This window comes from Streptomyces griseochromogenes, from assembly GCF_001542625.1.
GTDB lineage: Bacteria > Actinomycetota > Actinomycetes > Streptomycetales > Streptomycetaceae > Streptomyces > Streptomyces griseochromogenes.
Map to the genome: position 1 here is coordinate 7,882,881 of NZ_CP016279.1, position 56,193 is coordinate 7,939,073.

Sequence of the window (56,193 nt, forward strand, 5' to 3'; positions counted from 1 at the left end):
CAGCAGGGCGAAGGCACGGCTGCCGCCCACCGTGCGGGGTGCGTCGGCGGCACGCTCGGGCCCGGGCTCGGTGGAGACGTCTTTGACTGTCGTCTTGCTCATCACGCCGATTCCGTCACTTGAGAGTTGGACCATCTTTCGGGCTCCGGTCATTGTGCCGCACGCGTGCGGGTGTCCACCGTTCGGTGGACATAAGGAGGTACGCACAGTGGGCACGGACCGTTCGGTTCCGGCCGATGCTCAGGGGCATGACAGCACACGCGAACGAGCTGGCGGTGCACGTACGGGGGCTGCGCAAGCGGTACGCGGACGTGACGGCCGTGGACGGGCTGGATCTCGGCATCCGGCGTGGTGAGGTGTTCGGCCTGCTCGGGCCGAACGGCGCGGGCAAGAGCACGACGGTGGAGATCCTGCAGGGCAACCGGTCGCGGGACGAGGGTGAGGTCTCGGTCCTCGGCACGGACCCGGCGACGGGCACGCGCGCGTGGAGGTCCCGTGTGGGAATCGTCTGGCAGGACGAATCGACACCCGCGGAGTTGACGGTCCGCGAGACGGTGCGGCACTTCGCCCGCTATTACCCCCGCCCGCGCGAGGCCGAGGAGGTCATCGGCCTGGTCGGGCTCGGCGCGAAGGCGGACAGCCGGATCAAGGCCCTCTCCGGAGGCCAGCGGCGCCGCCTCGACGTGGCCCTCGGTGTGATCGGCGGGCCCGAACTGCTGCTCCTGGACGAGCCGACGACCGGTTTCGACCCGGCCGCCCGGCGCCAGTTCTGGGACCTGATCCGGCTGCTGGCCGACGAGGGCACGACCATCCTGCTCACCACGCACTACCTGGAGGAGGCGGAGACCCTCGCGGACCGGCTGGCGGTCGTCGCGAGGGGCCGGGTGGTCGCCGAGGGCGAGCCCGGCGAGCTGCGCGAGCGGTACGGCACCGGCGCCACCGTGACGTGGACGGAGAACGACGGCTCCGCGCGCGAGGAGCGCACCGGGACGCCGACGCGGACGGTCGCGGAGCTCATGCGCCGCTTCGACGGCGAGATACCGGGCCTGACCGTGACCCGGCCCACTCTGGAGGACGTCTACCTCCGGCTGACCGGACAGGAGAGCGCGCGATGACCACGACCGCCGTACGCGCCACGGCGCGCGAGCGGGCCGGATCGCTCCCCGGCGCCTGGCGGCTCGGGCTGCTGCGGGGCGGCCTGGAGATCAAGCAGTTCTTCCGGCAGCGGGAGCAGGTGGTGTTCACCTTCTCCTTCCCGGTGGTGTTCCTGTTCCTGTTCGCGTCGATCTTCCATGACGACGTGCGCGGCAGCGGAGTCACCGCGTCCCAGCTCTATGTACCCGCCATGATGGCCTCCGGGATCATGTCCACGAGCTTCCAGTCGCTCGGCATCTCCATCGCCGTGGAGCGCGACGAGAAGGTGCTGCGGCGGCTGCGGGGCACGCCGATGCCGCCGACCGCCTACTTCCTGGGCAAGATCTGGCTCGTTCTGTTCACCGGGGTGCTGGAGACCGCGATCCTTCTGTTCGCGGGCACCGTCTTCTACGACGTCCACCTGCCGGCGGACCCCGGACGCTGGTTCGACTTCGCGTGGATCTTCGTGCTCGGCCTGACCGCATGCGCGCTGCTCGGCATCGCGATCAGTTCGGTGCCCAAGTCGGCGAAGAGCGCCAGCTCCGTCGTCGTACTGCCCTTCCTGGTGCTCCAGTTCATCTCCGGGGTCTACATCTCCATCGGCACCATCCCCGGCTGGATGCTCGACATCGGTGCCCTGTTCCCGTTGAAGTGGCTGTGCCAGGGCCTCAGGGGCGTGTTCCTGCCGGACTCCGCGCGGGTGCTGGAACAGGCCGGAAGCTGGGAGTTCGGTCGGATCGCGCTGGTGCTGGCGGCCTGGTGCGCCGGAGGATTGGCGCTGTGTCTGCTGACTTTCCGGTGGAAGAACCGGCGCGAGGGGTGACCGGGCGGGGCCGCGCGCGGGAGGCGCATGCCTGGGACCGGACGATCCGGTACTGGGACGCGTACTTCGCCTCCGCCTGGGCTGCCACGCTCGCCTTCGTCCTCGACGCGGCGCCCCCGGGCCTGCCGGTCCGGGCCGCCGCGGCGGGGCTGCTGGTGCCGCTGGTGCCCTGGTATCTGTCCGTCGGCCGGACGCTGTTGCAGCAGGACCCGCCCGACGAACGGCGTGCCCTGTGCTATCTGGCCGGAGCGGTCGCGCTGTTCCTGCCGGCCGCGGTTCTCGCCGACCAGAGCCGGCTGATGGCGTACGCGCTGATTCCGCAGTGCTTCATGGCGCTGCGCATGCGCTGGGCCCTGATCACCGTGACCGTCATCAACCTGGCGCCGGTCCCCGGCTGGGTGGCGCTGTGGCGGCCCGGGTGGCCGGAGCTCCTCGCCAACGTCCTGTTCGCCGTGGTCACCCTCCTCTTCTCCGTGGTGATCGGCAGCTGGATCATCCGGATCATCGAGCAGAGCACGGAACGGGCCGAGCTGATCGCCGAGTTGGACGCCAGCCGGCACGAGATCTCCCGGTTGTCGGCCGCGCACGGCGCGCTCGCCGAGCGCGAGCGTCTGGCCCGCGAGATACACGACACCCTCGCGCAGGGCTTCACCAGCCTGCTGATGCTGGTCCAGGCCGTGGACGCGGAACTGGACTCCGACCTCCCCGAGGCCCGCCGCCACCTGGCGCTGATGGACGAGACCGCCCGTCGCAACCTCGCCGAGGCCCGGGCCCTGGTGGCCGGTGGCGCCCCCGCCGATCTGGCGGACGCCTCGCTGCCGGACGCGCTCGCGCGGCTGGCCGACCGGCACGAGGCCGCGCTGGACGTGACCGGTCCGGTGCGCGCGCTCCCGGCCGGCGTCGAGGTGGTGGCCCTGCGCTCCTGCCAGGAGGCGCTGACCAACACCCGTAAGCACGCGGGGAGTTCCGTGGCCGTGCACGTGAATCTGGCCTACACCGACGACGCCGTGACCGTCCGCGTGCACGACGACGGCCGGGGCTTCGACCCCGCCGCGGTGTCCGGCGGTTACGGTCTGGCGGGGCTGCGCGCCCGCGCCGCGGAGGCCGGCGGGACCGCGGCGGTGCGCAGCGCACCCGGCGACGGTACGACGGTGACCGTGCGCCTGCCCGTTCCCGCCGCCGTGAGGAGTGAGAGCGCGTGATACGGATCGTGCTGGCCGACGATCACCCCGTCGTACGGGAGGGGCTGCGCGCGATGCTGAGCGCCGAGCCGGACCTGGAGGTGGTCGGGGACGCCTCGAACGGGCCGCGGGCCGAGGCGCTGACGGCCGAACTGCGTCCGGACATCGTCCTGATGGACCTGAGGATGCCCGGGGGCGGCGGCGTCGACTCCATCCAGCGCATGAGCGCGGCCGGCCTGCCGTCCCGGGTGATCGTCCTGACGACGTACGAGACGGACCGGGACATCCTGCGGGCCGTGGAGGCGGGCGCGGCGGGCTACCTGCTCAAGGACATGCCGCGCCGGGAGCTCGCGGACGCGGTACGGGCCGCCGCGCGCGGCGAGACCGTCCTCGCCCCGTCGGTCGCCACCCGCCTGGTGGACCAGCTCCGCACCCGCCCCGAACTCCCCCGGCTGTCGGCCCGCGAGACCGCGGTCCTGCGGCTGGTGGCGGACGGTTGCACCAACGCGGAGATCGGACGCCGCTTGTTCATCGGTGAGTCGACGGTGAAGACCCATCTGCTGCGGATCTTCGCGAAGCTGGGCGTGGACGACCGCACCGCAGCCGTCACCAACGCCCTGCGACACGGACTGCTCGAGCACTGAGAAGGGCGCCGGAGGTATCCGGCGCCCTTTCTGTCACCGGCCGAGCCGGGACTCCAGCTCCGCCACGATCTCGTTCACGCCGATCGCCGTCTGCTCGCCGGACTCCATGTCCTTGAGCTGGACGACGCCCTCGGCGAGGTCGCGCTCACCGGCGACGATCGCGTAGCGGGCCCCGCTGCGGTTGGCGTTCTTCATGGCGCCCTTCAGGCCCTTGCCGCCGTAGGAGAAGTCCGCGGCGACACCCGCCTTGCGCAGCTCGGTGACCTTCGCGAACAGCACACGGCGGGCCTCCTCGCCGAGCGGCACCGCGTAGACGCTGGTGGAGGACGGGAGGTCCAGCTCCACGCCCTCGGCCTCCAGGGCGAGGACCGTGCGGTCGACACCGAGCGCCCAGCCCACCGACGGCAGCGCGGGGCCGCCGATCATCTCCGACAGGCCGTCGTAGCGGCCGCCGCCGCCCACCGCGGACTGCGAGCCCAGACCGTCGTGCACGAACTCGAAGGTGGTGCGGGTGTAGTAGTCCAGGCCGCGGACCAGCTTCGGGTCGTCCTCGTAGGACACGCCCGCCGCGGTGATCAGCTCACGGACCTCCTCGTGGTACGCCTTGCAGGCGTCGCACAGGTAGTCGCGCAGCAGCGGCGCGCCCGTCAGCTGCTTCTGGACCGACTCGCGCTTGTCGTCGAGGACGCGCAGCGGGTTGATGTCGACCCGGCGCCGCGTGTCCTCGTCCAGGTCGAGGCCGCGCAGGAAGTCCTGCAGCGCGGCCCGGTACACCGGCCGGCACTCCTTGTCGCCCAGGCTGTTCAGCAGGATGCGGAAGTCGCGAAGACCCAGGGAGCGGTACGCCTGGTCGGCCAGGATGATCAGCTCGGCGTCGAGGGCCGGGTCCTCGGCGCCGATCGCCTCGGCGCCGACCTGGGAGAAGTGCCTGTAGCGGCCCTTCTGGGGGCGCTCGTAGCGGTAGTAGGAGCCGGAGTACCAGAGCTTGACCGGGAGGTTGCCCGTCTTGTGCAGGTTGGCCTCCAGGGCCGCCCGCAGGACGGACGCGGTGCCCTCGGGACGCAGGGCCAGCCTGTCGCCGCCCTTGGTCTCGAAGGCGTACATCTCCTTGGTCACGATGTCGGTGGACTCGCCCACGCCGCGCGCGAAGAGTTCCACGCTCTCGAAGCCGGGGGTCTCGATGTAGCCGTAGCCGGAGTCGCGCAGCGGGGCCGCGATCGCCTCACGGACCGCCAGGTACGTGGCGGAGTCCGGCGGGATCAGGTCATAGGTGCCCTTGGGGGCCTGGAAGGTACTCACGGAAGTCTCTCGTCACATTCCTCGTCGGGGAGCACGGAAAGCTCCCTGGCCGGCCGCCACCTGCCGCAGATAGGGGTTGGTGGCACGCTCCTGGCCGATGGTCGTCTGGGGGCCGTGGCCGGACAGCACCACGGTGGAGTCCTCGAGCGGCAGGCACACACGGCCCAGCGAGTCAAGGATGTCCTCCATGGAGCCACCCGGCAGATCGGTGCGTCCGATGGAGCCGGCGAACAGCAGATCCCCGGAGAAGAAGACCGACGGGATGTCCGCGGTCTCGGGCATCTGGAAGGTCACCGACCCCTTGGTATGGCCCGGTGCGTGCGCGACGGAGAACTCCAGCCCGGCCAGCGCGAGCCTGGCGCCGTCGGTCAGCTCCTCGACGTCGTCCGGCTCCCCCACGGTCAGGTCACCCAACAGCGGCATGCCGATGGACCGGCCGAGCGCCTTCTCGGGGTCGCTCATCATGTACCGGTCCTCGGGGTGGATCCAGGCCGGTACTCCGTGTGCGCCGCACACGGGGACGACCGAGGCCACGTGGTCGATGTGGCCATGGGTGAGGACGACGGCGACGGGCTTGAGCCGATGCTTCTTCAGCGTTTCCTCGACGCCCTGGGCGGCCTGGTGGCCCGGGTCGATGATCACGCACTCCTCACCGGCGGCGGGGGCGACGAGATAACAGTTCGTCCCCCAGGCCCCGGCGGGGAACCCGGCAATGAGCACGATCGTCCTTCGTTGTGTCGGTTACGGGAGGGCTTGCGAGCGGTCAGCCTGTGGTCCAGAGCCTACCGGCGCTGCCGTTTCCTCAGCGAACCCATATACGGTACGGGGCTACAAGCGACTGTCGGCTCACAGGACGCACGTGTACCGGTCGACACACGACACGCATGAGGAGAGAACCCGGTGGTCAGCCAGGAGCAGCGGCGGCGTCAGCTCGCCCGGGAGAAGTTCTTGCGGCAGCAGCAGCGGCGCACCAGCGCGCGACGCAAGGCGCACATGCGCAACTCCGTGATCGCGTCGGTGCTCGGCGTGATCGTGATCGGCAGTGTCGCGCTGTACACGACCGGGGTGCTGAAGAACGGCCAGGACGACAAGAAGTCCGACGCGAGTTCCCACATCACGCCGAGCGCCGCGCCGAGCAGCAAGGCGCCGGACCCGTGCGCGAAGCCGGCCGCCGGCTCGATCAAGAAGCAGAGCTGGAAGACGGAGCCGGCGATGTCGGTCGACACGTCGGCGAAGTACTCGATGAAGCTCGCGACGACGTGCGGTGACATCGGCATCGCGCTGAAGACGTCGGCGGCGCCGCACACCGTGAACTCGTTCGACTTCCTCGCGGGCAAGGGCTTCTTCGACCACACCAAGTGCCACCGTCTGACCACGAACGGCATCTACGTGCTGCAGTGCGGCGACCCGACGGGCGTCGGCAGCGGAGGCCCGGGCTACACGATCCCGGACGAGAACCTGAAGGACCCGAGCCTGAAGGGCAACAAGTACCCGGCGGGCACGGTGGCCATGGCCAACACGGGCCAGAAGCACACCGGCGGCAGCCAGTTCTTCCTGGTCTACAAGGACAGCCCGTTGCCGCCCAGCTACACGCCGTTCGGCACGATCGACGCGGCCGGCCTGAAGGTGCTGGACAAGATCGCCGCCGCGGGCGAGAGCACGGGTGCCGGTGACGGCGCCCCGAACGCGACGGTCGTGATCAACAAGGCGACGGTCACCAAGTCCTGACGCCTTTGCCATGCTCAAGACGGCCAACTGCGGAATTTCGGTCGCGCTGGATGCGGACAGGCAACCCGCTGGTCGCCTATGTTGGCCGTGACGAAACTGTGGACGATGCCCGGGGGCGCTGAGGCCCGCCGCAGGCATCATGTGGAGGAGGCGCTGTGAGCAGCGACCCGTGGGGCCGCGTCGACGAGACGGGGACCGTGTACGTGCGTACGGCCGACGGCGAGCAGGTCGTCGGATCCTGGGCGGCCGGCTCCCCCGAGGAGGCGCTTGCCTACTTCGAGCGCAAGTACGAGGGCCTGGTTGTCGAGATCGGCCTCCTCGAGAAGCGAGTACAGACCACCGACCTGTCGGCGAAGGACGCCCAGACCGCGATCGGTCATCTGCGCGAGCAGGTGGACGCGCACCACGCGGTCGGCGACCTGGACGCGTTGCGGGTCCGCCTCGACAAGCTCGTGGCGACGGTCGAGGCCCGGCGGGAGGAGCGCAAGGCGCAGCGCGCCAAGCAGTCCGACGAGGCTCGCAAGGCCAAGGAGGACCTCGTCACCGAGGCCGAGCAGCTGGCCCAGTCCGACCAGTGGCGGGCGGCCGGTGAGCGGCTGCGCGCCCTGGTGGACACCTGGAAGGGGCTGCCGCGGCTCGACCGCAAGTCCGACGACGAGCTGTGGCACCGCTTCTCGCACGCCCGGTCGGCGTTCTCCAAGCGCCGCAAGGCGCACTTCGCGCAGCTGGACGCGCAGCGCGAGGATGCTCGCAAGATCAAGGAGCGGCTGGTCGCCGAGGCGGAGGCGCTGTCCGGCTCGACGGACTGGGGTCCGACGGCGGCCCGTTACCGCGAGCTGATGGCGGAGTGGAAGGCCGCGGGCCGTGCCCAGCGCGAGCACGAGGACGATCTGTGGAACCGCTTCCGCGGCGCCCAGGACGTGTTCTTCGCCGCCCGCAGCTCGGTCTTCGCCGAGCGGGACGCCGAGCAGTCGGAGAACCTGAAGCTCAAGGAGGAGCTGGCCGAGGAGGCCGAGAAGCTCCTGCCGATCTCGGACCTGAAGGGCACCCGCGCCGCGTTCCGTTCGATCAACGAGCGCTGGGAGGCCATCGGCCACGTCCCGCGTGACGCGCGTCCGAAGGTCGAGGGCCGGATGCACACGGTCGAGCGGGCCATCCAGGAGGCCGAGGAGGCCGAGTGGCGCCGGACGAACCCGGAGGCACGCGCGCGTGCCGAGGGTCTGACCGGTCAGCTGCAGGCCGCCGTGGACAAGCTGAGGGCGCAGATCGAGCAGGCGCGCGCCCAGGGCAACAACGCCAAGGCCGACAAGCTGGAGCGGGAGCTGGAGGGCCGCCAGGCGCTCCTGGACCAGGCTCTGAAGGGTCTGCAGGAGTTCGGCGGCTGACCGGACGGATCCGTGTTCTGGGCCCCGCCGCTCGGCTCGAGCGGCGGGGCCCAGCCGTTGCGTGACCGGCCTCGGTGGTCCGTCTACCCGGGCCGGCCGCCGCGCTCCAGCGTGTCCAGTGCGTGCCGCAGCACTTCGCAGGCCTGGCTGTGGTTGCCGGCCGACTGCAGCAGCTCGGCGAGTCGGCGGCACACGGTCAGGGCCTCGGGGCCGAATCGTTTGTGTGTCAGCTGGAACGCGCTCTCGAGCACCTCGATCGCCTGCCGGTCCTGCCCGGACTCGGTCAGGAGCTCGGCCAGTTCGAGATGGACGGTGACGGTGTCGCCGTCGGCGTCCGCGGTCCGGCTCTGGAGGATCATCCGCAGCACGGGAAGGGCATCTCGGCTGCGCCCCACCGATCTGAGCAGCCGGGCGAGCCGCAGCCCGGAGGAGATCATCGCCGCCTCGACCTCGGCGTCGATCACGGGGCCGGCCGGAGCGGTGCGGGAGGCGCGGGCGCGGTTGCGCACCAGAGGGAGACGGCCGACGTCGTTCTCCTGGCTGCGCTGGGGGCGCGGCCGGTTCTTCCTGCCGAGCCGGGCGTCCACGGCCCGGTAGAGGGTCTCCAGGTCCAGGGTCTCGGGCGCCTCCGGCACGCCTTGGTCGAGCACATGGAGCAGTTCGCCGGTGAATGCCGTGTGCCGCTCCCCTTCGGGGGCGAGGGCCACATGGTCCTTCGGGGAGGCGGTCAGGACGTACGCTCCCTGGATCCCGGCCTGTGCGGCCAGGGCGTTGGCACCGGCGAGGGTGCGTGCCGCGCGGCCGCTGAAGCAGCAGTCGAGGATCACGATCTTGCGGCGGGCCGAGGAGGCGAGAATCGCCGTGCGCAGATGCCGGTACTCGACCGCCGTGTATCCGGCTCCCTCCCTGGATCCGGTCAGGGCGAGGTAGAGGTCGGCGGATTCCGAGTCCCTGAGCCCGTGGCCGCAGTAGTAGACGAACAGGGTGTCCGTCGCGCGCTCCCCGGCGGTGTAGACGGGGTCGAGGAGGGCCGTGGCGTTGTCGGGTTCGGTCACGGTGAAGGTGTGCGCGTACGGCAGCCCCCAGACCGTGGCGTCCTGGAGAGCCGTGCCCAGGTCGGCGAGGTTGGCCGCCACGGCGGGGAGATGGGCCAGGTTCGCATAGCTGGAGGTGCCGATGAGGACGGCGGCGGAGGCCGACGGGTCAGGCAGTTCCGCCGTCACCGGACCGCTCCTCGTTCTCCAGCAGCTCGGTGACGCGGCGCAGCGTCTCGGCGTCGCGCCCGTCGACCTCGATCTCCAGCTGTCCCCTGCGCAGAGTCACCTTCGGCGCGCCCCGCCGGTGCGCCCGCCACTGGTCGATGGCGAGGGCCAGTTGGGATCCGGAGAGCGCACCGCTCACCACCAGCGATACGAGGTCGATGAGCGTGCCCAGGTGATCGGGGCGCGCGGGTTCGGAACCGGCGAGCGTGCCGCGTACCGCGGGACCGACCTCTTCGTCCGCCGTCAACCACCGCAGCAGCGAGCGGAGTTCCGTTTCCGGGTCGGCGACGCCGTGCACCCGGACCTCGATCAGCGTCACAGATCCCCTCTTTCCTGCTCCGTGAGAACGGGTGTCACGGCCGCCGTGACTTCGGCGAACTTGGCCACGGCCGCTCCGCCGGCTCCCAGCCGGGCGAGACAGACTCCCTGCCAGTAGTGACAGGTCAGCGTGGTCGGATGGTCGGGTCCGAAAGAGGCACGGCAGACGTCCGCCACCATGCCCAGGAGTTCCACGGCCTCGTCCAGGGAGCCGCGCAGGACCAGGCTGACGGCCTCACGCTGGCGGGCCTCCGCCACCGCGGGTGAGATGCCGCGCCGGATCTGGCTGAGCGTGCCGCTGCTCAGGGACAGTTCGCCGTCGTTGTGCCGTACGCGACGGCTCTCGACCGCCGCAGAGGTCGACGAAGACGGCGGAGCGGACTGCGGCACCGCCTCCGCGGTCGGCTCGGCGGCGGGCACGATCCGGTCGGGCGTGGCAGGGCGGTCCGGGCCGAAGTCGCGCACCGCCCGCTCCCGCAGCTCGCCGGTGACCGCCTCGGCGACCAGTTCCGTGGCGTCCGCCGGCACGCGCAGCAGGTCCCGCACCACGGCGGCGGAGGGCCGGCGGGCGGGATCCTTGGCCATGAGGCCTGCGACCAGCTCGGCGAGGTCGGCTGGGACTCCGGGGATGTCGTGCAGGGGCGCAGCGGCCTCCTGTACGACCCGGAAGATGATCGTCAGTGGTGAGTCGCCGTCGAAGGCCCGCCTGCCCGCGAGCATTTCGTACATGCAGGCGCCGAGGGCGTAGAGGTCCGACTGCGGTCCGACGCGGTCGCCGCGGATGACCTCGGGCGCCATGTAGAGCGGGGTGCCGATCACCGCGTTGGTCGCGGTGAGGCTGGTCTGGGTGGTGTCCAGGAGGTGGGCGATGCCGAAGTCCTGCAGGACGACCCGGCCCTCGCGGGTGAGGTGGACATTGCTCGGCTTCACGTCCCGGTGCAGCATGCCCGCGTTGTGCACGGCGGCCAGGCCCGAGCACATGCCAAAGGCCACCGCCCGCACCAGGTCGGGGGGCAGCGCGCCGCGGATCGACATCAGACGCGCCAGGTCCACACCCTCCAGCAGCTCCATGACCAGGTAGGGCACCTGCTCGTGCAGGGCGACGTCATGGACCACGACGGCGTTGGGGTGGCTGATCCGCGCCAGCGCCCGGGCCTCGCGCATGAACCGCTCCGGGAAGGCCGCGTCGGCCGACCCCCTGACCAGCACCTTGACCGCCACACGACGGTCCAGCACAAGGTCCCTGGCCTCGTAGACCTGGCCCATGCCGCCGGCGCCGAGCGGTCGCTGCACCTCGTACCGGTCGCCGATCATGCGTAAGTCGGCCATGCCACCCCCCGAGCCCCGGATTCCCCGATCATCCCGCCCGACTCGGCCGTCGGGCAACCGGTTCGGGCGAACGAGGCGGGAGGTTCCTAGCGCTGCCGGGCCGACGTCACGCGATACACGTCGTACACGCCCTCCACGCCCCGTACGGCCTTCAGGACGTGGCCGAGGTGCTTGGGGTCGCCCATCTCGAAGGTGAAGCGTGAGGTGGCCACGCGGTCGCGGGAGGTCTGGACGGCCGCGGAGAGGATGTTGACGTGCTGGTCGGACAGCACGCGGGTGACGTCCGACAGCAGGCGGGAGCGGTCCAGGGCCTCGACCTGGATGGCGACCAGGAAGACCGAGGACTGGGTGGGCGCCCACTCGACGTCGAGGATGCGCTCCGGCTCGCGGGACAGTGACTCCACGTTGACACAGTCGCTACGGTGAACCGATACACCGCTACCGCGTGTGACGAAGCCGATGATCGGGTCGCCGGGCACGGGGGTGCAGCAGCGCGCGAGCTTGACCCACACGTCGTCCACGCCCTTGACGACCACGCCCGGGTCGGCGCTGGAGCGGCGCTTGCGGCCGCGGGTGCGCGTCGGCGGGACGGACTCGTCGATCTCCTCGGTGGCGGCCTCCTCGCCGCCGAGCGCGGCGACGAGCTTCTGTACGACGTGCTGCGCGGAGACATGGCCCTCGCCGATCGCCGCGTAGAGCGCGGAGATGTCCGGGTAGCGCATCTCGTGCGCGAGCGTGACGAGCGAGTCCCCGGTGAGGATGCGCTGGATCGGCAGGTTCTGCTTGCGCATGGCGCGGACGATGGCGTCCTTGCCCTGCTCGATCGCCTCGTCGCGGCGCTCCTTGGAGAACCAGGCCCGGATCTTGTTGCGGGCCCGCGGCGACTTGACGAAGCCGAGCCAGTCGCGGGACGGACCGGCGCCGGGCGCCTTGGAGGTGAAGACCTCCACCAGGTCGCCGTTGTCCAGGGTGGATTCGAGCGGTACGAGCCTGCCGTTGACCCGCGCTCCTATGGTGCGGTGGCCGACTTCGGTGTGGACGGCGTAGGCGAAGTCGACGGGCGTGGCGCCGGCCGGGAGCGCGATGACGTCGCCCTTGGGCGTGAAGACGAAGACCTCGTTGCGCGACAGGTCGAAGCGCAGGGACTCCAGGAACTCGCCCGGGTCCTCGGTCTCCTTCTGCCAGTCGAGCAACTGGCGCAGCCACGCCATGTCGTTGAGGTGGTCGTCCTTGCCCTTGCCGGCCTTGGGCACGTCGGTGCGCACCTTGGAGGCGCCGGCGACGGCCTCCTGCTTGTACTTCCAGTGCGCGGCGATGCCGTACTCCGCGCGCCGGTGCATGTCGAACGTGCGGATCTGCAGCTCGACGGGCTTGCCGTTCGGTCCGATGACCGTCGTGTGCAGCGACTGGTACATGTTGAACTTGGGCATCGCGATGTAGTCCTTGAACCGGCCGGGGACCGGGTTCCATCGCGCGTGCACGGTGCCGAGGGCCGCGTAGCAGTCCCTGACGGTGTCGACCAGTACACGAATGCCCACCAGGTCGTAGATCTCCGCGAAGTCGCGACCGCGGACGATCATCTTCTGGTAGACGCTGTAGTAGTGCTTCGGGCGGCCGGTGACGGTCGCCTTGATCCGTGCGGCGCGGAGGTCGGCCTGGACCTCGTCGGTCACTATGGCGAGGTACTCGTCCCGCTTCGGCGCCCGCTCGGCCACCAGCCGCACGATCTCGTCGTACATCTTCGGGTAGAGGATCGCGAACGCGAGGTCCTCCAGCTCCCACTTGATGGTGTTCATGCCCAGCCGGTGGGCCAGCGGCGCGTAGATCTCCAGCGTCTCGCGCGCCTTCTTCTCCTGCTTCTCGCGCTTGAGGTAGCGCATGGTGCGCATGTTGTGCAGCCGGTCGGCGAGCTTGATCACCAGGACGCGGGGGTCCTTGGCCATCGCCACGACCATCTTGCGCACGGTCTCCGCCTGCGCGGCCTCACCGAACTTGACCTTGTCCAGCTTGGTGACGCCGTCCACGAGCAGAGCGACGACGTCGCCGAAGTCGCGGCGCAGGTCGTCGAGGCCGTACTCGGTGTCCTCGACCGTGTCGTGCAGCAGCCCGGCCATGAGGGTGGCCGGGTCCATGCCCAGCTCGGCGAGGATGGTGGTGACGGCGAGGGGGTGCGTGATGTACGGATCGCCGCTCTTGCGCTTCTGGCCGCGGTGCCAGCGCTCGGCGACCTGGTAGGCGCGCTCGATCTGCCGCAGCGTCGAGTTCTCGATCTTCGGGTCGTTGCTGCGCACTATCCGCAGCAACGGCTCCAGCACGGGGTTGTACGGGTTCGCGCGCTGCACGCCGAGGCGGGCGAGACGGGCACGGACGCGGTTGGAGGAGCCGGAGCGGGCGGGCTGGCCGGCGGCCGGGCGCACGGGCGAGGGGGGTCCCCCCGCCCGAGCGGAGTCCTGCGTGGGGGACGGTTTGGGGCGAGCGGCCTCGGCAGCCTTCTCGACGGGCGCGGCGGACTGGGCGTGCTCGACCGTCCCGCGGGTGTCGTTCTTCGCGTGGGACGCGTTCGGCGCGGGCTTGGCCGCGGGCGCCGAGCCGGGCTCGGGCTTGGCGGCGGTCAGTGGCTGGGCCTCGTCTGGCAAGAGGGCTCCTCGTGCACGATCCGGGTCCCCCGGTCAGGCTCCGGAGACCCCATGGTATCGATCCTGCGCCTAGTCATCGCCTTCAGGCGGATGTAAGGACCTTTCACCGTTGAAACACGAGGGACTGCCGGGGGATTCCAAGGGGGGTCATCAGGGTGTTCCGGGGGTGACTGCGAGGTGTCGGGTGGGGGCGCGGGGTGGGGTGGGCGGCGGGAGGCGCGGGGTGAGGCGGAAGGTGAGGGGATGAGGCTGGGGTTCGGTACGGCGGCGCGGACACGGAGGAGACGCTGCTGCCCCCACAGCTGGCGCGAACCTCGACGAGACGCCCCCCCGCGGGAGCGGACGCGGAGGAGACGCTGCTGCCCCTACAGCTGGCGCAGACGCAGAAGAGGTGCTGCGGTAACGGCGGCCCGGACGCGGCGGAGGGAGCGCGGCCTCATGGCTGGCGTGGATGCCGAGGAGGTGTCGCCGGGGCGGAAGGTGCGGACGCCGACGGTGGTGGGGCCCCGCGGGGGCCACCCGCGGTCGGCGACGAGAGCCGCACGGGTGGTGCGGGTGGGAAAAACGAAGCGGCCGAAGGCGAAGCCGAGGTCGCTCGGTCCGCCAACGGCCGCACCATGCTCAGATCTGGAGCAACGCCTCCAGCGGCGCCCCGCCCAGCGCCGGGTCAAGACGCCCGCGCCCACCCAGGAAGCCCAGCTCCATGAGAACCGCGAGCCCCGAAACCTCGGCACCGGCCCGCTGGATGAGCTGGATCGCGGCCTCGGCGGTGCCCCCCGTGGCGAGCACGTCGTCCACGATCAGCACCCGGTCCCCGGAGGACAGATCCTCCGCGTGCACCTCGATCTCCGCCGAGCCGTACTCCAGGTCGTACGCCTGCCGAAGCGTCGCCCCCGGCAGCTTGCCCGCCTTGCGGACCGGAATGAACCCGAGGCCCGCCCGGACCGCGACCGGCGCGCCCAGGATGAAGCCCCGGGCCTCCAGGCCGACGACCTTGGTCGCGCCGGAGTTCGCGGCGATCTCGGCCAGCGCGTCCGTGAGGGCCGTGAAGGCCGCCGGGTCCGCCAGCAGCGGAGTGATGTCCTTGAACATCACCCCCGGCTCCGGGTAATCGGCCACATCACGGATGCGGCTGAGCAGCAGTTCCTTGATCTCGGTCATCGCCGCTTCCCCGAGGGTCGGCCGCGGCCCCGGCTGCGGGACGCGGGCTGGTTGCGCGGACCCACCACGGCGGGAGCGGCGTCACTCGGATCGTCGCCCGCGGTGGTCCGTGCCTCCACCAGGTCCTCCCCGGCCGCGGCCTGCGCACGCTTGGCCAGGACCCGCTTCCTGAGCGCCTTCATCGCCGGCTCGCGCTCCTTGAGGTCGGCGACGAGCGGCGTGGCGATGAAGATCGAGGAGTACGCACCGGCGGCGAGGCCGACGAACAGCGACAGCGAGATGTCGTTCAGCGTGCCGGCCCCGAGGAAGCCACCGCCGATGAACAGCAAGCCCGCCACCGGCAGCAGGGCGACCACGGTGGTGTTGATCGAGCGGACCAGGGTGCCGTTGATCGACTGGTTGGCGATGTCGCTGTAGGTGAAGCGGGTCTGCTTGGTGATGTCCTTCGTCTGCTCCTTGAGGCTGTCGAAGACGACGACCGTGTCGTAGAGCGAGTAACCGAGGATCGTCAGCAGGCCGATGACCGTACCGGGCGTGACCTCGAAGCCGACGAGGGCGTAGATACCGGTCGTGATGGTGATGTCGTGGATCAGCGCGACGAGCGCCGCGATGGCCATGCGCCACTCGAAGGCGATCGCCAGGTAGATCACCACGAGCACCATGAAGATCGCCAGGCCCTCCCAGGCCTTGTTGGCGATCTGCTCGCCCCAGCTCGGGCCGACCAGGTCGGCGTTGAGCTTCTCCGGGTTGATGTTCAGATCCTTGGCCAGCGTCTGCCTGATCTGGTCGGACTTGTCGGTTTCGATGCCGGCGATCTGGATGCGCAGGCTGCCGTTGCCGAGCTTCTGCACGACCGCCTCGTGGCCCGAGGCGTCCTTGGCGTATCCCTCGGCCGTGGCCACGGAGGTGCTCATGTGCGTCGGGGTCGTGAAGACCGCTCCGCCCTGGAACTCGATGCCCCAGTTCAGGCCGCGCACCGCCAGGCCGAGGATGGCCGTGATGGTGATCAGGATCGAGACGCCGTACCAGATCTTGCGCTTGCCGACGAAGTCGTAGCTGATCTCACCACGGTGCAGTCGGGCGCCGAGGCTGCCGAGTTTCGACATCGCTCACGCTTCCTTCGGGTCGACAGAGCCGGCGGCGGGACCGGCGGGACGGCGGGTACGGCGCAGCGGCGGCTTGGCACCCAGGCTCTTCGGGTCGAGTCCGGACCACTTGTGGCCGTTCGCGAAGAACGCGCGGCGGGCGAGGAGCGTCATCAGCGGCTTGGTGAAGAAGAAGACGACGACCACGTCGAGCACGGTGGTCAGGCCGAGCGTGAACGCGAAGCCCTGCACCTTGCCGACGGTCACGATGAACAGCACGGCGGCGGCGAGGAACGACACGAAGTCGGAGACCAGGATGGTGCGCCGGGCACGCGGCCAGGCCCGCTCGACGGCGGGGCGCAGCGAGCGGCCCTCGCGGATCTCGTCCCTTATGCGCTCGAAGTACACGATGAACGAGTCCGCGGTGATACCGATGGCCACGATCGCACCGCAGACGGCCGGCAGGTTCAGCGCGAAGTGGATGGCCGGGCCGAGCAGCGACATGATCACGTAGGTGAGGATCGCGGAGACCAGCAGGGAGGCCATCGCGACGATCGACAGGCCGCGGTAGTAGGCGATCAGGTAGATCACGACCAGGGCGAGGCCGATCGCGCCGGCGAGCAGACCGGCGTGCAGCTGCTCACCGCCGAGCGCGGCGGTCACCGTGGTGACGGTGTCCTCCTTGAAGGACAGCGGCAGGGCACCGTACGACAGCATGTTGGCGAGGCTCTGCGCCTCCTGCTGGGTGAAGCGGCCGGAGATCTCCGCCTGGCCGCCGGTGATGGCGTTCTGCACGAACGGGCTGGAGACGACCTGGCCGTCGAGGACGATGCCGAACTCGTTCTGCGGGGTCTGGTTCTTGGCCAGCTGGCCGGTGATGTCCCCGAACTTCTTCGACCCGCTGGAGGTGAAGGTCATCTGGACCTGCCAGCCGGAGGCGCCCTGGGTGTCGAAGACCGCCTGGGCCTTCTTCACCTCGGTGCCGTCCACGGCGGCCGGGCCGAGGACGTACTTGTACCAGACCTTGTTGATCTCACCACAGGCCACGGTGGGCTCGCCGGGCTTGGCGTTGGTGCCGGCCTTGGCGCGCTGGTCGGGCTTGGTGCAGTTCAGGGCGGCGTACTGGGCCTGCAGCTTGCCGGCCTCGGCGCCGGCGCCGGAGGACGAGGCGGACGGGCTCGGGGAGGACGAGCCACTCGGGGAGGGGGAGCCGCTCGGCGAGCCGGAGGACGACGGCGTGGCGTCGGCCTTCAGACCGTCGGTGACGGCGCGGCCCTGCGAGGTGGCCGTGGCCGTCGGGGACGCGGAGGAGGACGAGGAGGCCTTCTGGTTGCCGGAGGCGCTGCTCGACGGGCTCGGCGAGCCGCTGCCGCTGGAGGAGGCGCTCGGTGAGGGGCTCGGCGCGGCGGCGCCGCTGGGCTCGCTGGCGAGGACCGGGCGGAAGTACAGCTTGGCGGTGGTGCCGACCTGCTGCTGGGCTTCCTTAGAGTTGGTGCCCTTGGGGATGTTCACGATGATGTGGTCGTTCCCCTGGGTCTGCACCTCCGCCTCGGAGACGCCCAGGCCATTGACACGGCGGTTCATGATGTCGACCGCGGTGTCCATGTTGGCCTTGTTGATCGCGGACCCCTGGTCGGCCTTCGCCTTGAGCGTGATGCTCGTACCACCGGCGAGGTCGATGCCGAGACGCGGAGTGGTGTTCCCGGAGGCGAACATTCCCCCGGCGAGCGCCACGATGGCGATCAGGATGAGGGCCAGCGAGCGCCCTGGCTTGCTCTGGGCACTCGCGCTCCGGCCCTTCTTAGGTGCTGCCACCTTCTCGTACTCCCTCTCGGGCCGCCCCGCGCCCGGTCGGCGCGGTCGGCCATGACATGGTGTCGGGCTCCCGTTGGCGAAACAGAGGCGCCCGGGGTACGCGGGGCGCGATCAGGTCGCACCGCGCACCCCGGGACGTGACTACTTCGCGTCGGAGTCGCCGTCGGTCTTCTTCGGCTCTTCGTCCGCCTTGGCCTCGGCGGCCTCGGCCGCGTCGGCCTTGTCCTCCTCGGCGTCCTTCTTACCAAGGTCGACTGCCTTGTCGTCGGAAGCGGCGGCAGCGGCGGCAGGCTCGTCGGTCGCGTCGGACTCGGTGAGGGAGGAGGCGTCGTCCGGGACGACGTCGGACTTCAGGTCGTGCTCGATGCCGTGGACGATGCGGTTGTACTCGTCGTCGCTGAGGACGGCGCCGATCGCGTTCTTGGCGAAGAGAAGATCGACGCCCGGTCCGGCGTCGAGGAGGACCGTGTCCTCGTTGACCTCCTTGACCGTCGCGTACATCCCCCCGATGGTGCGGACACCGGATCCGGGCTGCATCTCGTTCCGCATGGAGGCGGCCTGCTGCTGCTTCTTCTTGGCCGAGCGTGTCATCAGGAACATGGCCGCGATGAGCACGATGAAGGGGAGAAGGGTAAAGGCATTCACGGGACGGAATTTCCTTCGCGCGACCGCGCGGTGAGCGGCCTGATGGATGGGGGTTGGTCGGCGCCACCCACAAGGGCGGCATCGGCGGAGTCTAAGCGAGTCCGCGTGCATGGAACAACGCTCAGCATGGCACCTGGGTTCCTGCGTTCGCCAATGCCCTCGCCGTCACGGAGCCGTCACGCCCCGAACAGGTCCTGTTGTCCGTTTCCCCCGGCTGACGTGCGCGGCGGGGTCAGACCGAGATGTGCCCATGCCGCGGGAGTGGCGACCCGGCCACGCGGGGTACGGGCGAGCAGGCCCTCCCGGACCAGGAACGGTTCGGCCACTTCCTCGACGGTCTCCCGCTCCTCCCCCACCGCGACGGCGAGCGTGGACAGGCCGACCGGGCCGCCGCCGAACAGCTTCAGCAGCGCCTGAAGCACCGCCCGGTCGAGACGGTCGAGGCCGCGCGCGTCGACCTCGTAGACCGCGAGGGCTGCCGCGGCGATCTCCCGGGTGATGAAGCCGTCCGCCTTGACCTGCGCATAGTCGCGCACGCGGCGCAGCAGGCGGTTGGCGATGCGGGGCGTGCCGCGGGAGCGGCCGGCGATCTCGGCGGCGCCGTCCGGGTCGATCTCGACGTCGAGCAGGCTCGCCGAGCGGTGCACGACCCGCTCCAGCTCGGCGGGCTCGTAGAACTCCATGTGCCCGGTGAAGCCGAAGCGGTCGCGCAGCGGGGGCGGCAGCAGGCCCGCGCGCGTGGTGGCGCCGACCAGGGTGAACGGGGGCAGCTCCAGGGGGATGGCGGTGGCGCCGGGGCCCTTGCCGACGATCACGTCGACGCGGAAGTCCTCCATGGCCATGTACAGCATCTCCTCGGCGGGCCGGGACATGCGGTGGATCTCGTCCAGGAAGAGGACCTCTCCCTCCTGAAGAGAGGAGAGGATCGCGGCGAGGTCGCCGGCGTGCTGGATGGCGGGGCCGGAGGTGATGCGGATGGGGGCGCCCATCTCGGCGGCGATGATCATCGACAGGGTGGTCTTGCCGAGGCCGGGCGCGCCCGAGAGCAGCACGTGGTCGGCGGTCGCACCCCGCGCGCGTGCGGCGCGCAGGACGAGGTCGAGCTGTTCGCGGACCTTCTCCTGGCCGATGAACTCGCCGAGGTCCTTGGGCCGCAGGGCGGCCTCGACAGCCTGGTCCTCCCCGTCGGCGGCAGCGCCCACCAGCCGCTCCGCGGCGGGGCCGACGAGCCGTTCCTCGGCGGAGGCGTCGGTCGTGTCGTCCCAGTTCACTCGAGATCTCCTAGCGGGGGCGCAGGTCAGCGGGCGCGGTTGAGGGTCTGCAGGGCGGCCTTGAGCAGCGGGCCCACCTGGGGCGTGCCGCCCGCGGCCTCGGCCTGCGGGGCGACGGCGGCGACGGCCTCCTCGGCCTCCCGGGTCGCGTAGCCGAGCCCGATGAGGGCCGCGTGCAGCTGGTCGCGCCAGCCCTGGGTCACCGGGGCGCCGACCGCGGGGGCCGCGCCGGTGGGGGCGCCGAGCCGGTCCTTCAGCTCCAGCAGCAGCTTCTGAGCACCCTTCTTGCCGATGCCGGGGACGGCGGTGAGGGCCTTCTCGTCACCGGTGGCGACGGCACGCCGCAGCGCGTCCGGGGTGTGCACGGCGAGCATGGCCTGGGCCAGGCGCGGGCCGACGCCGCTCGCGGTCTGCAGCAGCACGAAGACCTGGCGCTCGTCGTCGTCGGCGAAGCCGTACAGGGTCAGCGAGTCCTCGCGTACGACCAGGGAGGTGTGCAGCTTGGCGGGCCGGCCGACGCGGAGCGTCGACAGCGTGCCCGGCGTGCACTGGACGGCCATGCCGACGCCGCCGACCTCGACGACGGCCGCGTCGGGGGCGAGGGCGGCGACCGGTCCGCTGACGAAGGCGATCATGCCGTGCGGCCTTTCGTTGCGTTGACGGTGTGCAGGGCGACGGCCTGCTGGAGCCGGTTCTGGGCGGGGGCGCGCCAGATGTGGCAGATGGCGAGGGCGAGGGCGTCGGCGGCATCGGCGGGCTTGGGCGGTGCGGCGAGCCGGAGCAGCCGGGTGACCATGGCGCCGACCTGGGCCTTGTCCGCGCGGCCGCTGCCGGTTACGGCGGCCTTGACCTCGCTGGGGGTGTGCAGGGCGACCGGGATGCCGCGCCGGGCGGCGCACAGCATCGCAACCGCGCTGACCTGTGCGGTGCCCATCACCGTGCGCACATTGTGCTGGCTGAAGACGCGCTCAACGGCGACGACCTCGGGCCGGTGCTCGTCCAGCCACTCCTCGATGCCCTCTTCGGCGGCGAGCAGGCGCAGGCTCAGGTCGGCGTCCACGGGTGTCCGTACGACACCGACGCCGAGCATGGTCAGCGGCCGGCCCGCGATCCCCTCGACGACGCCGATGCCACACCGCGTCAGTCCGGGGTCCACCCCCAGTACGCGCACCGCGCCCCTCCCCTCTGTGAGCTCCGGACGACTGTGATCTCCCGGATGACGCCAGGCTAACGGCTGCCACCGACAACGACGGCGGGCCGGTGGGATGTGTCCCACCGGCCCGTCGGAGAACCTGCCGTGCCCGCGGCAGCGTTACGCGTCGACCTTCTCCATGATCTCGTCGCTGACGTCGAAGTTGGCGAAGACGTTCTGCACATCGTCGCTGTCCTCGAGCGCGTCGATCAGCTTGAAGATCTTCTTGGCGCCCTCCTCGTCCAGCTCGACCTGGACGGACGGCACGAAGCTGGAGTCGGCGGAGTCGTAGTCGATGCCGGCCTCCTGGAGGGCGGTGCGGACCGCGACCAGGTCGGTGGCCTCGCTGATGACCTCGAAGGTCTCGCCGAGGTCGTTGACCTCCTCGGCACCGGCGTCCAGGACGGCACCGAGGACGTCGTCCTCGGACAGCTCGCCCTTGGGGACGATGACGACACCCTTGCGGCTGAACATGTACGACACCGAGCCCGGGTCGGCCATGTTGCCGCCGTTGCGGGTCATGGCGACACGGACGTCGGAGGCGGCGCGGTTGCGGTTGTCGGTGAGGCACTCGATGAGCACCGCGACACCGTTCGGGCCGTAGCCCTCGTACATGATCGTCTCGTAGTCGGCGCCACCGGCCTCGAGACCGCCGCCGCGCTTGACCGCGGAGTCGATGTTCTTGTTCGGGACCGACTGCTTCTTGGCCTTCTGGATGGCGTCGTAGAGCGTCGGGTTACCGTCGATGTCGACGCCGCCCATGCGCGCCGCGACCTCGATGTTCTTGATCAGCTTCGCGAAGAGCTTGCCGCGCTTGGCATCGATCACGGCCTTCTTGTGCTTCGTCGTAGCCCATTTAGAGTGGCCGGACATCTGCCTGTCTCCTTCGCGTAACCCATCTCTGCAACGAACTCCAGAGATCCTACAAGGACTCCGGTGTCCGGTTGGCGCGCACCATGTCGACGAACAGGGCGTGCACGCGGTGGTCGCCGGTCAGTTCCGGGTGGAACGACGTGGCGAGCGCGTTGCCCTGACGGACCGCGACGATGTGGCCGTCGTGCTCGGCGAGCACCTCCGCCTCGGCCCCCACGGACTCGACCCACGGGGCGCGGATGAAGACGCCCTCTACAGGATCGCCCTCGACTCCCTTGACGTCGACCGACGCCTCGAACGACTCGTTCTGCCGCCCGAAGGCGTTGCGGCGCACGATCATGTCGATGCCGCCGATGGTCTCCTGGCCCGAGCGCGGGTCGAGGATCTTGTCGGCGAGCATGATCATGCCCGCGCAGGTGCCGTAGACGGGCATGCCGCCGCGTACGCGCGCGCGGAGGGGTTCCATCACTCCGAAGAGGACGGCCAGCTTGGAGATGGTGGTGGACTCGCCGCCGGGCAGGACGAGGCCGTCCACCTCGGCGAGTTCCTCGGGGCGCCGCACCGGCCTGGCCACGGCGTCGGCCGCGGCCAGGGCGATGAGGTGCTCCCGTACGTCGCCCTGGAGGGCCAGGACGCCAATGACGGGGGTGTTCATGTGTTCCGGTGCCTTACCAGCCGCGGTTCGCGTAGCGCTCGGCCTCGGGGAGGGTGTCGCAGTTGATGCCGACCATGGCCTCGCCCAGGTTGCGGGACGCGTCCGCGATGATCTTCGGGTCGTCGTAGAAGGTGGTGGCCTTCACGATGGCGGCGGCGCGCTTGGCCGGGTCGCCGGACTTGAAGATGCCGGAGCCGACGAAGACGCCCTCGGCGCCGAGCTGGCGCATGAGCGCGGCGTCGGCCGGGGTGGCCACGCCACCGGCGGAGAAGAGGACCACCGGGAGCTTGCCCAGCTCGGCGACCTCCTTGACCAGCTCGTACGGGGCGCGCAGCTCCTTGGCGGCGGCGTACAGCTCGTGGTTGTCGAAGCCGCGCAGCCTGGCGATCTCGTTCTTGATCTGGCGCAGGTGGCGGACCGCCTCGACGACGTTGCCGGTGCCGGCCTCGCCCTTGGAGCGGATCATGGCCGCGCCCTCGGCGATGCGGCGCAGGGCCTCGCCCAGGTTGGTGGCACCGCAGACGAAGGGGGTGGTGAAGGCCCACTTGTCGGAGTGGTTGACCTCGTCGGCGGGGGTGAGGACCTCGGACTCGTCGATGTAGTCCACGCCGAGGGACTGCAGGACCTGGGCCTCGACGAAGTGGCCGATGCGGGACTTCGCCATGACCGGGATGGAGACGGCGTCGATGATGCCCTCGATCATGTCCGGGTCGGACATGCGGGCCACGCCGCCGTCCTTGCGGATGTCGGCCGGGACCCGCTCCAGGGCCATGACCGCGACGGCGCCCGCGTCCTCGGCGATCTTCGCCTGCTCCGGCGTGACGACGTCCATGATCACGCCGCCCTTGAGCTGCTCGGCCATGCCGCGCTTCACGCGCGCGGTGCCGGTCTCGGGAGCCTGGTTCTCGATGGTGGACACGGGTGACCTCACTGAAGTGAAAGAGGGTTTCTGCTCCGATGAGCAAACGTGAGTGGACCAGGCCACAGCAAGGGCCAATGGCAACCCGGTGGATCCTTTTGGTCCACTGAGTGTTCAGGCGGCCCGCTCCACCAGGGCCGCGGGCGGCTCGTCGTCCATCTCGAAGGCCAGCGGGAACGGGGCGTGGCCGGCCAGCCGGAACCAGCGCACCTTGCGGTGCTCCCGGAGCCTGCGGGCGGCCCCCACGGCGTCGTTGTGGAAGCGGCGGGCCATCGGCACCCGGCGGACCGCCTCGGCCAGCTCACGGGCCGCCGCCTCGCCGCCCGGGGCCTCGCGCACGGCCTCGACTTGCTGCGGGTCCTCGAAGACCGCCCGCAGGGCCTGGCTCAGCTCGCTCTCCGCCACCTCCCGCTGCTCCTCCTCGGCCTGCCGTGCGGCGTGCGCCGCCTCGTAGAGCACGATCGAGGCGGCCGGGTCCAGCACGCCCGAGGTCGCCAGCTCCTGCGCCACGGAGGCCCGTCGCAGCAGCTGCGCGTCGAGAGCGGCCCGCGCCGCGTCCATCCGCACGTGCAGCCGGTCCAGCCGTCCGGCCGTCCAGCTCAGGTACAGGCCGACGGCGACGAGCGCGACAAAGATCCAGATGAGGGTTGCGGTCACGGGCGAAGGCTATCGGGGCGGCGCGGCCCGGCTCGAAGCCGCGGGCAACGCCGGTGCGTATCAGTCCCGGGCCAGCCCGAACCGCGCCCTGAGGCCCGACCGCTCGTCCGTGGCCACCGCGGCCGTACCGGTCGTGACCGTCTCGTACACGGACAGGATGTCGGCGCCGACCGTCGACCAGTCGAAGCGCCGCACATGGGCGCTGCCCCGCTCCCGCAGTTCGGCGCGGCGCTCCGGGTCCGCCAGCAGGCGCAGGGCCGCCTCGGCGAGCGCGTCCGCGTTCTCGTTGGCGAAGACCTCGCCGGCCGCGCCCTGGTCGAGGACCTGGACGAAGGCGTCCAGGTCGGAGGCGAGCACGGGGGCGCCCGCCGACATGGCCTCGACGAGGATGATGCCGAAGCTCTCGCCGCCGGTGTTGGGCGCGATGTACAGGTCGACGCTGCGCAGGAAGCGCGCCTTGTCCTCGTCGCTGATCATGCCGAGGAACTCGACGCGGGAGCGCAGCTCCTTCGGCAGTTCCTCGACGGCCGCCTCCTCGTCGCCCCGTCCCGCGACCAGCAGGCGCGTGTGCGGGCGGGCGGCGAAGATCTTCGGCAGTGCCTTCATCAGGACCGGCAGGCCCTTGCGGGGCTCGTCGATGCGGCCGATGAAGCCGATCGTGTCGCCCTGCCACTGCGGATGGGGTTCGGCCTTGGCGAAGAAGTCGACGTCGACGCCGTTGGGGATGACCACCGCGTCGCCGCCCAGGTGCTCGACCAGGGTGCGTCGGGCGTACTCGCTGACCGCGATCCGCGCGCTGATCTTCTCCAGGGCCGCCTGCAGGATCGCGTACGCGGCGATCATCGCGCGCGAGCGGGGGTTGGAGGTGTGGAAGGTGGCCACGATGGGGCCCTGGGCCGCCCAGCAGGTCAGCAGGCCGAGGGACGGGGACGTGGGCTCGTGGATGTGGACCACGTCGAACGCGCCCTCGTGCAGCCAGCGCCGTACCCGCGCGGCCGACAGGAAGCCGAAGTTCAGCCGGGCCACCGAGCCGTTGTAGGGCACCGGGACCGCGCGGCCGGCCGAGACGACGTAGGACGGCAGCGGGGTGTCGTCGTCGGCGGGGGCGAGGACGGAGACCTCGTGGCCGAGGCGGATGAAGTACTCGGCGAGGTCACGGATGTGGAACTGGACGCCACCGGGCACGTCCCAGGAGTACGGGCAGACGATCCCGATTCTCACGAGGGTCCCTTCGCGGGGTCGAGGTCGGCGAGCCACAGGCGCTGGAGCATGTGCCAGTCCTCGGGATGGTCGGCGATCCCGGAGGCGAAGGTGTCGGCCAGTGCCTGTGTCATCACAGACGTCCTCTCGGCCCGGGTACCTGACTCCGGTACCTCGATCGGAGCATGCACCTGCCCCCGCATGACCGGTGAGTCGTCGTACCAGAGCGTGACGGGCAGCAGCAGGGCGCCGGTCTGCTGGGCCAGCAGGGCCGGGCCCGCCGGCATCCGGGTCCGCTCGCCGAAGAAGTCGACCTCGATGCCGGAGGCGGACAGGTCGCGGTCGGCGACCAGGCAGACCAGGCCGCCGTCGCGCAGCCGCCGGGCCAGGGTGCCGAAGGCGGAGCCGCCGCTGTGCGGCAGGACCTCCATGCCGAGGCTCTCGCGGTAGGCGACGAAGCGGTCGTAGAGCGTCTCGGGCCTGAGCCGCTCGGCGACCGTGGTGAACGGCGTCTCCAGCTTGGTGGTGACCCAGGCGCCGGCCAGGTCGTAGTTGGCCATGTGCGGCAGTGCGAGGATCACGCCGCGCGGGGAGGCGATGCCGTCGGTCAGGTGGTGCGCGTCCTTGCACTCGAAGCCCGTCCTGACGCGCTCGGCGCTCCAGGCGGGCAGCCGGAAGGACTCCATCCAGTAGCGCAGATACGAGCGCATGCCCGCGCGGGAGAGCTCGGCGAGGCGCTCGGGCGTGGCGCCCGGCACCACGCGCGCGTAGTTCGCCTCCAGGCGCAGCACGCCCTTGCCGCGGCGCTTCCACGCGAGGTCGGCGATGGTCTGCCCGAGCCGGACCGCGGCGGGTTCCGGAAGCTTCTTGACGGTGCTCCAGCCGAGCCCGTACAGCCCGTCGGTGAGCCGTTCGGCGGTGCTCACTTCGCCGCCTCGCTCCCCTGGGACGCGTCGTGGCGAGCGGCCGCCTCGGCCTCGGCGGACTCGCGCCGGACGGTGACGACCCGCTGGATCAGCGTGACGAGGCTGCCGACGGCGACGATCCACAGGGCGATCGGCAGCAGCCACTGGATGCCCGGTACACCGAATGTGTGCAGGCCCGCGAGACCGGCCGCGACCAGCGAGATCACCAGGCGCTCGGCACGTTCGACGAGCCCGTTGACGGCGACCGGAAGCCCGATCGACTCGCCGCGCGCCTTCGTGTACGACACCACCTGGCCGCTGGCCAGGCAGAAGATCGAGACGGCACACAGGGCGTTGTTGTCGCCGTTGCCCGCGTACCAGAGGGCGAAGCCGCCGAAGATCGCGCCGTCGGCGACCCGGTCCAGGGTGGAGTCCAGGAAGGCGCCCCAGCGGCTGGTGCGGCCCAGCTGGCGGGCCATGTTGCCGTCGACCAGGTCGGAGAAGACGAACAGCGTGATCACGACCGTGCCCCAGAAGAACTCGCCCCGGGGGTAGAAGACCAGCGCACCGGCGACCACACCGGCCGTGCCGATGAGCGTGACCGTGTCCGGGCTGACCCCCCGCCGGATGAGAAACGCGGCGAACGGTGTGAGGACACGCGTGAAAAATGCACGCGCGTACTTGTTCAGCATGGCCTTCCCGACGGTCGGTTTCGCCGCGGCCCTGGTGGCCGCCGGCTGGCCCATCGTAGCCACGCGCGCGTGTGCGTGACGGGCGGGCACCCGCAGCCCGTCCCCGATCCGGTGCACACCCCCTCGCACGGGGCGCGCGTGGCGCGATCGGCGTCCGTCGTATGGACGCAACGTGACGGGAGTGGAAAGCTCGAAGGACCGCGGGCGTCGCCGGAGCCGCCATCGCACGCGGATCCGCGTGTCCGCGCCCCAGTGACCTCACCGTGCACGGGAGGCAGGATCATGGGCGAAAAGACACAGACACACCCTGGGGCCGCCGGCAGGGCAGTGGCGGCCGACCACCCCGCGTCCGTACGGAATGTGGTGCTGGTCGGCCACTCCGGTTCGGGCAAGACGACATTGGTGGAGGCCCTCGCGCTGACCGCGGGGGCCGTGAACCGGGCGGGCCGGGTGGAGGACGGCGGCACGGTCTCCGACTACGACGACATCGAGCACCGGCAGCAACGCTCGGTACAGCTCTCCCTGGCGCCGGTGGAATGGGACGGCATCAAGGTCAACATCCTCGACACCCCCGGATACGCCGACTTCGTCGGAGAACTCAGGGCCGGTCTGCGCGCGGCGGACGCGGCCCTCTTCGTCGTCTCGGCCTCGGACGGGGTGGACGGCTCGACCCGCATGGTGTGGGAGGAGTGCCAGGCCGTCGGCATGCCCCGCGCGATCGTGATCACACACCTGGAGGCCGCGCGCGCGGACTTCGAGGAGATGACCCGGGTGTGCGCCGAGGCCTTCGGCGCCGACGACCCCGACGCCGTGCTGCCGCTCTATCTGCCGCTGCGCGGGCCGGAGGGCCCCGACGGGCACGCGCCCGTGACGGGTCTGGTCGGGCTGCTGTCGCAGAAGCTGTTCGACTACTCCCCCGGGGAGCGCAAGGAGTCCGAACCCGGCCCCGACCAGCTGCCGGACATCGACGAGGCCCGCAACCGGCTCATCGAGGGGATCATCGCCGAGAGCGAGGACGAGACCCTCATGGACCGCTATCTGGGCGGCGAGAAGGTCGATGTGAAGACGCTGATCGAGGACCTGGAGCGAGCCGTCGCGCGCGGCACGTTCTTCCCCGTTCTGGCGGCCGCCCCCGCCGCGGAAGGCGCCAGACAGGGCCTCGGCACGGTGGAGCTGCTGGAGCTGATCACCGGCGGGTTCCCGACCCCCTTCGAGCACCCCATGCCCGGGGTCACCACGATCGACGGCAAGCCGCGTGAGCTGAAGGCGTGCGACACGAGCGGGCCGCTGGTCGCCGAGGTCGTCAAGACGGCCTCCGACCCCTACGTCGGCCGTATCTCGCTCGTCCGCGTCTTCTCCGGCACGCTGCGCCCCGACGAGACGGTGCACGTGTCGGGGCACGGCCTGGCCGACCGCGGGCACGAGGATCACGACGTCGACGAGCGGATCGGCGCGCTGTCCATGCCCTTCGGCAAGCAGCAGCGCCCGGTGACGCACGCCGTCGCGGGCGACCTGGTGTGCGTGGCCAAGCTGGGCCGCGCCGAGACCGGTGACACGCTCTCGCCCAAGGACGACCCGCTGCTGATGGAGCCCTGGCAGATGCCGGACCCGCTGCTGCCGCTGGCCATCCAGGCGCACAGCAAGGCCGACGAGGACAAGCTCTCCCAGGGGCTCTCCCGCCTGGTCGCCGAGGACCCGACCATGCGTCTGGAGCAGAACCAGGACACCCACCAGGTGGTTCTGTGGTGCCTGGGCGAGGCTCACGCGGACGTCGCCCTGGAGCGGCTGCGCAGCCGGTACGGCGTCCAGGTCGACGTCGTCCCGCACAAGGTCTCCCTCCGGGAGACGTTCGCCGACAAGGCGGCCGGGCGCGGCCGGCACGTCAAGCAGTCCGGCGGGCACGGGCAGTACGCCATCTGCGAGATCGAGGTGGAGCCGCTGCCGGGCGGCTCGGGCATCGAGTTCGTGGACAAGGTGGTGGGCGGCGCCGTACCGCGCCAGTTCATCCCGTCCGTGGAGAAGGGTGTACGGGCACAGGCCGCGAAGGGAGTCGTGGCCGGCTATCCGCTCGTGGACGTGCGGATCACGCTGCTGGACGGCAAGGCGCACTCGGTGGACTCCTCCGACGCCGCCTTCCAGACGGCGGGCGCACTCGCCCTGCGCGAGGCCGCGGCCGAGACACGGATCCATCTGCTGGAACCGGTGGCCGAGGTGTCCGTGCTGGTCGCCGACGACTACGTGGGCGCGGTGATGAGTGACCTGTCGAGCCGGCGCGGCCGGGTGCTCGGCACCGAACAGGTGGGCTCGGGACGAACCCTGGTCCGCGCCGAGGTGCCCGAGTTCGAGATCGGCCGCTATGCGATCGACCTGCGCTCCCTGTCCCACGGCACCGCCCGGTTCAGCCGCGCGTACGCGCGGCACGAGCCGATGCCGCCGCAGATCGCCGAGCGGATCCGCGAACAGGCGGGCGAGACGCCGTAGCGACCGCCGGCGGGCAACTCTGTGTGTCGGCGGGCGGCTTCGGCCGTCCGCCGACGGAGTGTCAGTGGCTGCGGATACGCTGATCACCTGATCACGTCGTGCCGAAGTCGTGCGGTACTGGCGTGGTATCGGCGCGTCGGCCTGGCCAACAGGTGTGCGGAGCGCGGAAGTCGGGAAGGCCGTCGGAGCGAGACCGGCGGCGAGGGGGGCGGGAATGTCGGTGGGAACGGAGTGGGACGGGCCGCAGGTGCCCGTCTCCGGCGGCGAGGGCCAGGCGGCGACCTTCGCGCTGGCCTCGGCGGCCTACCGGGACAACGTGATCGACGAGATCAAGAAGGCCGACAACGAGTGGCACCAGTCGACGGTCAAGCCGGGCCGCAAGTGGGCCACGATCTTCCGGCCCAACCTCGGCGAGGCCTACTCCCGGGCCGTGGTCGACCGCATGCTCGCCCCCGGCCGCAAACCGCTCATCCAGTCCTTCGGGGCCGAGCCCGCGGTCGTCGTGGAGCACTGCCTGGCGGCGAACAACATCCGCCGGGACCGCGACAACCGGCTGTCCCTGCTCATGGTGGCGTGCGGCCTGATCTTCCTGCCGGGACTCCTCGGCTGGCTGATCGTCTTCCAGCTGCGCAAGTTCGTCGCCAAGCGTGACGTGAAACAGGCCGGGTTTCTGGGCGGCGCCCTGCTGTACGGGGTCGGTCTGCTGGCCGCGCTCTTCCTGTTGAAGATGCCGTTCCACGGATTCTGGCCCTGGTATGCGCGGGCGGCGGTGGTCGCCCCGGTGCTGGGGTGGTTGCTGGCCAAGCGGATCTGCGAGCGGACCGCGAAGGACCTGCGGGCGCGCTGGGACGGTCTGCTCTCGGGCAGCAGTGTCGGTGCGAAGGTCCCCGAGGCCGTGCCGCGCAGCCCGGGCGAGACCGCCGCCGAGCAGCTGCGACAGTCGCTGGCCCGGCTCAGCGCCGAGCAGCAGTCCAACTCGGTCTTCTACGCCGGCCCCAAGGGCATACTCGGCATGGGCACCCGCTGGGGTTCCTGGCAGCTCGCCGAGGACCTGGTGCCGGCCGATCCGACCCGCGAGATCCACCCCTTCCGCAGCTGGGACGTCGTGCGCGCGATCCACGACCAGCTGCGCATGCTGGAGCGCGGCCCGCTGAACACCGGCGGCTTCCCCCGGCCGTCGATACGCCACTGGATCGTCACGCCGATCGGCGAGAAGGCCGGGGCGGTGTCCCGGCCCGAGGGCACGGACGTCGAGGCGTTCCAGGTCAAGCCGCACGCCATACAGGACATCTGCAACAAGCAGCAGTTCGGCAGCGGTGACCGGCACTATCTGGGCGTGCAGTGGACGCTGTGGGACGGGCAGCTGATCATCACCATGCTGATCACGGTGACCGTGCTGCACGAGACGCTGCGCATCGAGGTGACCGGGCACGCCCTGGGACCGGTGAACCCGCTGTTCAACGCGAAGCCGGAAGCGCCGACCAAGGAGGTCACCAAGTCGCTGAAGCCCTGGGAGACCCGCACGGTCAAGCTTCCGCTGGTGCCGACCGACGAGGTGGTACGGCTCGCCGCGCGCGCTCCGCTGACCTGGTACCCGCCGCTGCTGAACTGGCTGGGCGGCTCCCTCGCCCTGCCCGAGCCGTTCGGCCTGCGGCATGCCTGGGCCGATCAGCCCTGGCGGCACCGCTTCATGGCCGACGACGCGCTGCGCGCGGCCACACCGGTGCTGAGGGTGGTGCACTCGGCGGCTCTGCGGGTCCTGGGGGAGAACGGCGTCAACACGGAGAAGTTCGGCAACCGCTCCTCCGTGCTGAGCGGGCTGGTGCAGGATCCGACGCCCAGGAAGGCGGACCTCTACGACGCGTAGATCTGGGGGCTCTCGCCCCCAGGCCCCGCCTCGGCCTGAACGGCCTCGTCCTCAGCCGTCGGACGGGCTGGTGCCTGCCGACCGGGACGGGAGAGTCAGCTCGCGGGCCACGCCTCGGCCAGCATCTTTCTCGTGTCGGCCAGCAGTTGCGGCAGCACCTTCGTGTGGCCGACCACGGGCATGAAGTTCGTGTCGCCGCCCCAGCGCGGGACGATGTGCTGGTGCAGATGGGCCGCGATGCCGGCGCCGGCCACCGTGCCCTGGTTCATGCCGATGTTGAAGCCGTGCGCGCCGGAGGCGGTGCGCAGGGCGGTCATCGCCTGCTTGGTCAGCTCGGCGAGCTCGGCGGTCTCCGGCCCGGTCAGATCGGTGTAGTCGGCCACGTGCCGGTAGGGCACGGTCATCAGATGGCCGCCGTTGTAGGGGTAGAGGTTGAGCACGGCGTAGACGTGCTCGCCGCGGCGGACTATCAGGCCGTCCTCGTCGGACTTGGCCGGGATCGAGCAGAAGGGGCAGCCGTCGTCGGCTCCCGGGCCGCTCGGCTTGTTCTCGCCCTGGATGTAGGCCATCCGGTGGGGTGTCCACAGGCGCTGGAACGCGTCCTGCGTCCCCACTCCGATCTGCTGCTCCGGCTCACTCGTCATGCAATGCAGCATATGGCTTCGCCCGTTCGTGGCGTGTCGCAGGGGCGAGGCGCGCAACGGCAGGGCCCCCGGCGACGCGATGCGCCGGGGGCCCTGAGCCGGGACGTCACGGACGTCAGACCTGGGTCCGGTCCTCCACGACCTTCGCGATCTTCGCGATGGCCTCGTCGAACGGGATGCCGTTCTCCTGGGAGCCGTCGCGGTAGCGGAAGGACACCGAGCCGTTCGACATGTCCTCGTCGCCCGCGATGACCATGAAGGGCACCTTCTGCTTCTGGGCGTTGCGGATCTTCTTCTGCATGCGGTCCGAGGAGGAGTCGACCTCGACGCGCAGGCCCTTCCTCCTGGCCGCCGCGGCGAACTTCTCCAGGTACTCGACGTGCGCGTCACCGATCGGGATGCCGACCGCCTGGACGGGGGCGAGCCACGCCGGGAAGGCGCCCGCGTAGTGCTCCAGGAGCACCGCGAAGAAGCGCTCGATCGAGCCGAACAGGGCGCGGTGGATCATCACCGGGCGCTGCTTCGAGCCGTCGGGGCCGGTGTACTCCAGATCGAAGCGCTCGGGCAGGTTGAAGTCGAGCTGGATGGTCGACATCTGCCAGGTGCGGCCGATCGCGTCCTTGGCCTGGACGGAGATCTTCGGGCCGTAGAAGGCGGCGCCGCCCGGGTCGGGCACGAGGGGCAGGCCCTGCTTCTCGGCGACCTGGCGCAGCGTCTCGGTCGCCTCCTCCCAGACCTCGTCGGAGCCGACGAACTTCTCCGGGTCCTTGGTGGACAGCTCCAGGTAGAAGTCGGTCAGGCCGTAGTCGCGCAGCAGGCCGAGGACGAAGGTGAGCGTCTTGTCCAGCTCCTCGGACATCTGCTCACGGGTGCAGTAGATGTGCGCGTCGTCCTGGGTGAAGCCGCGGGCGCGGGTCAGGCCGTGCACGACGCCGGACTTCTCGTACCGGTACACGGTGCCGAACTCGAACAGGCGCAGCGGCAGTTCACGGTAGGAGCGGCCGCGCGCGTCGAAGATCAGGTTGTGCATCGGGCAGTTCATGGGCTTGAGGTAGTAGTCCACGCCCTCGTCGAGCTGCATGGGCGGGTACATGCCCTCGGCGTACCAGTCCAGGTGGCCCGAGGTCTCGAAGAGCTTCCCCTTGGTCGCGTGCGGGGTGTAGACGAACTCGTAGCCCTCTTCCTCGTGCCGGCGGCGCGAGTAGTCCTCCATCACACGGCGGACGATGCCGCCCTTGGGGTGGAAGACGGCGAGGCCGGAGCCGATCTGCTCGGGGATCGAGAAGAGGTCCAGCTCGTTGCCGAGCTTGCGGTGGTCGCGCTTCTCGGCCTCGGCGAGGAAGTCCAGGTACCCCTTCAGCTCGTCCTTGGACGGCCAGGCGGTGCCGTAGATGCGCTGGAGCATCGGGTTCTTCTCGCTGCCGCGCCAGTAGGCGGCCGCGTTGCGCATCAGCTTGAACGCGGGGATCAGACGGGTCGAGGGCAGGTGGGGACCACGGCACAGGTCCTTCCAGCACAGGTCGCCGGTCTTGGCGTCCAGGTTGTCGTAGATCGTCAGCTCGCCGGCGCCGACCTCGACGTCCGCGCCGTCGTCGGAGGAGGCGGAGCCCTTGAGGCCGATCAGCTCCAGCTTGTACGGCTCGGCGGCCAGCTCCTCACGGGCGGCCTCGTCGGTGACGACGCGGCGGGCGAACTTCTGCCCCCGCTTCTGGATCTCCTGCATCTTCTTCTCGATGGCCTTGAGATCCTCGGGCGTGAACGGCTTCTCGACGTCGAAGTCGTAGTAGAAGCCGTCCTTGACCGGAGGGCCGATGCCCAGCTTGGCCTCGGGGAACAGCTCCTGCACGGCCTGCGCCAGGACGTGCGCGGTGGAGTGGCGCAGGATGTTCAGACCGTCCTCGGAGGAGATCTCGACGCCCTCGACGGTCTCGCCGTCCCCGACCTCGTAGGTGAGGTCCTTCAGCTCGCCCCCGACACGCGCGGCGATGATCGAGCGCTCGCCGGCGAAGAGCTCGGCGGCCGTAGTGCCCGTCGTCACCACGCGTTCTTCCCGCTCGGAATCGCGTTGGATGATCACACGGACGTCTGACACCGGTCTCTCCTGACTGAAGGTGGGGTGCGGCGCCATACCAGGAGCGCGCGCACCAAGGATCGTACCGACCCGACACCGCCGACCGCTAAACGGTCACCCTCAGTCCTCGCCCCCGTACGCCTCCCCGCACGCCTCCTCGAAGAAGTCGAGATTCTCCTGGAGCGACTTCATCAGCCGGTCCCGCTCGGCGTCGTCCACCTGCACGGGTACGACCCCGGAGGCGCCGGTGAGCCTGCGGAAGCCGCCCCGGCGCTCCAGCCGGCCGTGCACCCGCACCGGGAGTCCGACGAGATGGGCGTGGCCGGCGATGCGGTAGTCCTCCTCGTCCAGGGTGACGCGGACGTGCGGGACCTCGGCGCCGGCGAGGACGCGCAGCCGTACGGCGCCCTCGCCGCCGGGTCCGGAGCGGCGCATGCGGACGACGGCGCCGGTGATCCGGACCGGCACGGAGGGCTCCTCCTGCAGATAGCGGGCGCCGGCCGCGCGCAGCGCGGGCAGGTCGCCGGGCGAGAACTCGACGGGTTCGGCCGCGGCGGCGCAGCCTTCGGGGACACCGGCCCCGGGTGCCCAGGCGACGGCGATGCGCGCGCCCTCGGTGCCGCTGACGAACGTGATCAGCGCGTCGGTGAGCTCACGGCTGACGCCGGCCTCGACGGCGCCGTCGAAGGCGTCCATGCCGCCGGTGGCCCGCTCGTAGTCGATGGCCTCGCGGGCCGCGCACAGGGCCTGGTGCAGGCGGACGGCGAGCGGCCTGCCGGTGGGCACGGGTGCGAAGGCGGTCAGCCGGCGGCCCTCGGCGGCCGGGCCGACGAGGACGTGCTCCAGCAGGGCGGCGGCGGAGCGCCGGTGCCGGGCGCCGTGGTAACCGGCCCGCGCGCGTGTGGCGAGGGCGGCCGCGAGGAGCATCTGCCGGGCGGCGGTGCGCAGTCGCTCCTCGACGATCCAGGGCGCGGCGCCCACCGGCCCGCTCGGGGTGTCGCGCCACCAGCGGATCTCGTCGCTGGGTACGGCGAGGGAGATCAGCACCTCGCGCGCGGAGGGCGTGTCGCTGCGGGCGAGGGCGTCGAGGGCCTCGCCGAGCAGGTCGTCGCTGTCGGGGAAGGCCCGGCTCTCGGGCACCAGCAGGCTGGTCCCGCCGCCGCCCGGTCCCGGCGGGGTCCAGCGGCCGTAGCGTCCGGCCGCGCCGCCGCGCCGCTGCCAGCCGTGCCGGCCCAGCAGGGCGCCCAGTACGGCGGGGTCGACCTCGGCGGGGTCGGGGGGACGGTTCCAGCCGAGGTCGTCGGGGTGCGGCCGGACCTGCCGGGCCGGACCGTCGTACGGACGGATTCTCATGGCCTGCCTCCGGTCCCGACCCGCGTCATGATCTCGCACAGCGCCCGGTCGTCGAAGATGCGCGAGGTCGGTATCCGCACGGTGGTCCGGTGCCGGCCGGTGACCGGATGACCGGCCAGGTTGACCCAGTAGCAGCAGTGCCTGAGGTCGAGCCGGTCGTGGCTGGCGCGCAGCCAGTCGTCCTGGGAGCGCGGGACGAGCATGACGACGAGGATCTTGTGCACCGAGACGGGTGTGCGGGCGAGCTTGCGCAGGTGGTCGTTGTCGAGCGTGAAGGAGAAGAAGCGGCCCGGGGGGTTCGGCGGGACCTGGTAGGTGCATTTCAGCTGCACCTTGATGGTGACTTCGTCGTCGACCGTGTGTCCGGGCGCGCTGTGGCTGACGTGCCAGTCGATGCCGTTGTCCGGAAAGGGCTGGGACAGCGAGCATCCCGCCGCGGCGGCGACCGCGTGCAGATATCCGACCTGCAGTGTCTCCATGCAGGCGGTGGTGGCGAGCGTTCCGCGAAGGGGGCCCGTGCGTTCGGGCAGCAGCCCGCCCCGCTCGGGCTGCGCTATGGCCATGACCAACAGCCTTCCAAGCCAAGAGTTTCCCCGTGCCGGGCCGCTGAACTGCAAAGACCCGTACTCCTGTTGTCTCCGCCCGGCGTACGGCGCAAACGGCCCGGGTATCACCAAACGGGCAGAAGACGGAACGTCATCTGCTGTGGGTGAACGAGGAGTTGGGTTCTCATGACGACCTGGTACGAGGGGCCGCTGGCCGCCTTCGACACGGAGACGACGGGCGTGGACGTCGAGACCGACCGGATCGTGTCGGCCGCCGTCGTCGTCCAGGACGCGCCGGGTACCCGGCCCCGGATCATCCGGTGGCTGGTGAACCCCGGCGTGCCGGTGCCGGAGGCCGCGACGGCGGTGCACGGACTGACCGACGAACATCTTCAGCACAACGGCCGCTGGCCGTCGCCGGTGGTGTACGAGATAGCCGAACAGCTGGCGGAGCACGCGGCGATGGGGCGCCCGCTGGTGGTGATGAACGCCCCGTTCGATCTGACGCTCCTGGACCGGGAGTTGCGCCGGCACCGGGCCTCCTCGCTCGACCGCTGGTTCGAGTCGGTGCCGCTGCGGGTGCTGGATCCCCGGGTGCTGGACAAGCACCTGGACCGCTACCGCAAGGGCCGGCGGACCCTGACCGATCTGTGCGCGCACTACGGCGTGGCGCTGGAGGGCGCGCATGACGCGGCCGCGGACGCGCTGGCCGCGCTGGACGTCGTACGGGCCCTGGGCCGCCGTTTCGCGTCCCGTCTGGAGCGCCTGTCCGCCGCCGATCTGCACACGCTCCAGGCCGCCTGGCATGCGGCGCAGGCCCGTGGCCTGCAGGCGTGGTTCGCGCGCAGTGGCTCGGAGGAGACGGTGAGCACGGACTGGCCGCTGCGGCCGGAGCTGCCGGCGGCGGCATGAAGAAGGCCGGTCCGCCTGTGGCGGACCGGCCTTTCCCGGTGGGCGATACTGGGTTCGAACCAGTGACCTCTTCGGTGTGAACGAAGCGCTCTCCCACTGAGCTAATCGCCCGGGAACGCACTGAACAATACAGGTCCCCACGGTGTTACTTCAAACCGTTTCGAGGTGCCGCAGCAGTCCGCGCCGCCCGGCGGCCATCATCAGCCGGTGGTTGGCGCGAAAGAGCGGCCGTCCCGGTACGGCCAGCCGCCGCAGCAGGGGTTTGCCGACGTCGACGACCTGGTCGAAGCGGGCCAGCGTGCCCGCTCCGCCGGCCGTCACCGTCCAGCGGGCCCAGCCGTCGATGTCTCCGGACAGGGCGACCTCCAGGATGCCCGCGGCCGGGTCGTGGCGCGTCGTACGGGCGGTGAAGCTCATCTCGTACGGCAGGACGGAGCGGATGGTGAGGACGCCGGTGGTGTCGTCGAGCCGGGTCACCGCCCGTACCTGCGGCCACCAGCGGGGATAGTCCTCGGGCCGCTCCAGCACCGCGTACACGGTGGCCGGCGGGGCGGGCAGGGACCACAGGCTGCGGAAGCGGTAGCGGGACCAGTCCATGGGGAGAGTCTGCCCCGGCGCGCCGGCGGATCTGAGTACGCGTACTCATGCGTCGCGCCATGACACGGACCACACTCGGGGGGCGAGCGCCGCCGCCCGTGCGACGGCGCTCCCCTTCCGCCGCCCAGGCGGGCACGCTGTCGCCGAGCAGGGCCAGGTTCTCGATGGCCGCGAGGCCGTACAGCGCGGCGCCGTTGGCCGACACCCAGCTCGCCTCGCTCCCCTGGACCATCTTGCCGACGACCGGTGCCATGGTGTTGGAGCCGACGGGAATTCCGAGCGGTTTTCCGTCGGGCTCGCCGACCTCCGTGACCCCGCCCCGGAAGTGATCCAGGATCAGATCACCTGCCTGCAGCTGCGACTGGAGGTCGAGAGGAATTCCTCTCTTGTCGTACTTCCGCAGGAACCCGACGGCATTCTGGAACACGTCCGGGGGATTTCCGCCGGCGGCCTGGATCCGGAACTTCTCCCAGAACGATTGGTACGTCTGGAAGTCGGTCTTGACCTTGATCTTCGGGTACTTCTTCTCGAAGAGGCGGATCGTCCGGTTGATCTCTTTCACCCGCTTCTCGGCACCCCACCACGAGTAACGGATCGTCACCGTCCCGTCCCCCGAGCCGCCGTCGCCGCAGCACCCGGTCGTCGCGGCGAGCCCGAGCGCGGCCGACTGGGCCCCGGCCGCCTTCAGGGTCGTACGCCTCTCGAGATTGTGCCGGCGATCACGCAGGTGACAGGAGCCGGGTCCGCGTCACGCCGGGAGGGAGGCGAGCCAGTCGGTCAGGAGCCGGTTGGTCCGAGCGGGGCGCTCCTGCTGGACGAAGTGGCCGCAGTCGTCGAGGACGTGCGATCCGGCGAGGCCCGGCAGCGTGGCCGCGAACGCCTCGATCGCGTCGGCCAGCCAGGTGAGGGAGGCGTCGCGCGCGCCGCCGATGAACAGCGACGGCTGGGTGAGCGGGGCACCCTCGAAACGGGCCAGATCCTCCCAGTCCCGGTCCATGTTCCGGTAGCGGTTCAGGGCCCCGGTCAGGCCCGTGCGCTCGAACTCTCCGGCGAGGACGTCGAGGTCATGCTCGCTCAGCCAGTCCGGCAGCCGGCCGGCCGGGAAGCGTTCGCGCAGCGTCCCGCCCCGGGCGACGAAGTGCGGGCTCGGGGAGCCGGGTGCGGGCATGGTGTCGGCGGACAGGGCCGCGTAGAAGCCCGCGAGCCAGCCGCGCACATCGGGCTCGATCTCCGCCTCGGCCCGGCCCGGCCGCTGGAAGTAGGACACGTAGAACTCCTCCTCCGCGCCCATCCGCGCGAAGACCTCGCTGGGCCTCGGACCACCGGGCGGGGTGTACGGCACCCCCAGCAGCCCCACCGCGCGGAACACGTCCGGCCTGGTCAGAGCCGAAGCGGCGGCGATGGTCGCGCCCCAGTCGTGCCCGACGACCACCGCGGACCGCTCCCCCAGGGCGTCCACCACGGCGACGTTGTCCGCCACCAGGTCGAGCATCCGGTAGGCGTCCACCGCATCCGGCTTCGAGGAGCGGCCGTAGCCGCGGACGTCCACGGCCACCGCCCGGTACCCGGCGGCGGCCAGGGCCGGCAGCTGGTGACGCCAGGCGTACCAGGACTCCGGGAATCCGTGGACGAGCAGCACCAGCGGCCCGCTCCCCTGCTCGACCAGGTGCACTCGGCCGGCCGGTGCGGGCACCAGACGGTGGGTCGGGACGGCGGGTGTCGGCGGCATGGGTCCTCCTGGGGCTCTGGCCTACGCGGGCGGGGGCAGGCTGGGCGCGCGGAACGGTCACGGAAGTGTGGGGGCGGGGTCCGCGGGTCCCGGCAGTTCCCGAGTCGGCGAACGGGACCGGCCGCGGCGCTCGCGCCCGTTGCGCTCCCGGCAACGTCGATCATGGAGCGGACGGTGCGGCTCCCGCACGGTTTGTTGCCGATCCGGCAACACGCAGACGGAGGAGGAACCGGTCCGTCGGCGCCGGGGGGCGGAGGGTGGAGGCGCGCCGGAGGACCGGAGGGACGAGGAGCGCCGGCGGAAGAACGGCACCCGGGGGCTCGGGCGGCGCCTCGCGGTGACAGAACGTGCCCGGCGATGCCACGGGTGCGGCCCGGGACACACGACCGGCTGATGCGTCGGCACATGTGACGCATCTCGCACGTGCACGTACGACGACGGCCCATCCGCTGATCGCGGATGGGCCGTCGTTCCGGGTGGGCGATACTGGGTTCGAACCAGTGACCTCTTCGGTGTGAACGAAGCGCTCTCCCACTGAGCTAATCGCCCGGGCGCAGGAAGAACATTACCCCATGTCAGGGGGTGCCTCCGACCAGGGGGCGAGTTGGCGTGCGCCCTTGTCCCGCGGACCTGTCACTGATCGTTGATCTTCCACGGCATCACGATGCCGAACTTCCACAGGTAGGTCCCGACCAGCGTCCCCACGATCACCAGGCCGACCGCCGTCAGGGTGATGTTCCGGCGCCGCACCCTGGGATCGAGGGCCCGCTGGGCCGCCTCGGTGACCTTGCGTTTGGTCCAGCGCAGCACGAGCTGGGCCCAGACGAACTCGGTCGCCCAGATCGCCATGCCCGCGAAGATCACGACCCAGCCCGGGCCGGGCAACGGCAGCATGATCACGCCCGCGACGACGACTGCGAGGCCTACCACGAAGACCCCGACCTGCCAGCTCAGATGCAGGGCGCGGCGAGCCTTGACGAATTCCGGCGCACGGGAACCGAGCCCCTGCTCGGACCGCTTCGCGCCCGTCTTCGCATCGTCCGCCGTCACGGCGACCTCACCCTGGTCGTCACTCCCCGTATTCATACAGTCAAACCCTACCCGAGTGAATCAGGTCACCGGAATGGCCGTAGATCTTGGACAAGTTCTCGGCCGGAAGAGTTACGTAAACACACGCAAAACCCTCAGAGGGGTTTACAACGGCACCGTAGGTGGCATGTCGATTTCGCCGACGTGCGAATCCCCGAGCGCACACTGAGCGAAAGGCCCTGGCGCTTATGAACACCACGGTCAGCTGCGAGCTGCACCTGCGCCTCGTTGTGTCGAGCGAGTCCTCCCTGCCTGTCCCCGCAGGCCTGCGGTACGACACGGCCGACCCCTACGCCGTGCACGCCACCTTCCACACCGGAGCCGAGGAGACCGTCGAGTGGGTGTTCGCCCGCGACCTCCTCGCCGAGGGGCTTCACCGGCCCACCGGAACCGGCGACGTCCGCGTCTGGCCATCCCGCAGTCATGGCCAGGGCGTCGTGTGCATCGCCCTCAGCTCCCCGGAGGGGGAGGCCCTGCTCGAGGCCCCGGCGCGGGCCCTGGAGTCCTTCCTGAAGCGAACCGACGCCGCCGTGCCACCCGGTACGGAACACCGGCACTTCGATCTGGATCAGGAGCTCTCGCACATCCTGGCGGAGAGCTAGGCCGCCACTCGAAGCCGCCCGGCGCCGTCCACTCGGGGAGACGGCTCGGGCCAAGACAACCGCATACGGCACAGACCGGCGCCGTCACCGTGAGTGTTCACGGGGCGGCGTCGGCCCGTGCCTGCCCGCCAACCGCCCGTAAGGGTTTCGGGGCCGCCCTGGACACGGGGTCGTGCCACCGGCGATCGTCGTCGGTGGGGCGGGAACCCGGTGCGGCGGGCGCGGTTGTCGCTACCATCGGCCAGCATCGGCGGGCACCCGCCCGACCCCCCAGGCCAGGGAGCGAAACGTGCTGATCACCCACGACACCCGGTGCGCCCTCGACACCGTGGTGGATCTGGTGAACACCGTGCCGGAGGACAACGCGGCGGCGGACGGACTGCCGGACATCGCGGCCCTCGCCGATTTCGTGCGAAACCACAAAATCAGCGATGTCGGAGTGCTGTCTGAGTTCGATCTGTCGGCGGTGCGCAAGGTCCGCGGCCGGTTCGCGGGGATCTTCGCGGCCCCGGACGCCCGGTCGGCGGCGGGGATGATCAACGAGCTGGTCGCGGCGGCCGGCACCACGCCGCGCCTGACGGACCACGACGGCTACGACTGGCATGTGCACTACTTCGCCCCCGGCGCCTCCGTGGCCGACCACCTCGCCGCCGACTGCGGCATGGCGCTCGCCTTCTTCGTGGTGGCCGGGGAACAGGAGCGGCTCAGGCGCTGCGAGGCACCGGACTGCCGACGCGCCTTCGTGGATCTTTCCCGCAACCGCTCGCGCCGCTACTGCGACAGCCGCACCTGCGGAAACCGGCTGCATGTGGCCGCCTACCGGGCGCGCCGCAAGGAGGCGGCGGGCTGATCGGCGGGCGCGTGCCCGGGCGGGCGACGCCGGCCCCGGCGGGTGGCGCCGGGGACGGGCGTGTACGGCTCACAGCAACAGCAGATCGTGCAGCGCAGCCATGAGGAGCAGACACCCGATCACCGCCAGGAAGATCATCAGCGGTGGCTGGGAAAGGGCGAAGAGGCATCCGCGCGGCTCGTCCTTCGGCGGCGCGGCCTCGCTCTGTCTCGTGTCCAGCATCTCGCGGTGATGATGGCCCAGGACATGCCCCGTTGGCGATCAACACACCCACCGAGTGCGGTAGTTCACCGTTTTCCCCACCGGCCCGTTCGACTTGCTTCCGCTTGTGAACGGTTTCAGGTCATATGCCGTGCTTCTTGAGGATGGCCTCGATGTCGCTGAAGTCCTCGCCGGAGCCGGCGCGCGGGGCGGCCGCGGGCCGCGCGGCAGGGGGCGACCCGGCGCCGAGCGAGGGTGCCGAGGCGGTCGGGGCCACCGCGGCGCCGCTCTGACCGCCACGGGCCGCTTTGCGCTCGGCGCGCGTGCCGCCGCGCCGCCGTTCGATGGCGCGCGTGCCCGCGAACAGCAGCCAGGCACCGCCCAGCACCCCGAAGCCCGCCCAGGCCGTGGGACTGAACGCGGTGTCGGCGAGCCAGCCGACGACACCGGTCATCACCAGGCCGACCGGCACGAGGGAGTACGCCGCGATGCGCGCGGCGGCGAGGAAACGCTTGCGGTAGGCGGTGACCACCGCGATACCCAGGCCCGCCGCGGACACGGCGGAGCAGACGGTCTCGGCAATCATCCGGTCCTCCAGGCGGGCTCGGGCGGTCGAACGGAGCAGGGCGCGCGGGCAGAGCGCGCCGTGTCCCTTCCATCCTGCCCCTCCCGGTCCTCGCGATGCCACGCTCCGGCCCGAGATCAGGGAGATCTCCGGGTCTCCTCCTCCTGAGGTGCCGGTCCCCCGGATCTGCCCCCACCAGGGGCCGTGGCCGTACGGCTCCGATTGGGGCGCTCGCGCCCGGCCTGGAAGACTGGGCCCATGAGCGACTCCTCCCCCGCCCGCGCCGAAACCCTGGTCCTCGACGTCTGGTGCGAACTCCAGTGCCCCGACTGCCGCAGCACCCTGGACGACCTCCGTGCCCTGCGCGACCGCTACGGCGACCGGCTGGACGTGCGGCTGCGGCACTTCCCGCTGGAGAAGCACAAGCACGCCTTCGCCGCCGCACAGGCCGCCGAGGAGGCTCTGGAGCAGGGCAAGGGCTGGCCGTACGTGGAGGCGGTGCTGGGCCGGGTCGAGGAGCTGGACCGTGAGGGGGAACCCTTCCTGGTCGAGGTCGCCCGTGAACTCGGCCTGGACGCCGAGGAGTTCGACACTGCGCTGATCGACGGCCGGCACATCCTGATCGTCGACGCGGACCAGGCCGAGGGCAAGGCGATCGGCGTGACCGGCACGCCGACCTATGTCATCGGCGGCGAGCGCCTCGACGGCGGCAAGAGCCAGGAGGGGCTGCGCGAGCGCATCGAGGAGATCGCGGACCGGCTGCTGGCCGGGGACGAGGCCTGACCGGCCGCTACAGGAGGTCCTTGTACAGGCTGTACCGCGCCGTCTCGTAGCCGAGCGACTCGTACAGCCGCTCGGCCGGGGTGTTGCCGGCGAACACGTTGAGGCCGAGGAGGCGGCGGCCGGCGGCGATCGCCTGCGCCTCCGCCAGGAGCATGAGCGTGCGGCCGTGACCTCGTCCGCGGTGGGCACCCTCGGCCTCGACGTCGAAGACGTAGGCCCGGTCGTCCTGCAGGGCCAACCACAGCGTGCCCACCCGCACGCCCTCGTGCTCGACCACGCTGAACATCATGTTCTCGGTGGCGAGCCCGTGCGGCAGAAGGGTCTCGTGGTCGTGGCGCGCCTTGGCGTACGCCTCGGCCTCGGGCACGCCCCGCTCGGTCCAGAGGCGTGCGTAGGCCTCCGACTCGTGCGCGAGCCACGCCCCGAACTCCGCCTCGGTCATGGGGCGCGCCAGGCTGCCGGCGGGCAGCTCGGGCGGGACGTCGCCGAGCCGCTTGCACATGCGGCGGCTGCGGTGGGCGTAGCCGAGCGCCTCGAAGAGCCGCAGCGCGGACTCGGCGCCCGCGGGGACGTCCGTCTCGATCTGCCGGCACCCCCAGCCCCGCGCCACCTCCTCGGCGGCGAGCGCGGCCACCGTGCCGCGGCCGCGGCGGCGGTCCGGCTCGTCGATGCGCAGGTCCAGGATCTCGGCCAGGGCGGCTCCGCCGAAGGCGGGCACGGTGCCGAGGTGTATGGAGCCGACAGGACGGCTGTTCACGCACACCTGGTAGCGGCGTGAACGCGTCCCGTCGGCCGTGCGCTGAAGCGGCTCGGACGGCCGCAGGGTCGTCGTCATCACCGGTGTTCTACCCGCTCCGGAGCCCCGGGGCAGCAGAATTTTCCGTGTCTGTCAGGGGTCCAGGTCCTCGCCGGACCGCTCGTCGAAGATCCGCATCGCCTTCGCGGTCACCGGGCCCGGGGTACCGGGCAGCTCCCGGTCGTCGACCCGGTGCACGGCCTGCACGTCGCGCAGGGTCGAGGTGAGGAAGACCTCCTCGGCCCGCTCCAGCACGTCCAGCGGCAGGTCGGTCTCCTTGGCGCCGGTCCACTCGACGGCCAGGGCGCGGGTGATGCCGGGGAGGCAGCCGGAGGCGACCGGCGGGGTGTGGATCTCGCCGTCCAGGACGACGAAGACGTTCGACCCGGTGCCCTCGCAGAGCTGTCCGACCGTGTTGCCGAACAGCGCCTCGGAGGCGCCGTGTTGGTGGGCGCGGGCGAGGGCGACGACGTTCTCGGCGTACGAGGTGGTCTTCAGGCCGGTGAGCGCGCCCCGCTCGTTGCGGGTCCAGGGCACGGTGATCACGGCGGTGGTGTCGGGGCGGCGTGTGGTCCCGCCGAGTGCGACCACCAGGGTCGGGCCGTGGTCGCCGCGGTCGGAGCCGAGGGGGCCGTGGCCGCCGGTGTAGGTGATCCGCAGCCGGCCCAGCGGCATCGGGTTGGCCTCCAGGACGGCCGCGCAGGCCCGGCGGACCTCGTCGTGGTCGGGGTCGGGCAGGCCGAGGCCCCGGGCCGAGCGGGTCAGCCGGTCCAGGTGGCGGGTGAGCGCGAAGGGCCGGCCGTCGACGGCCTTCACCGTCTCGAAGATGCCGTCGCCGACGGTCAGCCCGTGGTCGAAGACGGAGACGCGGGCGGACTCGACGTCCTGCAGCGCGCCGTCCAGCCAGATCTTCATGTGAGAGCCCCTTCGTCGGGTGCGGCGCCGCCCGCCCCGCCTTCCTCGTACGCCCCCGACGCTACCGCGAGCAGCCGGGACGCCTTCAGTTCGGTCTCCCGCCACTCCCCCTCGGGATCGGATCCCCAGGTGATGCCGGCGCCGGTGCCGAAGCGCAGTGCCGCCGTGCCCTCGCTGGACCGGTCGATCCAGAAGGTGCGGATGCCCACGGCCAGCTCGCCCACGCCCCGGTCGGCGTCGACCCAGCCGATGCCGCCGCAGTACGGCCCGCGCGGCGCGGTCTCCAGGGCCTCGATGATCCTCAGGGCACTCGACTTGGGGGCGCCGGTGACCGAGCCGGGCGGGAAGGCGGCGGTGAGCAGGTCGGACCAGCCGGTGCCGTCGCGCAGCTCGCCGCGGACCGTGGACACCAGATGGACCAGGCCGGGGTGCTTCTCCACGGCGCACAGATCGGGGACGGTCACGCTGCCGGTGGCGCAGACCCGCCCGACGTCGTTGCGGACCAGGTCCACGATCATCACGTTCTCGGCGTAGTCCTTCTCCAGGAGGTCCGCCTCGGTGCGGCCGGTGCCCTTGATGGGGCCGGACTCGACGGTCCGGCCGTCCCGGCGCAGGAAGAGTTCGGGCGAGGCGGTGGCGATCTCCACGCCGTGCTCCGGCAGGCGGATCGTGCCCGCGTACGGCGCCGGGTTGCCGCGGGCCAGCACGGCGGTCAGGGCGTCCACGTCGGCGTCCGCGGCGACGGGCGCGCTGAGCACCCGGCAGAGGTTGGCCTGGTAGACCTCGCCGGCCGCGATGTGCTCGCGTATTCGGCCCACGGCCGCCGTGTACGCGGCGCGGTCCAGGGAGGTGGTCCACTCCTGCGCCGCCGGGCCGTGCCAGCGGCCCGGCACCGGGGCGGGCACCCGCTCCTCGCGTACGTCCGCGAAGCGGGCGCAGGTCAGCCTGCCCTCGAAGTCCGCGCAGACGGCCCAGAAGCCGGCGGAGTCCAGGGCGGCGGGATCGCTGGTGACGTCGAGGAGGCCCGTGGCGAGACGATCGCCGAAGCGGGCCAGGGGAGGGAGCCGAGACGGGAGGTGAAGCACGTGGTCGAGTCTAGGGCGGGTGTCCGAAAGGTGACCCGTGCATGTCCCCTCGGGGGCCTGACCACGTCCTCCATCGGGTGCAACGCAGCACGCTGCGCAAACGCGTTTTTGTGCTGGCCCGGGAATCCGCTAGAGTTCAACACGTCGCCGGGACGCGGAAGCGGACCGAAACGACAGGCGGACGTAGCTCAGTTGGTAGAGCGCAACCTTGCCAAGGTTGAGGTCGCGAGTTCGAGCCTCGTCGTCCGCTCGAAGGAAGAAGGGGTCTTCCCGATCCCCTACACTCCTGGTGGAGTGGCCGAGAGGCGAGGCAACGGCCTGCAAAGCCGTCTACACGGGTTCAAATCCCGTCTCCACCTCCAAGGACGATTAGCTCAGCGGGAGAGCGCTTCCCTGACACGGAAGAGGTCACTGGTTCAATCCCAGTATCGTCCACTGGATCTTCTCGCAAGATCCACGGGGCTTCTCGAAGATCCCCACCCGCGCGATTAGCTCAGCGGGAGAGCGCTTCCCTGACACGGAAGAGGTCACTGGTTCAATCCCAGTATCGCGCACGCACAGCCTGTGACCTTCGGGTCGCAGTCCCGAGGACGATTAGCTCAGCGGGAGAGCGCTTCCCTGACACGGAAGAGGTCACTGGTTCAATCCCAGTATCGTCCACGCGTTCCGGAGCCCCCGGCCGTCTCGTACGGTCGGGGGCTTCTTCGCGTGCTCAGCTTGAGAAGAGCATGTGGGCCCAGCTCTTGTGGTGCTGGCCATGGTGACCGTGGTGGCCGTGGCCGCCGTGGTGGCCGCCGTGCGGGGCGCCCCAGGCGGGAGCGGGCGGCGCCGGGTACGCCTGCGGAGCGACGGGCGGCGCCGGCGGGACGGGCTTGGACCACTGGGCCTCCAGCTGGGTCAGCGCCTCCAGCTCGCCGTAGTCGAGGAAGATGCCGCGACAGCCGCTGCACTGCTCGATCTGGACGCCGTTGCGGTTGTAGGTGTGCATGGGCGCATGGCACTTCGGACACTGCATGCTCGGCTCAACTCCTCGCCGGTAGGTCCTGCTTCGTGTTTCCCCAGGACAGACTCCGTGCGGTCCCGGTCGGTTGCACCCTAACCCGGGAATTCCCGCGTCAACTGATGGGGTACCGGAGTCATTCGGGCACAGGCGTCCACCAGGGCCTGCTCCACCTCGTCCAGCGGGCGGTCCGCCGCGAGCGCCTTGGTGAGCGCGCGGGCCGCGGTCTGCGCGGTGACAGCGCGGGCGGGGACGTCCAGCGCGGGCCAGGGATCACCGTCGGCCGGTACCGCGGGGCCGCCGGCCAGGCGGTAGGCGGTCAGGAAACGGGTCCACTCCCCGGGCGGCAGGAGCCCGCAGGCGTACCAGGCGGCGGGGCGGGCCAGGTCCCAGGCCGGGACGCCCGTGCCGAGGTCGTCCACGTCGATCAGCCGCCAGGGCCCGTCCGGCGCCGGGTGGCGGACGAGCTGGCCGAGGTGCAGGTCGCCGTGGCAGAGGGCCGGGGTACCGGGCATCGGTGCCTCGGCGCGGGCCCAGGCGGGCAGGGCGCGCCAGGCCCGCAGGACCGGGTCCGCGGCCGGATGGGACGTGGCGCCCAGGGCCGTACGCAGCCGGGTGAGGGCGTGGGCCGCCTTGGCGGGGCCGCGCATCGGGGGCAGCGGGCCGGGCGGGGCCGTGCGGTGCAGCCGGGCGAGCAGTGTGGCGGCGGCTTCCCAGGGGGCGGCGTCCGGTTCGTCCGGGTCCACGGGGGCGCCGTACGGCCAGAAGGTCACCAGGCGGTCGTGCAGGGGGGCCGGGGCGAGGGTGAGCGGCGGCAGAAGGACGTCGGGGAGACGGGCCGCCACGGCAAGGCGGTGGGCCAGCCCCGCGGGGTCGGTGCCCGGGGCGTGGGCCTTCGCGACGGTGTCGGCGTGCCGGACCACGGTGGCGTCGGAGCGGTCGGCGAGGGGCGCGGTGCCGCAGGAGCAGGAGGCCGGGCCGGTGCCGGGGTGGGCGGTGGCCCTGGCTCTTGCGGTCAGGGCCGTGAGGACCTCGGACGGCGCGCTCATGCGGACACCTCGGACGGCGCGCAGTGGCACGGGTGACCGCTCGGCTGTGATTCCGGCTCGGACGGGTCTTCGCCCCTGATCGCGGGCCACGGACGGTTCTCGATCCGGGATCGGTGGGCGCTCTCGGCCCACAGCCGGTCGAAGCCGCCCGTGCAGGGGTCGTGGTCGAGCGGCGGCGGGCTCGTGCGCGGGTGGCACGCGCGGGAGTGGCGGCGGCGCCGGTACCCACCGAGGACGGTGGCGCGCCGGACCGCCTCGGCGCCGGACGAGGCCGAGCCGGTGTCCGTGCGTTCGCCGGTCATCGGTTTCCCCCTGATCAGTACGGGCCGGTCGTCGAGGCCAGCATCGCACCCGCCACCGACAACGCCCCGCAAACGGCGCAATGCCGGCGCAGCTCCCCAGCTGCGCCGGCATTCGTGCCGTCCGCCGCACCCCCGTCCCCACGGGGTTTCATGGATGGATGTCCCCGCCCGGACCGCTCTTCCGGGCCTGGGGTCGCCGCTCAGCGCCCCAGCATCGCACCCACGGACGACGCTTGTGTGGCCACCGTCTCCCAGCCGTCGAAGACGAGCAGGAGCAGGGCCGCCAGAGGAAGGGCCATGAGCGTCGCCACCACGGGGTGGCGACGGCCCGTACGGCGGGGGCGGAACGCTGTGCGCCGCGGTGCCGTGTGGGCCATGGTCCCTCTCCTGACCGTTTCGGTTGTCGTTGGCAGCGGCGGGTGTCTGACCTCGGGGGACGAGTGCTGCACCCGCCGCTTGACCTCAAATCTAGGCGCGCGGCGCCCGGCGGACGTCATGCCTTCGTACCGAATCGCGGGCCTCCCGGAGGATGAGGCCATGACCTGGGGAGTACTCCCCTGGGTGGAGACGCGGCCCCGGGTGTAGGGGTCTTCCCGGAGGGGGCGCCCGCCGTGTCCCTCATGTCGGACAGCGGGGTCGCGCCGCGTCCCGGGCACCCGACGGGGCTCGGCGAGTGACATCGATCACTTCGACCGGGCCCGGGTGGCGTGCCACGGCCACCCGGCGGCAGGCCCCGGCCGCCGGGCACTCGGCCGTACGTGGCACCCTCCGGACGGTGCCGGGGCTCCGCGCAGGACCATCGGGCCCCGGTCCAACCTCCGTGTCCTGGTGGCGCGTTGGAATCACGCGAGCCCCAAGGGCACCGCAGGGACCGGCTTCCTGACCACGTTTCACCTCGTGCTTCCGGCCCGCACAATCCATCCGCCCGAGAGGGCGCGGCCTCTGCGCGCAGGCGGCTGTGGAAACGTAAGCTGTGCCACGTCACAGGGACCGGGCAGCGGGGATGAACATGGCGATGATGCGCCTGAGGCGCGAGGACCCGCGCGTCGTCGGCTCGTTCAGGCTTCACCGACGGCTCGGCGCGGGCGGGATGGGAGTGGTCTACCTCGGCTCCGACAAGAAGGGGCAGCGGGTCGCGCTGAAGGTGATCCGCCCCGATCTGGCGGAGGATCAGGAATTCCGGTCGCGGTTCGCCCGCGAGGTCTCGGCCGCCCGGCGCATCAAGGGCGGATGCACCGCCCGGCTGGTGGCGGCGGACCTGGAGGCCGAGCGGCCCTGGTTCGCCACGCAGTACGTGCCGGGTCCCTCGCTGCACGACAAGGTCGCCGACGAGGGAGCGCTGAGCGCGGCCGAGACGGCGGCCGTCGGCGCGGCCCTGTCCGAGGGGCTCGTCGCCGTGCACGAGGCAGGTGTCGTCCACCGGGACCTCAAGCCGTCCAACATCCTGCTGTCCCCCAAGGGGCCGCGGATCATCGACTTCGGTATCGCCTGGGCCACCGGTGCCTCCACGCTCACCCACGTCGGCACGGCGGTCGGCTCCCCCGGCTTCCTCGCCCCGGAGCAGGTCCGCGGCGCGGCCGTCACGCCCGCCACGGACGTCTTCTCCCTCGGCGCGACCCTGGCCTATGCCTCGACCGGTGACTCGCCCTTCGGACACGGCAGTTCCGAGGTGATGCTGTACCGGGTGGTGCACGAGGAGCCGCAGCTGTACGGCGTGCCGGACGCCCTCGCCCCGCTCGTGCGGGCCTGCCTGGCCAAGGACCCCGACGACCGCCCGAGCACCCTCCAGCTGTCACTGCGGCTCAAGGAGATCGCCGCGCGCGAGGCACAGGGTCTGGCCGACGTACGGCCGCCCGCACCGCGCGCCGCCGAGGCCGACCGGCCCACCGGCCGGCTCGCGGACACCTACTCCGAGCAGCACCGTACCCAGCGGCGGACCTCCCCCGGCACCCCCGTGCCGCGCCCCGGCGTGTCCGCCCGGGGCGGCGCCCCCTCGCGGGGCACCGGCTCCTCGCGCACCGGGGGCGTCGCCTCCCGGCCGGGCTCGGCCCGCCCGACGCCGGTCCCGCGCGACGGCGGCGCGCGCCCGGGCGGCGGGAACCGCCCCCTCGCGCGGGGCGGCGGCGGGCGTCCGGCGCCGCAGGCGACCAGGACCAAGCGGCGGCCGGCCAATCCCCGGCTGCTGCGTCAGCGGCTGTTCGTCTTCGTGGTGGTGACGCTGCTGGTCGCGCTCGGCATCGCGGTGGCACAGGGCTGTCAGGGTCCGGCGCGCGGGCTGGGCGACGACGGCCCGGGGCAGGAGCACGTACAGCCGGGCTTCACACCGCTGGACGAGGGCAAGCTGATGTCACAGCGGTACGACTCGGCCTTCCACTCGTCCGACTCCGGGAACTGACCTCCCGGGCCCGGCTCAGGACTGCGGCCGGCCCGAGGCCACCGCGTAGAACGCCACCGCGGCCGCCGCGCCCACGTTCAGGGAGTCGACGCCGTGGGCCATCGGGATGCGGACCCATTCGTCGGCGGCGACCAGGGCCTGGGTGGACAGGCCGTCGCCCTCGGCGCCGAGCATCAGCGCCACCCGGTCCATCCGGTGCGGAGCGGCTTCGTCGAGGGTCCTGGCCTTCTCGTCCGGGGTGAGCGCGAGCAGCGTGAAGCCGGCCTCGCGAACCGACTCCAGCCCCTTGGGCCAGGTCTCCAGACGGGCGTACGGCACGGAGAACACCGCGCCCATGGAGACCTTGACGCTGCGCCGGTACAGCGGGTCGGCGCAGTCGGGCGACAGCAGCACCGCGTCCATGCCGAGGGCGGCCGCGGAACGGAAGATCGCGCCGATGTTGGTGTGGTCGTTGACCGACTCCATGACCACCACCCGGCGGGCCGAGCGCAGCAGTTCCGCCGCCGTCGGCAGCGGCTTGCGCTGCATGGAGGCGAGGGCGCCGCGGTGCACGTGGTAGCCGGTGACCTGCTCGGCGAGTTCCGGGCTCACGGCGTACACGGGGGCCGGGAGTTCGTCGATGACGTCGCGCATGACGTCGATCCACTTGGCCGAGAGCAGCATGGAGCGCATCTCGTAGCCGGCTTCCTTGGCCCTTCTGATGACCTTCTCGCCCTCGGCGATGAACAGGCCTTCGGCCGGCTCGCGCTTGCGGCGCAGTTCGACGTCGGTCAGGCCCGTGTAGTCGCGAAGGCGCGGGTCGTCGGGATCCTCAACGGTGATGAGATCGGCCACAGGGTGATACTGCCTTGTCCTGGGTGTGGTGCCAACGGCTGGGAACGGGTTCTGTTACCCCGGGTTACGCGTGATCAAGCCGCCGGTCGCGGGCCCACGCTCACGACCTCGCCGATGACGATGACCGCGGGAGGCCGCACGTCCTCGGCGCGTACGGTCTCGGCGACCGTGGCGAGGGTCGCGTCCACCCGGCGCTGCGCGGCGGTCGTGCCCTCCTGGACGAGGGCGACAGGGGTCTCGGGCGACCTGCCGTGCGCGACGAGCGTCTCGGCGATCTTCCCGATCTTGTCCACGCCCATGAGGATCACGAGCGTGCCGGTGAGTCTGGCCAGCGACGGCCAGTCGACCAGGGACCGCTCGTCGTCCGGGGCGACATGGCCGCTGACCACGGTGAACTCATGGGCGACACCCCGGTGGGTGACGGGGATACCGGCCGCGCCGGGCACCGAGATCGAGCTGGAGATGCCGGGGACGACCGTGCAGGCGATGCCGGCCTCGGCGAGCGCCTGGACCTCCTCCATGCCCCGGCCGAAGACGAACGGGTCACCGCCCTTGAGCCGGACGACCGACTTGCCCTGCCTGGCGTGCTCGATGAGCGCGTTGTTGATGGCCTCCTGAGCCATGTAGCGGCCGTACGGGATCTTCGCGGCGTCGATGACCTCGACGTGCGGCGGGAGTTCGGCGAGCAGGTCGCGCGGGCCGAGCCGGTCCGCGATGACGACGTCCGCCTCGGCGAGGAGGCGGCGGCCGCGGACGGTGATGAGATCCGGGTCGCCGGGGCCGCCGCCGACCAGGGCCACGCCGGGCGTGCGGGTGCGGTGGTGCGGGGCGACCAGGGTGCCGTCGCGCAGGCCCTCGACCACGGCGTCGCGAACGGCGGCGGTGTGGCGCGGGTCGCGGCCCTTGGCGTCCGTGGTGAGGACGGCGATCGTGACGCCCTCGCTGTGGCCGGTCGCCGGGGTCCAGGCCGTCGCCCGGTCCGCGTCGTCGGAGCGGACGCACCAGACGCGGTGGCGCTCCGCTTCGGCGGAGGCGGCGGTGTTGGCGTCGGGGTCGCTGGTGGCGATCAGGGCGTACCAGGCGTCTGCGAGGTCGCCTTCCGCGTAGGGCCGCCTCTCCCAGGTGATCTCGCCTGCCTCGGCCATGGCCTCGACCGAGGGGGTCGCCTGCGGGGACACGAGGGTGACGTCCGCACCGGCTGCGATCAGTGCCGGGAGGCGGCGCTGGGCCACCGTGCCGCCGCCGAGGACGACCACACGGCGGCCGGTGAGGCGGAGGCCTACGGGGTAGGCGGGGTGTTCGGCCATGAGGGGCGGCTCCTCTTACGGCTGTGCTGTGGCCCTGACGTGCGGATTTTACGTTGGCAGCGGGAAGGACGGCTCAGGTGTCCGATGGCTGGGCACCATCGCCGACCGGGCGGCCGCGGGTGGTTGTGCCCACTCGTTCCGCCTGGGGGTATCTCCCAGGCCCTTCAGGCTCTGGGGGAGGAACGACTGCCCACAACCACCGGCGGGACGACGGGAACCCGGAACCGCCCTCCCCTACTTCTCGGTCACGCCCGCCGAATCGAACGTCGCCACCTCGTGCATCGCCCGGGCCGTGCTCTGGACCAGCGGCAGGGCCAGCAACGCGCCCGTGCCCTCGCCGAGGCGGAGGTCGAGGTCGACCAGGGGGCGCAGACCCAGCTTGTTGAGGGCGGCGACGTGGCCGGGCTCGGCGCTGCGGTGGCCGGCGATGCAGGCCGCGAGGACCTCGGGCGCGATCGCGCGGGCGACGAGGGCCGCCGCGCCGGCGCTGACGCCGTCCAGGATCACCGGCGTACGCAGCGAGGCGCCGCCGAGGAGCAGGCCGACCAGGGCCGCGTGCTCGAAGCCGCCGATGGCCGCGAGGACGCCGACGGGGTCGGCCGGGTCCGGCTGGTGGAGTTCCAGGACACGGCGGACGACCTCGGTCTTGCGGGCCAGGGTCTCGTCGTTGATGCCGGTGCCCCGGCCGGTGACCTCGGCCGGGTCGGCGCCGGTGAAGACGGCGATGAGCGCGGCGGACGCCGTCGTGTTGGCGATGCCCATCTCGCCCGTCAGCAGCGCCTTGTTGCCTGCCGCCACCAGGTCGCGGGAGGTCTCGATGCCCACCTCGATGGCCGCCTTGGCCTCCTCGCGGGTCATCGCGGGGCCGGTGGTCATGTCGGAGGTGCCGCCGCGGATCTTGCGGGGCAGCAGACCGGGCGTGGCCGGCAGGTCGGCGGCGACGCCGACGTCCACGACGCACACCTCGGCGCCGACCTGGCTCGCGAAGGCGTTGCAGACCGCTCCCCCGCCCAGGAAGTTGGCCACCATCTGGGCGGTGACCTCCTGCGGCCAGGGGGTGACGCCCTGGGCGTGCACCCCGTGGTCGCCGGCGAAGATCGCGACGGCCGCGGGCTCGGGGATGGGCGGCGGGCACTGCCGGGACAGACCGGACAGCTGTGCGGAGATGATCTCCAGCATGCCCAGCGCGCCGGCCGGCTTGGTCATGCGCTTCTGGCGCTCCCAGGCCTCGCCGAGGGCCTTGGCGTCGAGCGGGCGGATCTGTGCGACGGTCTCGGCAAGCAGGTCGTGGGGTTCCTCTCCGGGCAGGGCGCGGCGGCCGTACGTCTCCTCGTGCACCACCCAGGACAGCGGGCGGCGCTTGGACCAGCCGGCCTGCATCAGCTCGGGCTCGTCCGGGAACTCGTCGACGTACCCGACGCACAGGTAGGCGATGACCTCCAGGTGCTCGGGCAGGCCGAGGGCGCGCACCATCTCGCGCTCGTCGAAGAAGCTGACCCAGCCGACGCCGAGGCCCTCGGCACGGGCGGCGAGCCAGAGGTTCTCCACGGCGAGCGCCGCGGAGTACGGCGCCATCTGGGGCTGGGTGTGCCGGCCGAGCGTGTGGCGGCCGCCGCGGGTCGGGTCGGCGGTGACGACGATGTTGACCGGGGTGTCGAGGATGGCCTCGATCTTCAGTTCCTTGAACTGCTTCGCCCGGCCCTTGGGCAGCGACTTGGCGTATGCCTCGCGCTGACGCTGTGCCAGTTCGTGCATGGCGCTTCGGGTTTCGGCGGACCGGATGACGACGAAGTCCCAGGGCTGCGAGTGGCCCACGGACGGGGCCGTGTGGGCCGCTTCCAGGACACGCAGCAGCACCTCGTGCGGGATCGGGTCGCCGCGGAAGCCGTTGCGGATGTCGCGGCGCTCGCGCATCACCTTCAGGATGGCCTCGCGCTCGGCGTCGTCGTAGGCGGGCGCGGCCGGTCCGCTGGGCTGTCGTACCTCTTCCACTGCGGCCGTGCTCTCTTCCTGTTCGGCGGCCCTGGTCTCCAGGTCCTCCGCGTGCTGTACGACATCGGGGACGTGCTCGTCGTCCGGCGCGGCCGGTACGGCCGCGGGCTCGGCCTCGCGGGGCGCGGGGACGGTGACCACGGGCTCCTGCCGCTCCTGGGCGGGCAGCACGAGCGGCTGGGGCGGGGTCGGGGCCAGGTGCGGAGTGGTCGGCACCGAGCCCTCGACCGGCACGAACTGTCCGAGCGGCTGCTCGGGCTGCGGTTCCCCCGGGACGGCGGAGGGCTGGGAGTCCGCGGCGCCGGGCACCGGCTGCCCGGGGTCGCCCTGCTGTACGGCGGGCTCCCCCTGACCGGGCTGAAGCTGCGGGCCGGCCGGGGCGGCGGGCGCGGGGGGCTGGATCGGGGTGGCGCCGGGGGCGCCCTCGCCCTGGGCCGTCTGCTGAACGTGCGACGGCTCCGGCGGCCGCTGAGCGGCGGCCACGGCCTCACCCTCGTTCGGGACGGGTCCGGCCAGCTGCGGTCCCTGCGCCTGGAGGGGGACCGGCTCGGGCACCTCGGTGGCGGCGGGCGTACCGGCGGCGGGCGTCGCGGTGCCGTCCGCGGCGGGCGGAGCCTGTACGGCGTCCTGCTCCGGGGAGACGACGGTCACGGCGTGCGGCTCGTCCGCGCCGGGAGCGACGGCGACGGGCTCGGCCTGCGCCTCCTCCACCCCGGGGGCGGCGGCGACTGCTTCGGTCTGTGGCCCGTCCGCCGCGGGGACGGCCGCGACGGACTCGGGGACCTGCGCGGGATCGGCGGCAGGGGGTGCCTGACCGGAGTCGGCGGCAGGCTCGATCGTGGGTACCTGCGCGGGATCGGCGGCGGCGGTGCCGGGTCCGGCGGGCGCGGCCTGGGCCGCCACGGCGCCGGAGACCTGCGGGTCCGCCTGCGCCGGAACGACTCCCGCGGGTTCGGTCACAGGCTGAGCGGCAGCGGGATCCGCAGCCTCGCGAACGGCGGGATCGGCCGCCTGCAGAACGGCGGGATCGGCAGCCTGGGGAACAGCCTGCGCGGCGACCTCATCGGTGCCGGCGACGACGCCCTGAACGGCGCCCGCATCGGCGACCGCATCGGCGACCGCGTCGGCGGCGTGGGCCACGACCTGGGCAACGCCCGCGTCGACGCCCTCCGTCCGGCCGTGGGCGGTGACCGCGTCGGCCTCCGCCGCCATACCCTGAGCCTGGACGGCGTCCGCTGCCTGAGGCATCGCCTCGACCGGAACGGCACCCACAACCTGAGGCACGCCCTCGACCTGAACCGCAGCCACATCCTGAGGCACAGGTCCGGCCGCGACCGCGGCCTGTGGCACGCCCTCGGCCTGAAGGACACCCGAAGCCTGCGGCACAGCCCCGGGGGCAACGGAGTCCGCTGCCTGAGGC

53 protein-coding genes, 7 tRNA genes and 1 pseudogene (2 of these 61 running past the window's edge) are annotated in these 56,193 nt (G+C 71.5%); 18 read left to right on the plus strand and 43 right to left on the minus strand.

The genetic code is table 11. The features are described from left to right. A protein-coding gene (locus AVL59_RS33995; protein ID WP_067312438.1) for a vitamin K epoxide reductase family protein crosses the window boundary here: on the minus strand, positions 1-102 show its 5' portion. It extends 555 nt beyond the left edge of the window; the window shows 102 of its 657 coding nt (coding positions 1-102); its start codon is at positions 100-102; the stop codon falls past the left edge of the window. A gap of 146 nt (positions 103-248) precedes the next feature. Between AVL59_RS33995 and AVL59_RS34000 the strand changes: the two genes are divergently transcribed. From AVL59_RS34000 to AVL59_RS34015, 4 genes are read left to right on the plus strand one after another with little or no spacing between them, the layout of a single operon-like run. Further along, positions 249-1,115, plus strand: a complete 867-nt coding sequence (locus AVL59_RS34000) for an ABC transporter ATP-binding protein (protein WP_067312440.1) — start codon at positions 249-251, stop codon at positions 1,113-1,115. Beyond that, the gene (locus tag AVL59_RS34005; RefSeq protein WP_067312442.1) at positions 1,112-1,957 is read left to right on the plus strand and encodes an ABC transporter permease; all 846 of its coding nucleotides are present in this window, start codon (positions 1,112-1,114) and stop codon (positions 1,955-1,957) included. The genes AVL59_RS34000 and AVL59_RS34005 overlap by 4 nt, the downstream gene beginning before the upstream one ends. Further along, complete coding sequence (locus tag AVL59_RS34010; RefSeq protein ID WP_079147147.1) at positions 1,915-3,159, plus strand: sensor histidine kinase; 1,245 nt, start codon at positions 1,915-1,917, stop codon at positions 3,157-3,159. The genes AVL59_RS34005 and AVL59_RS34010 overlap by 43 nt, the downstream gene beginning before the upstream one ends. Next, entirely contained in the window at positions 3,156-3,782 is a 627-nt protein-coding gene (locus AVL59_RS34015) for a response regulator (RefSeq protein ID WP_067312448.1), read from the plus strand. The genes AVL59_RS34010 and AVL59_RS34015 overlap by 4 nt, the downstream gene beginning before the upstream one ends. A 33-nt stretch (positions 3,783-3,815) precedes the next feature. Here the strand turns inward: AVL59_RS34015 and hisS are convergent, their stop codons facing one another. Beyond that, positions 3,816-5,081, minus strand: a complete 1,266-nt coding sequence (hisS, locus tag AVL59_RS34020; protein ID WP_067312450.1) for a histidine--tRNA ligase — start codon at positions 5,079-5,081, stop codon at positions 3,816-3,818. 12 nt (positions 5,082-5,093) lie between these two features. Then, positions 5,094-5,801, minus strand: coding sequence for an MBL fold metallo-hydrolase (locus tag AVL59_RS34025; protein ID WP_067312453.1), 708 nt, complete (start codon positions 5,799-5,801; stop codon positions 5,094-5,096). A 180-nt stretch (positions 5,802-5,981) separates the two neighbouring features. Between AVL59_RS34025 and AVL59_RS34030 the strand changes: the two genes are divergently transcribed. After that, positions 5,982-6,809: a peptidylprolyl isomerase gene (locus AVL59_RS34030; RefSeq protein ID WP_067312456.1), complete on the plus strand. Its 828-nt coding sequence runs from the start codon at positions 5,982-5,984 to the stop codon at positions 6,807-6,809. A 155-nt stretch (positions 6,810-6,964) separates the two neighbouring features. Beyond that, a complete protein-coding gene (locus tag AVL59_RS34035; protein ID WP_067312458.1) occupies positions 6,965-8,194 on the plus strand; it encodes a DUF349 domain-containing protein in 1,230 nt (409 codons plus the stop codon). A gap of 83 nt (positions 8,195-8,277) precedes the next feature. Here the strand turns inward: AVL59_RS34035 and AVL59_RS34040 are convergent, their stop codons facing one another. From AVL59_RS34040 to pgsA, 18 genes are all read right to left on the minus strand, one after another. After that, positions 8,278-9,417, minus strand: coding sequence for a caspase, EACC1-associated type (locus AVL59_RS34040; RefSeq protein ID WP_067312460.1), 1,140 nt, complete (start codon positions 9,415-9,417; stop codon positions 8,278-8,280). Beyond that, complete coding sequence (locus tag AVL59_RS34045; RefSeq protein WP_067312463.1) at positions 9,398-9,775, minus strand: effector-associated constant component EACC1; 378 nt, start codon at positions 9,773-9,775, stop codon at positions 9,398-9,400. Before AVL59_RS34045 ends, AVL59_RS34040 begins: the two co-directional genes overlap by 20 nt. Then, the gene (locus tag AVL59_RS34050) at positions 9,772-11,103 is read right to left on the minus strand and encodes a serine/threonine-protein kinase (RefSeq protein ID WP_067312466.1); all 1,332 of its coding nucleotides are present in this window, start codon (positions 11,101-11,103) and stop codon (positions 9,772-9,774) included. Before AVL59_RS34050 ends, AVL59_RS34045 begins: the two co-directional genes overlap by 4 nt. Positions 11,104-11,189: 86 nt before the next feature. Continuing rightward, a complete protein-coding gene (locus AVL59_RS34055) occupies positions 11,190-13,739 on the minus strand; it encodes a RelA/SpoT family protein (protein WP_067312469.1) in 2,550 nt (849 codons plus the stop codon). Between the two features lie 621 nt (positions 13,740-14,360). After that, the gene (locus AVL59_RS34060) at positions 14,361-14,900 is read right to left on the minus strand and encodes an adenine phosphoribosyltransferase (RefSeq protein ID WP_067312472.1); all 540 of its coding nucleotides are present in this window, start codon (positions 14,898-14,900) and stop codon (positions 14,361-14,363) included. Continuing rightward, positions 14,897-16,006, minus strand: coding sequence for a protein translocase subunit SecF (gene secF, locus AVL59_RS34065; protein WP_067312475.1), 1,110 nt, complete (start codon positions 16,004-16,006; stop codon positions 14,897-14,899). Before secF ends, AVL59_RS34060 begins: the two co-directional genes overlap by 4 nt. Positions 16,007-16,009: 3 nt before the next feature. After that, the gene (gene secD, locus AVL59_RS34070) at positions 16,010-17,800 is read right to left on the minus strand and encodes a protein translocase subunit SecD (RefSeq protein WP_208870488.1); all 1,791 of its coding nucleotides are present in this window, start codon (positions 17,798-17,800) and stop codon (positions 16,010-16,012) included. Between the two features lie 141 nt (positions 17,801-17,941). Further along, positions 17,942-18,445, minus strand: coding sequence for a preprotein translocase subunit YajC (gene yajC / locus AVL59_RS34075; protein WP_067312478.1), 504 nt, complete (start codon positions 18,443-18,445; stop codon positions 17,942-17,944). A gap of 176 nt (positions 18,446-18,621) precedes the next feature. Continuing rightward, positions 18,622-19,716 (minus strand): Holliday junction branch migration DNA helicase RuvB, encoded by a 1,095-nt coding sequence (gene ruvB / locus AVL59_RS34080; protein ID WP_067312481.1) that lies wholly within the window; start codon positions 19,714-19,716, stop codon positions 18,622-18,624. 26 nt (positions 19,717-19,742) lie between these two features. Next, complete coding sequence (ruvA, locus tag AVL59_RS34085; protein ID WP_067312484.1) at positions 19,743-20,351, minus strand: Holliday junction branch migration protein RuvA; 609 nt, start codon at positions 20,349-20,351, stop codon at positions 19,743-19,745. Further along, a complete protein-coding gene (gene ruvC / locus AVL59_RS34090) occupies positions 20,348-20,887 on the minus strand; it encodes a crossover junction endodeoxyribonuclease RuvC (protein ID WP_067312485.1) in 540 nt (179 codons plus the stop codon). The genes ruvA and ruvC overlap by 4 nt, the downstream gene beginning before the upstream one ends. A 141-nt stretch (positions 20,888-21,028) precedes the next feature. Further along, entirely contained in the window at positions 21,029-21,781 is a 753-nt protein-coding gene (locus AVL59_RS34095) for a YebC/PmpR family DNA-binding transcriptional regulator (RefSeq protein WP_067312487.1), read from the minus strand. A 49-nt stretch (positions 21,782-21,830) separates the two neighbouring features. After that, positions 21,831-22,436 carry a pyridoxal 5'-phosphate synthase glutaminase subunit PdxT gene (pdxT, locus tag AVL59_RS34100; RefSeq protein WP_067312488.1) on the minus strand — a complete coding sequence of 202 codons (606 nt, stop codon included), beginning with the start codon at positions 22,434-22,436 and terminating at the stop codon, positions 21,831-21,833. Positions 22,437-22,449: 13 nt separating this feature from the next. Beyond that, positions 22,450-23,355, minus strand: coding sequence for a pyridoxal 5'-phosphate synthase lyase subunit PdxS (pdxS, locus tag AVL59_RS34105; RefSeq protein WP_030644670.1), 906 nt, complete (start codon positions 23,353-23,355; stop codon positions 22,450-22,452). 114 nt (positions 23,356-23,469) lie between these two features. After that, positions 23,470-24,012, minus strand: coding sequence for a LemA family protein (locus AVL59_RS34110; protein ID WP_067312490.1), 543 nt, complete (start codon positions 24,010-24,012; stop codon positions 23,470-23,472). A gap of 60 nt (positions 24,013-24,072) precedes the next feature. Then, positions 24,073-25,233: a glycosyltransferase family 4 protein gene (locus tag AVL59_RS34115; RefSeq protein ID WP_067312491.1), complete on the minus strand. Its 1,161-nt coding sequence runs from the start codon at positions 25,231-25,233 to the stop codon at positions 24,073-24,075. Further along, positions 25,230-26,138 (minus strand): phosphatidylinositol mannoside acyltransferase, encoded by a 909-nt coding sequence (locus AVL59_RS34120; protein WP_067312492.1) that lies wholly within the window; start codon positions 26,136-26,138, stop codon positions 25,230-25,232. The genes AVL59_RS34115 and AVL59_RS34120 overlap by 4 nt, the downstream gene beginning before the upstream one ends. Next, positions 26,135-26,863, minus strand: a complete 729-nt coding sequence (gene pgsA / locus AVL59_RS34125) for a phosphatidylinositol phosphate synthase (RefSeq protein WP_067312493.1) — start codon at positions 26,861-26,863, stop codon at positions 26,135-26,137. The genes AVL59_RS34120 and pgsA overlap by 4 nt, the downstream gene beginning before the upstream one ends. A gap of 228 nt (positions 26,864-27,091) precedes the next feature. Between pgsA and AVL59_RS34130 the strand changes: the two genes are divergently transcribed. Together AVL59_RS34130 and AVL59_RS34135 are read left to right on the plus strand one after the other, a co-directional pair. Then, positions 27,092-29,290, plus strand: coding sequence for an elongation factor G-like protein EF-G2 (locus AVL59_RS34130; RefSeq protein WP_067312495.1), 2,199 nt, complete (start codon positions 27,092-27,094; stop codon positions 29,288-29,290). Positions 29,291-29,504: 214 nt separating this feature from the next. Further along, positions 29,505-31,157: a hypothetical protein gene (locus tag AVL59_RS34135; RefSeq protein WP_067312497.1), complete on the plus strand. Its 1,653-nt coding sequence runs from the start codon at positions 29,505-29,507 to the stop codon at positions 31,155-31,157. Positions 31,158-31,252: 95 nt separating this feature from the next. Here AVL59_RS34135 and AVL59_RS34140 read toward each other — a convergent pair whose 3' ends face one another. From AVL59_RS34140 to AVL59_RS34155, 4 genes are all read right to left on the minus strand, one after another. Next, positions 31,253-31,813, minus strand: coding sequence for an HIT family protein (locus tag AVL59_RS34140; protein ID WP_067312499.1), 561 nt, complete (start codon positions 31,811-31,813; stop codon positions 31,253-31,255). 103 nt (positions 31,814-31,916) lie between these two features. Beyond that, complete coding sequence (gene thrS / locus AVL59_RS34145; RefSeq protein WP_067312501.1) at positions 31,917-33,893, minus strand: threonine--tRNA ligase; 1,977 nt, start codon at positions 33,891-33,893, stop codon at positions 31,917-31,919. A 99-nt stretch (positions 33,894-33,992) separates the two neighbouring features. Continuing rightward, positions 33,993-35,225 (minus strand): hypothetical protein, encoded by a 1,233-nt coding sequence (locus AVL59_RS34150; RefSeq protein WP_067312503.1) that lies wholly within the window; start codon positions 35,223-35,225, stop codon positions 33,993-33,995. Further along, positions 35,222-35,788: a DUF4365 domain-containing protein gene (locus tag AVL59_RS34155; protein WP_067312505.1), complete on the minus strand. Its 567-nt coding sequence runs from the start codon at positions 35,786-35,788 to the stop codon at positions 35,222-35,224. The genes AVL59_RS34150 and AVL59_RS34155 overlap by 4 nt, the downstream gene beginning before the upstream one ends. Before the next feature lie 168 nt (positions 35,789-35,956). Here AVL59_RS34155 and AVL59_RS34160 point away from each other — a divergent pair, with 168 nt between their 5' ends. After that, entirely contained in the window at positions 35,957-36,682 is a 726-nt protein-coding gene (locus tag AVL59_RS34160; RefSeq protein ID WP_067312506.1) for a 3'-5' exonuclease, read from the plus strand. 39 nt (positions 36,683-36,721) lie between these two features. Here the strand turns inward: AVL59_RS34160 and AVL59_RS34165 are convergent. The 6 genes and pseudogenes from AVL59_RS34165 to AVL59_RS34195 form a co-directional block, all read right to left on the minus strand. Next, positions 36,722-36,793 (minus strand) — tRNA-Val (locus tag AVL59_RS34165). A gap of 39 nt (positions 36,794-36,832) precedes the next feature. Continuing rightward, positions 36,833-37,279: an SRPBCC family protein gene (locus AVL59_RS34170; protein WP_067312508.1), complete on the minus strand. Its 447-nt coding sequence runs from the start codon at positions 37,277-37,279 to the stop codon at positions 36,833-36,835. 226 nt (positions 37,280-37,505) lie between these two features. Beyond that, a pseudogene (locus AVL59_RS49775) lies at positions 37,506-38,006 on the minus strand (ABC transporter substrate-binding protein); the annotation flags it as partial. 21 nt (positions 38,007-38,027) lie between these two features. Further along, a complete protein-coding gene (locus tag AVL59_RS34185) occupies positions 38,028-39,008 on the minus strand; it encodes an alpha/beta fold hydrolase (protein WP_067312514.1) in 981 nt (326 codons plus the stop codon). Positions 39,009-39,485: 477 nt separating this feature from the next. Beyond that, positions 39,486-39,557: transfer RNA gene (locus AVL59_RS34190), tRNA-Val, on the minus strand. Between the two features lie 84 nt (positions 39,558-39,641). Beyond that, positions 39,642-40,094, minus strand: coding sequence for a TIGR02611 family protein (locus AVL59_RS34195; protein WP_067312516.1), 453 nt, complete (start codon positions 40,092-40,094; stop codon positions 39,642-39,644). 191 nt (positions 40,095-40,285) lie between these two features. On the opposite strand from AVL59_RS34195, the gene AVL59_RS34200 reads away from it, so the two are divergent. Together AVL59_RS34200 and AVL59_RS34205 are read left to right on the plus strand one after the other, a co-directional pair. After that, the gene (locus AVL59_RS34200) at positions 40,286-40,699 is read left to right on the plus strand and encodes an SsgA family sporulation/cell division regulator (RefSeq protein WP_004002642.1); all 414 of its coding nucleotides are present in this window, start codon (positions 40,286-40,288) and stop codon (positions 40,697-40,699) included. Positions 40,700-40,988: 289 nt separating this feature from the next. Next, on the plus strand, positions 40,989-41,549 hold the full coding sequence (locus AVL59_RS34205) for a CGNR zinc finger domain-containing protein (protein ID WP_067312518.1): 561 nt from the start codon (positions 40,989-40,991) through the stop codon (positions 41,547-41,549). Positions 41,550-41,618: 69 nt separating this feature from the next. Here AVL59_RS34205 and AVL59_RS53340 read toward each other — a convergent pair whose 3' ends face one another. Continuing rightward, positions 41,619-41,771: a hypothetical protein gene (locus tag AVL59_RS53340; protein ID WP_165289388.1), complete on the minus strand. Its 153-nt coding sequence runs from the start codon at positions 41,769-41,771 to the stop codon at positions 41,619-41,621. Positions 41,772-41,892: 121 nt separating this feature from the next. After that, a complete protein-coding gene (locus tag AVL59_RS34210; protein ID WP_067312519.1) occupies positions 41,893-42,336 on the minus strand; it encodes a hypothetical protein in 444 nt (147 codons plus the stop codon). Between the two features lie 237 nt (positions 42,337-42,573). On the opposite strand from AVL59_RS34210, the gene AVL59_RS34215 reads away from it, so the two are divergent. Next, the gene (locus AVL59_RS34215) at positions 42,574-43,098 is read left to right on the plus strand and encodes a DsbA family protein (RefSeq protein ID WP_067312521.1); all 525 of its coding nucleotides are present in this window, start codon (positions 42,574-42,576) and stop codon (positions 43,096-43,098) included. Between the two features lie 7 nt (positions 43,099-43,105). Here AVL59_RS34215 and AVL59_RS34220 read toward each other — a convergent pair whose 3' ends face one another. The 3 genes from AVL59_RS34220 to AVL59_RS34230 are packed head-to-tail and all read right to left on the minus strand — an operon-like array spanning position 43,106 to position 45,894. After that, positions 43,106-43,933, minus strand: coding sequence for a GNAT family N-acetyltransferase (locus tag AVL59_RS34220; protein WP_067312523.1), 828 nt, complete (start codon positions 43,931-43,933; stop codon positions 43,106-43,108). A 54-nt stretch (positions 43,934-43,987) separates the two neighbouring features. Next, complete coding sequence (locus AVL59_RS34225) at positions 43,988-44,809, minus strand: aminotransferase class IV (RefSeq protein WP_067312525.1); 822 nt, start codon at positions 44,807-44,809, stop codon at positions 43,988-43,990. After that, positions 44,806-45,894 (minus strand): chorismate-binding protein, encoded by a 1,089-nt coding sequence (locus AVL59_RS34230; protein ID WP_067312527.1) that lies wholly within the window; start codon positions 45,892-45,894, stop codon positions 44,806-44,808. The genes AVL59_RS34225 and AVL59_RS34230 overlap by 4 nt, the downstream gene beginning before the upstream one ends. Before the next feature lie 177 nt (positions 45,895-46,071). Between AVL59_RS34230 and AVL59_RS34235 the strand changes: the two genes are divergently transcribed. The 5 genes from AVL59_RS34235 (at position 46,072) to AVL59_RS34255 (ending at position 46,554) form a co-directional block, all read left to right on the plus strand. Further along, positions 46,072-46,144 (plus strand) — tRNA-Gly (locus AVL59_RS34235). Between the two features lie 38 nt (positions 46,145-46,182). Continuing rightward, a tRNA-Cys gene (locus AVL59_RS34240) sits at positions 46,183-46,256 on the plus strand. A 1-nt stretch (position 46,257) separates the two neighbouring features. After that, positions 46,258-46,329 (plus strand) — tRNA-Val (locus tag AVL59_RS34245). A 47-nt stretch (positions 46,330-46,376) separates the two neighbouring features. After that, a tRNA-Val gene (locus AVL59_RS34250) sits at positions 46,377-46,448 on the plus strand. A gap of 34 nt (positions 46,449-46,482) precedes the next feature. After that, positions 46,483-46,554: transfer RNA gene (locus tag AVL59_RS34255), tRNA-Val, on the plus strand. A 52-nt stretch (positions 46,555-46,606) separates the two neighbouring features. On the opposite strand, the gene AVL59_RS34260 is transcribed toward AVL59_RS34255, so the two are convergent. The 4 genes from AVL59_RS34260 to AVL59_RS53345 all read right to left on the minus strand — a co-directional run bounded on the left by AVL59_RS34260 (position 46,607) and on the right by AVL59_RS53345 (position 48,622). After that, the gene (locus tag AVL59_RS34260; protein ID WP_079147150.1) at positions 46,607-46,909 is read right to left on the minus strand and encodes a TFIIB-type zinc ribbon-containing protein; all 303 of its coding nucleotides are present in this window, start codon (positions 46,907-46,909) and stop codon (positions 46,607-46,609) included. A gap of 80 nt (positions 46,910-46,989) precedes the next feature. Continuing rightward, on the minus strand, positions 46,990-47,943 hold the full coding sequence (locus tag AVL59_RS34265) for a phosphotransferase family protein (protein WP_067312530.1): 954 nt from the start codon (positions 47,941-47,943) through the stop codon (positions 46,990-46,992). Further along, positions 47,940-48,245 carry a hypothetical protein gene (locus AVL59_RS34270; RefSeq protein ID WP_067312532.1) on the minus strand — a complete coding sequence of 102 codons (306 nt, stop codon included), beginning with the start codon at positions 48,243-48,245 and terminating at the stop codon, positions 47,940-47,942. The genes AVL59_RS34265 and AVL59_RS34270 overlap by 4 nt, the downstream gene beginning before the upstream one ends. A gap of 200 nt (positions 48,246-48,445) precedes the next feature. Next, complete coding sequence (locus AVL59_RS53345) at positions 48,446-48,622, minus strand: hypothetical protein (RefSeq protein WP_099053168.1); 177 nt, start codon at positions 48,620-48,622, stop codon at positions 48,446-48,448. A 626-nt stretch (positions 48,623-49,248) separates the two neighbouring features. Between AVL59_RS53345 and AVL59_RS34275 the strand changes: the two genes are divergently transcribed. Beyond that, positions 49,249-50,640 carry a serine/threonine-protein kinase gene (locus tag AVL59_RS34275; protein WP_067312534.1) on the plus strand — a complete coding sequence of 464 codons (1,392 nt, stop codon included), beginning with the start codon at positions 49,249-49,251 and terminating at the stop codon, positions 50,638-50,640. Between the two features lie 15 nt (positions 50,641-50,655). Here the strand turns inward: AVL59_RS34275 and AVL59_RS34280 are convergent, their stop codons facing one another. The 3 genes from AVL59_RS34280 to cobT all read right to left on the minus strand — a co-directional run. Next, on the minus strand, positions 50,656-51,474 hold the full coding sequence (locus AVL59_RS34280; protein ID WP_067312535.1) for a TrmH family RNA methyltransferase: 819 nt from the start codon (positions 51,472-51,474) through the stop codon (positions 50,656-50,658). A gap of 74 nt (positions 51,475-51,548) precedes the next feature. Further along, a complete protein-coding gene (cobA, locus tag AVL59_RS34285; RefSeq protein WP_067312537.1) occupies positions 51,549-52,781 on the minus strand; it encodes a uroporphyrinogen-III C-methyltransferase in 1,233 nt (410 codons plus the stop codon). A gap of 234 nt (positions 52,782-53,015) precedes the next feature. Next, on the minus strand, positions 53,016-56,193 hold the 3' portion of the coding sequence (cobT, locus tag AVL59_RS34290) for a nicotinate-nucleotide--dimethylbenzimidazole phosphoribosyltransferase (protein WP_067312539.1). It continues 1,331 nt past the right edge of the window; the window shows 3,178 of its 4,509 coding nt (coding positions 1,332-4,509); its start codon lies beyond the right edge, outside the window; its stop codon occupies positions 53,016-53,018.

Coding starts and splice junctions, on each gene's coding strand:
- AVL59_RS34150 (WP_067312503.1), bottom strand. CDS start 35,225: ATGAGAATCCGTCCGTACGACGGTCCGGCCCGGCAGGTCCGGCCGCAC.
- AVL59_RS34210 (WP_067312519.1), bottom strand. CDS start 42,336: ATGATTGCCGAGACCGTCTGCTCCGCCGTGTCCGCGGCGGGCCTGGGT.
- AVL59_RS34160 (WP_067312506.1), top strand. CDS start 35,957: ATGACGACCTGGTACGAGGGGCCGCTGGCCGCCTTCGACACGGAGACG.
- ruvA (WP_067312484.1), bottom strand. CDS start 20,351: ATGATCGCCTTCGTCAGCGGACCGGTCGCCGCCCTCGCCCCCGACGCG.
- AVL59_RS34260 (WP_079147150.1), bottom strand. CDS start 46,909: ATGCAGTGTCCGAAGTGCCATGCGCCCATGCACACCTACAACCGCAAC.
- secF (WP_067312475.1), bottom strand. CDS start 16,006: ATGTCGAAACTCGGCAGCCTCGGCGCCCGACTGCACCGTGGTGAGATC.
- AVL59_RS34135 (WP_067312497.1), top strand. CDS start 29,505: ATGTCGGTGGGAACGGAGTGGGACGGGCCGCAGGTGCCCGTCTCCGGC.
- AVL59_RS34000 (WP_067312440.1), top strand. CDS start 249: ATGACAGCACACGCGAACGAGCTGGCGGTGCACGTACGGGGGCTGCGC.
- AVL59_RS34275 (WP_067312534.1), top strand. CDS start 49,249: ATGAACATGGCGATGATGCGCCTGAGGCGCGAGGACCCGCGCGTCGTC.
- AVL59_RS34155 (WP_067312505.1), bottom strand. CDS start 35,788: ATGGCCATAGCGCAGCCCGAGCGGGGCGGGCTGCTGCCCGAACGCACG.
- AVL59_RS34270 (WP_067312532.1), bottom strand. CDS start 48,245: ATGACCGGCGAACGCACGGACACCGGCTCGGCCTCGTCCGGCGCCGAG.
- AVL59_RS34200 (WP_004002642.1), top strand. CDS start 40,286: ATGAACACCACGGTCAGCTGCGAGCTGCACCTGCGCCTCGTTGTGTCG.
- pdxT (WP_067312488.1), bottom strand. CDS start 22,436: ATGAACACCCCCGTCATTGGCGTCCTGGCCCTCCAGGGCGACGTACGG.
- AVL59_RS34005 (WP_067312442.1), top strand. CDS start 1,112: ATGACCACGACCGCCGTACGCGCCACGGCGCGCGAGCGGGCCGGATCG.
- AVL59_RS34225 (WP_067312525.1), bottom strand. CDS start 44,809: ATGAAGATCTGGCTGGACGGCGCGCTGCAGGACGTCGAGTCCGCCCGC.
- AVL59_RS34185 (WP_067312514.1), bottom strand. CDS start 39,008: ATGCCGCCGACACCCGCCGTCCCGACCCACCGTCTGGTGCCCGCACCG.
- AVL59_RS34195 (WP_067312516.1), bottom strand. CDS start 40,094: ATGAATACGGGGAGTGACGACCAGGGTGAGGTCGCCGTGACGGCGGAC.
- AVL59_RS53340 (WP_165289388.1), bottom strand. CDS start 41,771: ATGCTGGACACGAGACAGAGCGAGGCCGCGCCGCCGAAGGACGAGCCG.
- AVL59_RS34170 (WP_067312508.1), bottom strand. CDS start 37,279: ATGGACTGGTCCCGCTACCGCTTCCGCAGCCTGTGGTCCCTGCCCGCC.
- AVL59_RS34215 (WP_067312521.1), top strand. CDS start 42,574: ATGAGCGACTCCTCCCCCGCCCGCGCCGAAACCCTGGTCCTCGACGTC.
- AVL59_RS34140 (WP_067312499.1), bottom strand. CDS start 31,813: ATGCTGCATTGCATGACGAGTGAGCCGGAGCAGCAGATCGGAGTGGGG.
- AVL59_RS34265 (WP_067312530.1), bottom strand. CDS start 47,943: ATGAGCGCGCCGTCCGAGGTCCTCACGGCCCTGACCGCAAGAGCCAGG.
- AVL59_RS34220 (WP_067312523.1), bottom strand. CDS start 43,933: ATGACGACGACCCTGCGGCCGTCCGAGCCGCTTCAGCGCACGGCCGAC.
- pgsA (WP_067312493.1), bottom strand. CDS start 26,863: ATGGGCCAGCCGGCGGCCACCAGGGCCGCGGCGAAACCGACCGTCGGG.
- AVL59_RS34060 (WP_067312472.1), bottom strand. CDS start 14,900: ATGACCGAGATCAAGGAACTGCTGCTCAGCCGCATCCGTGATGTGGCC.
- AVL59_RS53345 (WP_099053168.1), bottom strand. CDS start 48,622: ATGGCCCACACGGCACCGCGGCGCACAGCGTTCCGCCCCCGCCGTACG.
- cobA (WP_067312537.1), bottom strand. CDS start 52,781: ATGGCCGAACACCCCGCCTACCCCGTAGGCCTCCGCCTCACCGGCCGC.
- AVL59_RS34050 (WP_067312466.1), bottom strand. CDS start 11,103: ATGGCCGACTTACGCATGATCGGCGACCGGTACGAGGTGCAGCGACCG.
- AVL59_RS34130 (WP_067312495.1), top strand. CDS start 27,092: ATGGGCGAAAAGACACAGACACACCCTGGGGCCGCCGGCAGGGCAGTG.
- AVL59_RS34095 (WP_067312487.1), bottom strand. CDS start 21,781: ATGTCCGGCCACTCTAAATGGGCTACGACGAAGCACAAGAAGGCCGTG.